Below are 57,671 nucleotides of genomic sequence, written 5' to 3'. Positions count from 1 at the left end.
TTAGGGGCTGGCGCGCTGCTTTTATGTTTCTGAGCTTATCGGCTGGTTGTTCTAAAGCTGGTGCCGGACCGGATGCCCTGCGCAAAGTTAGGAAGGCCGAGGTCGCTTTTGCGCCCGGCAAGCCGGAAACCGTTATCCGTATACTTGCTGGCAGTGCCTTTCTGATTAGGGTGCTCGATCACGCCCAGGAAATAATTGTCTTTGCGGGCCACATAGATCTTGCCGTCCGGGCCAAGTAACAGTGCTCCCAGCGTAGGGCTGCCTGAGGTGGCCACCACCACCGCCGATTTTGCGATGGCATCGGCATTGCTGGCCCGCAGGTCGAACTGCACGATCTGGCCTTTGCCCATTTTGCCGTTGTTAGTGGTGCCGTACAGTTTGCTGCCATCCGGCGAGAAAGCCACGCCATACGCCTCGGTATAGCCTTTGAGCAACACCGGGTTGCTTACTTCACCGGTAGTCCGGTTAAAATCCAGCACTTCAAAGTTGCTCTTGTCGTTCCAGAGGGCGGCTGCCAGGCGGTTGCCATCGGGCGAGGGTACCAGGTAGCCAATTGCCTTCTGGTTTGGCCCGCCATGCACAGTGCCCACATTGCTCAGCACCGGCTCTACACTCACTCCCTCTCCCGATAAAAGAAAAGCCATGTAGGCATTGCTGTTCCAGCGGTGAGCCAGCACCCACCAGTCGCGGCCATTGCTGTGGCGCACGGCGGTTAGCTTTTCGGTAGTAGGAGCCACCATAAACATGTTCCGGGAGATCACATCCCCGTTACCGCCATCCTTGCGCATGTCCACAATGCTGTAGCGCAACCCATTCGACTGGGCCTGGATATCGGTCGTGAAAATGTAGTACGTACTGTCGGAGCCGGGCTTGGGAAGTATAAGCGCCGATTGCGTGGACGACTTGCCACCCATCAGCCCATTGCCGTTGGGCATAACACGGTGGTTACGGTTCCAGACGGTAATGCCATTGGTGTAAAGGACCAGGTTGCCGTTTTTGTCGGATAGGGTGGCGCTGCCTTCTTCGGTGGTCAGGCGGCCGTTGGTAAGTGCTACAGCGGTATCGCCTTTAAATGTGATGCCTGCATTCTTGCCGAAATACCAGTTGGCGGTTTCGCCTTGTGCAAAAGCTGCAAAGCTGCCCAGGCAAAGTATAACGACTGTAGCGATGTAATGAATCCTGCTCATAGTTGCTCTTTCTTCTTAAACGAAGGAGTTGCAAACCTAGTGCCAGATTTGCGCAGGAAAATAGCCGGTAAGGTGCTGCACTCATGCCTGCTATATCCGGGTTATTCCGGCCGGGATGCTTTTACTGGGGCAAGCTGTACCCATGGTTGCCTGCTACTGCGGCACCTCGGCCTGTTGTGGCTGTGTTTTCTGCAGGTCCGGGTATAGTGAAAGGAGTTTGAGCAGCACGCCGTTGGTCCAGCCAAAGCCATCCTGGTTAGGATATTCGCCCCCGCCACCTTCCAGGTGCAGGGTCGCTACGTTATACTTCTCTACCAGCTTGCCCGTCTGCCGGTAAACGGCTATGTTCTGGCCTGCCCAGTTTTGGGCGATCGTGCGGGCAAGGTCGTTATACTTGTAATTGCGAAGTGCCTGTACGCTCATCCACTGCAGCGGCGCCCAGCCATTGGGAGCATCCCACTGCTGGCCGGTCTGGTTCAGGGTAGCGGGCAGACCACCGGGCTTCAGAAAGTCGGTTTCCAGTTTATGCGCTACAGCGGCGGCCTGTTTCTTTTTGGCTATGCAGAAGAAGAGCGGGTACACCGCAGCCAGCGAGGGCACCTGCGTGGTGGTGCCTTTTACAAAATCATAGTCGTAGAAAAAGCCGTCCCCGGCATGCCAGGTATAGGCAAGCAGCGCTTTGCGACGGGCTTTTGCTTTCTGCTTAAACGTATGGGCTGCCGCTTTATCGCCTTTTAGTTTCGCCATTTGGGCCAGGGTCATCTCCATGTGGTAGAGCAGCGCGTTCAGGTCCACGGGAATGATGTCGGTGGTGTGGATGGTAGCCAGGTTCTTCCCGTCGGCAAACCAGCGGCTGCTAAAATCCCAACCAGATTCTGCCGCTGCCCGGAGGTGCCGGTATACTTCCGCCGGCTCCCGGCCAGACTGGCGGGCCGTTGCCACATCCTCCTTGTAAGCCTCTGGCCGTGGCGTGGGGCTATCGTCCCAATAGCGGTTCAGGATACTGCCGTCGGGCAGGCGCACCACGCGGCGGTGGGCCGGATTGGTGGCGGAGAGTTGCGCGGCGCCGTCCATCCAGAAAGCATACTCCTTCTGCAAAGCCGGCGCATACTTTAGCAGCACCGCTTCGCCCTTCTGCTGGGCCAGTACCCGCAGCATGAGCGCGTAAAAAGGCGGCTGCGAGCGGCTGAGGTAATAGGTGCGGTTGCCGTTCGGAATATGGCCTGCGGTATTGATCAGGTAGGTGAAATTATCCACCATGTGCTGGATCAGTTCTGTCTGGCCGCTCTGCTGCAGCCCCAGCATGGTGAAATAACTGTCCCAGTAATAGATCTCGCGGAAGCGACCGCCTGGCACCACGTAAGCATCGGGCAAGGGGATCAGCGAGCCTGCCTCGCCGCCCGGCCGGCGCGTGAGCACGGGCCACAACGCTTTAATATGCTCTGTTACCGACTGGGTAGTATCGGTAGTGAAGTTGGTGCCCGGCTGCGGGGGCAACTGAAAGTGGGCCAGTACAAACGTGGTCAGGTCGAAACCGGGCGTGTTTCGCTCCTGCCGGTAGGCCCGCACGATATCAGCGGCCGGCGAGAGAGGGATGCAGTCCGGAAAGGTTTTTGAATCGGGAAATACAGCTTGCAGCTGCACCTGCTCAAAGAGCTCGGCCAGGTCTTTTTCGGGCTGGTATAATTGCTGCGCCTGCAGGGGAGGGGCAGCAAAGGTAAAGGGTAGCAGGAACAGAAGACAAAACGTTAAGTGGCGAAGCGATGTGGGAACCGGTAGCTGCTGCATCTGAACAAGAGGTTAATATTGTTAGAGCATACGCAAGCTGCCGGCAAAATGATGATCAGCCTATTGGAAAGGATGCTTGCGGAAGGCAACCTGGCCCATGGCATCTTTCTCGTAGCTCGCCAGTGTGCCGGCCCTATACTGCGGATCAAAATTCTCCTGGCCGGCAAAAACCTGCTGCGGTGCCGGTTTGCCCTGCAGGAAGAAGTATACTTTGGTGTTGCCATACTTGGTATGCGGCATGTAATCGCCGTACTTCCGCATCTCGTCCCAAAGAGTATCCGCCACCGTAACCGCATACACCCGCACGATTGGACCGGTATTGTTCTCATTGCGGTACATAGCCACTTCCTTAAAATTGCCTTTAAGGTCACTTACTCCCGGCTGTGAAAAGGAGTCGTAGATGAAATAGAGGATAAGCACTGCAGCGGCAGCGGCTAACAAGTATTTTATAGATTTAGAAGACATGGCGGGGTAATTTATACCAGGCAAAGGTAGCCAAAGTATAGATGGATTAAAACGCTGCTGCCCTGGCGTACCAAAGAGGGGCTTGCTGCCTGATAACGCCTGGCTATATGACGGCAGTATTATCGGGTAACATTTAATAGTAAGATTTTCTAGTACATTCTGGCGCCAGGACAAAGTCTCCGCGCTCGCCCAAACATAAAGCCGTAGCTGAACTGAATCAACTACGGCTTTATACTTCACTCTTTAACTTTCTAACTTTCTAACTTTCTAACTTTTTAACTCTCCTAACTCTTAACCATACTTATCAGCTTCTCCAGGATATGCTGGGCAGCGACCGAGATAATGGTGCCGGGGCCGAAAATGCCTTCAGCTCCTGCTTTGTAGAGGAAGTCGTAATCCTGCGCCGGGATCACCCCGCCTACGATTACCAGGATGTCTTCTCGGCCAAGCTTGCGGAGCTCGTCGATAAGCTGCGGCACCAGCGTTTTATGGCCGGCTGCCAGCGAAGAAACGCCTACCACGTGTACGTCGTTTTCGGCAGCCTGCATGGCTACTTCGGCGGGTGTCTGGAACAGCGGACCGATGTCCACATCAAAGCCCAGGTCGGCAAAGGAGGTGGCGATCACTTTGGAGCCACGGTCATGGCCATCCTGGCCCATTTTAGCAACCATGATTCGCGGCCGACGGCCTTCTAAGGTCTCGAACTCATCGGCCAGGGCTTTGGCACGTTCAAAGTTTTCGTCATCGGAGAGCTCGGCAGAATATATGCCTGAAATAGATCGGATCACAGCTTTATGTCTTCCATAAATTTTTTCCAAAGCATCTGAAATCTCGCCCAAGGTGGCACGGCGGCGGGCCGCTTCCACGGCCAGTTCCAGCAAGTTGCCTACGCCCGATTCGGCGGCATTGGTCAGGGCCTGCAGTGCGTTCAGTACACTGCCTTCGTTGCGCGAGGCTTTTATACTTGCCAGGCGCTGTAACTGCGATTCCCGTACGGCGGTGTTATCGATGTCCAGTATGTCGATTTCCTGGATCTGGCTGGGTTTATACTTGTTTACGCCTACAATCACATCGCGGCCAGCGTCGATGCGAGCCTGCTTACGGGCAGCAGCCTCCTCGATGCGCATTTTTGGCAGCCCGGTTTCGATAGCTTTGGCCATGCCGCCTAGTTCCTCTACTTCCTGTATCAGTTCCCAGGCTTTGTGGGCTAGCTCGTGCGTAAGCGTTTCCACATAGTATGAGCCGCCCCAGGGGTCCACTACTTTGGTAATGTTGGTTTCCTGCTGCAGGTAGATCTGCGTGTTACGGGCAATGCGGGCTGAGAAATCAGTTGGGAGCGCCATGGCTTCGTCCAAGGCGTTGGTGTGCAGGCTTTGGGTACCGCCCAGCACCGCGGCCATGGCTTCCACGCAGGTGCGGGCCACGTTGTTAAACGGGTCCTGTTCGGTCAGGCTCCAGCCGGAGGTCTGGCAGTGCGTGCGCAGCGCCAGCGATTTCGGGTTCTTTGGGTTGAACTGCTGCAGGAGCTTAGCCCACAGCATGCGGGCAGCCCGCAGTTTGGCGATCTCCATGAAATGGTTCATGCCGATGGCCCAGAAAAACGACAGCCGTGGGGCAAAATCATCGATGTCCATCCCTGCCTGCAGGCCGGTGCGCACATACTCCCGGCCATCGGCCAGGGTATAAGCCAGTTCCAAGTCGGCAGTGGCCCCGGCTTCCTGCATGTGGTAGCCCGAAATGGAAATGGAATTGAAGCGCGGCATGTTCCGGGAAGTATAGGCAAAGATATCGGCAATGATCTTCATACTTGGCTCCGGCGGGTAGATGTAGGTGTTGCGCACCATAAACTCCTTCAGGATGTCGTTCTGGATCGTACCGCTCAGTTGCTCCGGTTTCACGCCCTGCTCTTCGGCCGCTACTATGTAAAAGGCCATGATGGGCAGCACCGCACCATTCATCGTCATGGAAACCGACATCTGGTCCAGCGGAATCTGGTCGAAAAGGATCTTCATGTCCTCTACCGAGTCGATGGCTACGCCGGCTTTGCCCACGTCGCCCACTACGCGCGGGTGGTCGGAGTCGTAGCCGCGGTGCGTGGCCAGGTCAAATGCCACGGAAAGGCCTTTTTGCCCACCGGCCAGGTTGCGGCGGTAGAAGGCATTACTTTCCTCAGCTGTGGAGAAACCGGCATACTGGCGGATGGTCCAGGGCTTTTGCACATACATGGTGCTGTATGGCCCACGCAGGTAAGGCGGCAGGCCTGCAGCAAAATCCAGGTGCTCAAATTGCTGCACATCCTCCTGGGTATAAAAGCGCTTTACCTTTATCTGCTCCGGGGTTTTCCAGGTCTTTGGCTCCAGCGGGTCTTTGGGCCCGTGCGTAGCCGCGGCTACTTTATTTATGACTATTTTCGAAAAATCAGGCTTCATAGCGTAATTATGAATGAGTGCATGAGCGATTGAGTGAATAAAAATTCCGCTACAGATCTTCTCATCTTTCTTTATCTTTTATAATGTACGGACATATCCGTTTAAGAAACCAGATCAAACCGCTGCTCTGTTAACGGTTTGCCAAATGCCGTGGAAGGTTTTTCTTCCGTCAATCTAAAACCGTAGCGTTTGTACAAGGCAATGGCACCTTCCTGCTCATGGGTGGTCCAGAGGAAGGAGGACGTATAGCCTTTCTCCTGGTAGAACGCCATGCACAGCTCCATCAGCTTTTTGCCTAATCCTATCCCGCGGTACTCCGGCTCCAGTAAGAAGAACCGCAGTTGGGCCGTATTTTCGGGCCGGTGAATCAGGCAGATGCTTCCTACAATCCTGCCCTTGTGCTCTGCCAGCCATATCCTGTCTTTGTCGGGATCGTAGTGGCTGTAGAACTCGTAAAGGCCGTAGGCAACATAGCTCTCGAACTCCACCCCATAATTGCACTCGTTACTGTAAATGGCACCATGGCGGTACGTGATATAGCCAAGGTCACCGGGTCTCAGTTCGGTTCTGAAAGTAAGGTCACTCAGTTGCATGTCTTAATTTTGAATGAGTGATTGCGTGAATGAGTGAATGGTTTTTTGTCACTTCATTCAACCTCAAAATCATATCTTTTTATAGTTCAGAATGAGTAAATAGGTGAGGTTAAATCGAGTTATTATTCACTCATTCACTCATTCGAAATTCAGTCATTGATCTAACTCGCGTGCTCACAGGTAATCACCCAGCGGCCGGCAGGCTTTTTCCAAAGCTGCGACGAAACACCGCCCATCAGGCGTTTGCCGCGCAGCAAAATTTTCCAGCGGATAACAAAGAAAACGACCTCAGGTGTTATCTGTTCAATATGCAGCGGTTCGTAGCTGTACTGGCCCATGTGGCTGCTGTCAGTAAAGTCCTGGCGGAACATGTCCAGCACTTCCTGGTAGCCTTTTTCGAGGCCGGTTTTGTTTATCCAGAGGATGTCGGGCGAGTTCCAGTAAAAAGCCATGGCCGCTTCCAGGTCACCGGCGTTCCAGGCAGCAATCTGCCCCTCCAAGGCTTGGATCACTTCCTTTTCGCTTGTTTCTTTCGGTTCGGGAAAGGAGGCCGTTGTTGTCAATGCAGTCATAGGAAGCAGGGTTAAGGTGAAACCTACCGGGCACTTTCGTCGCTGTCGCCGTGCAGCTTTTTATGGACTATCTGCGTTATTGCCGACATGTCGCAGCCTTCGAAGATAAACTCCTCATACCCGTTGGCTAGCATTTCTTCTTTCATGTGTTCGGGGTTAGCTGCAAGTATAACGGTCGGCTTTGCATGATGATTGCGCAGCCGTGGGCCAAATTCCCGCACAAAAGCGGCCTCTGCCGACGACACGATCAGCACTTCTGCTGCCGTCTGTTCCATTTTCCGGGAGGCTTCCTCCACCGAGGCATAGTGCGCTACTTCCGTCTCGAAACCGGCGCAGGCAAAGAACTCCTGGGCAAACACAGCATTTACGTGCCGTTGCTCCGCCTGGCCGATAACGGCCACGAGGGCTTTGGGGCGGCGCTGGCGCTTGCGCAGGTGCAGCTCGGTGGCCATACGCATCACCTCGGTTGGGTAAGCAGCGCGGGTAACGTCGAAATCAGCACGCTGGATCAGCTCCTCCGGGTCAAAGTCGATTTTCTCTTTGGGATTCGGGTATTTGTTGGTGCCTACCAGCACGTCGCGGCCGGTGGCAATGTTGCGGAACTTGCGGCGGCTCACCTCGGTAATGGCGCCAAGTATAAACCCCTGCTGGTAAGCAGTTTCGAAGCCGCCTTTAATTTCCACTTCTTTAAACAGCGCCCAGGCCCGCTGCGCCAGCTGGTCTGTGAGCCACTCGAGGTAGTAAGCGCCGGCGGCCGGATCAATGGCTTTATCGAGGTATACTTCCTCTTTCAGGATGATGGACACGTTGCGGGCAATTCGCTCGGAGAACTCATCGGGTTTGTTAAAGGTATTGTCGAAAGGCACCACGGTCAGCGAGTCGCAGCCGGCAATTACAGCAGCCATGGCTTCGGTGGTGGTGCGCAGCATGTTCATGTACGGGTCCAGGGTGGTCTGGTACCAACTGGAGGAAACGCTGTGAATGCGCAGGAAAGCGGCCATCTCGGGCGATGCCTGGTAAGCCTCCAGCACCGCTGCCCACAACAGGCGCAGGGCACGCAGTTTGGCGATCTCGAAAAAGTAATTGGTGCCCGAAGCCATGTAAAACTGCATGTTGCGCAGCACCGATTCGAGCGGCTCGCCGGCATCGGTTAGCCTGTCAATGTACGCCACGGCAGCGCTCAAAGTATAGGCGATCTCCTGCGTAATAGAAGCGCCCATGCTGCTGAAGTTGGTGCCGTTTACGGTAACGCCATAAAATGCGGGGCTGTCTTTGGTCTGGTCCAGCACCTGCAGGAGGTTTTGGCTTTCCTCGTGCGTTAGCTGGCCGTTTTCTGTAAGGCGATCATATAGTATAAAACCCTGCAGGTTGCGGTGCGAAATCTGTTTTGCTTCCAGGGCCTGGTATAGCCTTGTTATAAACGCATCCGGCTGCTCTTTTAAAGTATAACTGACCGGGTGTTTGCTCAAATCGATCATTTCGGTGAGGTACGCCACATCGAAAAGTTGCGGCTGCTCCACTACAAAGTGCACGCCATCGGCACCGCGTAGCAGCGCATCGGTTGCTTTATCGATGGCAGCCGTTCCGGTGTTCTCGGCCTGCACCTGCGAAATGTTCTGCCAATTGTTGCTGCTGGTCGTGCGCCCGCGCATAAACGGAAAGTCGCCGGGTTTCTGCGCTGCCAGGTTCAGGTGCTGGATATCTTCCCTAGTAAAGTATGGCTTCACGGCAATGCCCTCGTAGGTTTGCCAGGTCAGGCTCTCCAAAGGCGTTTCGCGCAGGTCTTTGCGTGCCCGCTGCTCCCAGTCGGCCGCTGTGGTGGGGGAAAAGGCTGAAAATAGCTTCTGCTCGTCCGTCATGATGCTTCAGGTCAAATTTCTGGTAAAGATAAAAGATTATAGTTTACGGCCTACGCGCGCTGCAGCCGGATAATGATGCTAAAAGCCCTGTTTAATCGAGGTCGGCAATCCAACTCCGGTAAAACCAGTAACCCAGCAACAGCCAGATGATGAGAATGACGCCCGCCATCAGGTAGTTTGGCTTATGCTGCCGCAGCTGCTCTTTGGCTTTTGCCCGGTATTCGGTTAGCACCTCCGGTGGAATGAGTTTAATGCACAGCCAGATGCCCAGTGGCAGCAACAGCAGGTCGTCGAGGTAGCCGATAACGGGTATAAAGTCGGGCACCAGGTCGATGGGGCTAAAGGCATAGGCCACTGTAATGACCAGCACCACTTTGGCGCCGAACGGGATCCGAGGATCGTTGGCGGCCAGGTACAAGGTATAAATATCCTCTTTGAGTTTGCGGACGGTTTCTTTCCAGCGTTTCAGCATGGGGTATTGTACGGGAGATGGAGAGGAGGGGTGCTGCCGCCAGTGGTTTGCCGGCGATTGCCTGTTAGGCTGGTTTATACTTCTGGCTATACTCAATAGTGGCTTGTTGATATTTCGGTTTATGCTTTTGCTATACTTGGCAGCTGCTGTAGATGCTGCTTTATACTTATTTATACTTGTTAGCTAGAGTTCTTCCTTAATTCTGTTTTCTACTATACTTGGTAGGGCTGTTTGTTGTTTGCTTATACTTCAAGCTATATTTGGTAGCTGGCTGTATTCCTCAGTTTTATACTTTTCCTGTTTCATTTCTGGCTTTGGAGCGCTCCAAGCCCGCGAGGGCTCGTCCTTGCGTTTCGCGCGGCGGCGTGAAGCTGCCCTACCGGGCTGCCGCATGCGCGGCACCGCAACACACCAAGGCGCTCCACCCAAGGACTAGGATCAACTCGATAGCTTAGGTTTATACATCAGCTTAAGTATAAGCTTCAACTTTATCAGCATTGTATTTATGTAGGGACAGGTCGTGACCTGTCCGCACGATGGCAGCCGCTTTGAGAGTACAGCTTAAGTATAGCATTAGTAGAAAAGTCCCCCTTTGAAGGGGGTAGGGGGATGTTCTTGAATAGCCATAACAACAAAGCTTATACATCCCAACCTGCAATTACAGGCTCCCCTCCTGGGGGTAGGGGCCTCTTTATAATACAAGGAGGGGCAGTTGGACCCGGTACTACAACGCTTATGCCTAAGAGAGAACCAATTGCATAACCCTTTCCTATACTTATAGCCTATGCTTATAAGAGAATTAGGATAGGTAAAACTATCGCCCCGGCCTGCTATCACTCTTCCTGATTTATTGTATATTTATCCTTTCGCCTATTCTTACGAGCTAACCTATATGAGAAACAACCATACTTACTACAAAAGAACCCTGCTGACTGTTCTGGGGCTTGGCCTGCTGGCCGTTCCTGCTTTTGCCCAGCAAAGCAAGCTGCTTACCCGTGCCAATGCTATGGCTGATAAGCTGGAGCCGAAAGTAATTGAGTGGCGCCGCGATTTTCATGCGCACCCGGAACTGGGCAATCACGAAACCGAAACAGCCGCTAAAATTGCCGCTCACCTCAAAAAGCTGGGCATCGAGGTGCAGACGGGCGTGGCCCGCACCGGCGTGGTCGGTATTTTAAAAGGCGGCAAGCCGGGCCCGGTAGTGGCCTTGCGCGCTGATATCGACGGGCTGCCGGTGGTGGAGCGCGCCGATGTGCCGTTTGCCTCCAAGGTTAAAACCATGTATAACGGGCAGGAAGTAGGCGTGATGCATGCCTGCGGTCACGACACGCATATTGCCATGCTCATGGCCACCGCCGAAGTGCTGGCAAGTATGCAGAAAGAGCTGCCGGGCACCGTGAAGTTTATCTTTCAGCCTGCCGAGGAAGGCTCGCCGGTCGGGCAGGTAGGCGGAGCCAACCTGATGGTACAAGAAGGCGTGCTGGACAAAGGGCCAAAACCCGAAGTGATCTTCGGGCTGCACATCAACTCGCAGACAGAAGTAGGCAAACTTAAATACCGGCCGGGTGGCACCATGGCCAGCGCCGACATTTTCCGCATTAAGGTAAACGGCAAGCAGGTGCACGGCGCCTACCCCTGGGGCGGGATCGACCCGGTCGTAACAGCCTCGCAAATCGTGCTGGGACTACAGACCATTATTAGCCGCCAGGTAGAGCTGCCCGAAGATGCGGCCGTGATCACGGTTGGGATGATCCATGGCGGGGTGCGTAACAACATTATTCCGGAAGAGGTGCTGCTGGAAGGCACGGTGCGGGCGCTGAACAAAGACATGCAGCAGCAGATCCACGACAAGATCAAACTCACCGCCACCAAGATAGCGGAAAGTGCCGGCGCTACTGCCCAGGTCGAGATCATCCCGCAAACGCCCGTGACTTATAACGACCCGGCCCTGACAGACAAGATGCTGCCTACGTTACAGGCGGTAGCCGGACGGGATAACGTGATCCTGACCAAAGCCGTAACGGGTGCCGAGGACTTTGCTTTTTACCAGGAGAAGATCCCGGGGCTCTTCGTTTTCGTGGGCGGCATGCCCAATGGCAAAGACCCTAAAATAGCTGCGGCGCACCATACGCCCGATTTTTACATCGATGAAAGTGGTATGAAGCTGGGTGTGAAAACGCTGACCGGCCTGACACTGAACTACATGGAAGGTAAAGGGAAAAAGTAGTTGTATCTCCGGGCTGCACAAGTATAGCGCTGTTTGCTTCTAGCAAACCCGAGAGTCATCGGATCTATCTCATAAACGCTATTTGTGCCGCTTTTGAGAACGCAGTACCTTTGTGGACAAATCACCTGAAGGACTTTTCTCCTATGACAATATTTCGGCTTAAGCGCCTGCCAATTGCCTTGCTGGTGCTCTCATTAGGGGCTTGCCAGCCACGCACCTGGCAGGCCTCGCCCAGCCTCACCACCACCGATGTGCCGGTAGACAGTACGATTACGGCCGACCGGCAGACGGAAGCATTCATTGCGCCCTTCCGCCGGCAGGTAACTGATAAAATGAGCGAGGTAGTAGGTTTTGCGCCCGTGGCGCTGGGTAAAGGCGATTACCAGTCGCCGCTGGGCAACTTTGTGGTAGACCTGCAGCTTGCCCAAAGCCAGCCGCTCTACGGCAAGCCAATCGACCTGTCGCTGACTACCAATGGCGGCTTGCGGCAGCCGCTGCCGCAGGGCAACATTACCACGGGCCATGTGTTTGAGCTGATGCCCTTTGAAAATGAGCTCGTGGTGCTCACGCTGGAGGGCAATACTGTAAAAGCGCTGTTTGATTATGCAGCAGCCAATAAGAATGCGCCCATCGGCAATGCCACCTACACAGTGAAGGGTGGAAAGGCCACGGACATTAAAATTGGCGGCAAGCCCTTTGACCCCGCCCGGACCTATACATTGGTGACGTCCGATTACCTGGCAGGTGGCGGAGACGATCTGGCTATGCTCAAAGCGGCCACAAACACCGAGAAAGTAGGTTTGCTGCTGCGCGATGCCATCTTGCAGCAGATCAGGCAGATGACGGCGGCCGGGAAACCAGTTACGGCCGATGTGGCCACGCGTGTTACGGTTTTGCCCTAAGTATAAGCACACCATGAAAAGAAGAGATTTCATTAAAGCATCGGCCGTGGGGGCAGCGGGTATCAGCTTGCTGGGAATGCCTTTTTCGGCCGAAGCAGCCCAGCAGCTTACGCTGACCATCCTGCACACCAACGACCAGCATTCGCGCATAGACCCCATGCCCGCTGATGGGCGGAAGTATGGCGGCATGGGCGGCATGGCCCGCCGCGCCTCCTTAATAGAGAAGGTGCGCCGCGAGGAGCCCAATGTGCTGCTGCTGGATGCCGGCGACATCTGGCAGGGCACGCCGTATTTTAACTTCTTTAAAGGCGAGCTGGAGTACCAGCTGATGAGCCAGATGAAGTATGACGCAGCCACGCTCGGCAACCACGACTTCGACAACGGCTTGGAGGGCTTGCACAACCAGTTGCCCAAAGCAGAGTTCCCGTTTTTGGTCGCCAACTATAACTTTAACAACACCATCCTCAAAAACCGGTTTCAGCCCTATAAGGTGTTTGAAAAACAGGGGCTGCGCATAGGCGTGTTCGGGCTGGGCATTGAGCTGGCGGGGCTGGTAAGCAAAAACAACTATGGCCAGACCGAGTACCTGGACCCGGTGGCGGTGGCGCGCGAAATGGTGCAGGAACTGCGCGGACAGCAGAAGTGCCATTTGGTGATCTGCCTCTCGCACCTGGGCTATAGTTATAAGGACGAAAAGATAGACGACCTGAAGCTTGCCGGGCAGGTAGAAGGCATCGACCTGATCATCGGAGGGCACACGCATACGTTCCTCGACGTGCCCACCATAGTGCAAAATACAGGCGGCCAAACGCTCGTTAACCAGGTGGGCTGGTCGGGTATTTTTCTGGGGCGTATCGACTTCACATTCAATAAAAAGACAAAGCAGCGGACTGCTTTCCGGACCGCCGTTTTGCCTGTGGATAACCCTGTATTAACTTCGTGAATAAATAATTTTTTGTTTTAAATTATTTAAGCATTTTTGCAACCCCCCTGCCGTTAAGGAGTGGTTTGTTTCACCAAACGGATCTTGTGTGTTTTGGAAAATTGGATGATCAAAGACTGTTCTACTGTATGGAGTAACTGCCTGCAGGTGATAAAGGAAAATATTGGCGAACAAAGCTTTAAAACTTGGTTCGAGCCGATTAAGCCCATATCCCTGCGCGACAGCGTACTGACCATACAAGTGCCCAGCCAGTTCTTTTACGAATGGCTGGAGGAGCACTATGTGCAGCTTCTGAAAAAAGTCATCTACCAGGAACTCGGCAGCGAGGGAAGGCTGGAATACTCTATTATTGTGGACCGTGGAAACGAGTCTAACAAGCCGCAGACGGTCAACATACCGACCAAAAAAATACCACAGGCCGTGGTGAACTCTTACAGGCCGGAACAGAATTTTATCAAGAGCCCGTTCGAGTCCAAAACCATTGACCGCAACTTCCTTAACTCGCAGCTCAATTCTTCTTATAATTTCGAGAACTACATTGAGGGGGACTGTAACCGCCTGGCGCGCTCGGCGGGTTTTGCCGTGGCCAACAAACCCGGCACTACTTCTTTTAACCCGCTGATGGTGTATGGCGGTGTGGGGCTGGGCAAAACGCACCTGGTGCAGGCGATTGGCAACCACATCAAAAACAGCGACCCCAACAAGTTTGTGCTGTATGTGTCGTCCGAAAAGTTCGTGAACCAGTTCATCGAATCGGTGCGCACCAACAACGTGCAGGACTTTGCTAACTTTTACCTGTTGGTGGATATCCTCATCATCGACGACGTGCAGTTCTTGAGCGGCAAGGATAAAACGCAGGAGATGTTCTTTCACATCTTCAACCACCTGCACCAGTCGGGCAAGCAGATCGTGATGACCTCCGATTGCCCGCCGCGTGACCTCAAAGGCCTGGAAGAGCGCCTGTTGTCGCGCTTTAAGTGGGGCCTGACGGCCGATTTGCAGAGCCCGGACTTTGAAACCCGGATGGCTATCATCCAGAAAAAGATGCAGAGCGACGGCATCGATATTCCGGACAACGTGGTGGAATACCTGGCCTACAGCGTTGACACGAACGTGCGGGAACTCGAAGGCGTGCTGATCTCGCTTATCGCGCAATCGTCGCTCAACCGCAAGGAAATTGACCTGGAGCTTGCCAAGCAGGCCCTAAAGCATATCATCGAGGATGTGGAGACAGAGGTAAACCTCGACTTCATCCAGAAAACGGTGGCCGAGTACTTCCAGGTGAGCCTGGATTCGCTCAAAGCCAAAACCCGCAAGAAAGAGATCGTGACGGCACGGCAGGTAGCCATGTACTTTGCCAAAGAGTTTACCAGCCATTCGCTTAAATCCATCGGGTACCACTTCGGCGGCCGCGACCACAGTACCGTTATTCACTCGGTGCAAACTGTTTCGGACCTGATCGACACCGACAAGAAATTCAAAGCCAGCATACAGGAGCTTCAGAAGAAGTTTAAATCCAAGGCAGGCTGATAAAAATAAATTTCTGTAACAAGCGGCCAGGGCTACAGCAATCCTGTTGCTTTCCTTTTCCTTATACTTCTTCCGTTTTTCCGCTGCTTATACTTGGCGCGGATCATTTCCAAAGTGCACACACTGCGCTGCCGGCTTCCTGCCGCAGCTAGCGCCAGCCCTAATCTTTTCTGTTACAGGTAAATAACTACCTGTTTGTGCTTGCCATACTATTGTAAAACTCATTTTAAATGTGTATATAGTACGAGCATATATAGTTGTGAAAGCAGCCTTTCTTTCCGCTACATCTGTTTTTGTTACCCGGTCCCGCTTTCAAGTATTTTCTCAAACATACAAAGCTCTATATGAACCAAACAGATGTGATTGCCCTGAAAGACACCACTGCAAACCCGGCACCGCTCGGGCTTTTTGCCTTTGGTATGACCACCGTATTGCTGAACCTCCACAATGCCGGGATCTTTGAAATGAATGCCATGATCCTGGCCATGGGGCTGTTTTATGGCGGACTGGCCCAGGTAGTGGCCGGTATAATGGAAGCCAAAAAGAACAACACCTTTGGCCTGACAGCCTTTGTTTCGTATGGCTTTTTCTGGCTCACGCTGGTGGGCCTGCTCGTGATGCCGAAGCTGGGCTGGGGCGAGGCCGCTTCCGAAACAGGTATGGTGGCCTACCTGGTGATGTGGGGCATCTTTACCGCGCTGCTGTTTTTAGGTACCCTCCAAATTAGCCGAGCCCTGCAGGTAGTATTTGCCACCCTCACTGTGCTGTTCTTTTTGCTGGCCCTGGGCGACGCGACAGGCAATGCGGCCATTAAAACCTTTACCGGCTACGAAGGTATTATCTGTGGTGCTTCTGCCATTTATGCGGCCACTGCAACCCTGCTGAACGAAGTTTACGGCAGAACACTGCTGCCTGTGGGCGCGGCAGTGAAGCCGGCTGCAGTAGCCTTTGCTGCCGCCAGGTAAGTATAACGGCACTTAGAAAACGCCCGAAGCTGGTTCCGGTTTAAGCATCTCACCGACGCTAAAAAGAGCAGCGGCTATACTTTGCAAAGTATAGCCGCTGCTCTTTTTATTTGATCGTGTTTATACTTGCAGCCGCTTGTCAGGTGCCAAAGCTAGCCGATTCGGTTACCGTATAGCCATACTCGTCGGCCATGTCGCGTACTTTGGTCTTTATCTTCTCCAGGTCCCGCTTCTTGCGTACCTGCTTCAGGTCCAGGTACAGCTTGGTGGCATCGCTCTTGGTTACCTGCAGCGCCAGCGGCGAGATAAGCACCTGCTCGATGCTATGAATCGGGATGATGTGCTTGGTGCGGAAAGCGCCATACTTCTGTACAATGTATTGCGGCGTGATCTCAAAATAAGACTGCACCCCAAACACCGACGTGTTCTGCAACATGACATAGAGCAGAAAGACCAGGGCTAACCCGAAAAAGATATAATACAGGTATCCCTGATGAGCGGCTGTGCTGTCAAAAAAAAGCAGGTAACCTGCCCATCCCAACCAGCCCAATGCAAGGACCATCAGAACGGTAAAGGATAACATTGCATTACGGGTAGGAGATAGTTGCACCACCAAGGTCGTTCGTGCATTACGGCCGGTCGCTGCCATTCGGTAAAATTTACGTGAAACAAATGCTGCCATTAGCATGGCTTTGGCGCAATATAGTAATTTTTTACTTTTTTAGCGTCGCCTGCAGCGTTATCTCGGGCACGGCCCCCAGCGCTTTAGACACCGGGCAGCCTTCTTTTGCTTTCTGAGCCAGTTGCTGAAAGGTTTCCTCATCCAGGCCCTCTGCTTTGGCTTCTGTTCGTAGCTCGATCTTCTGGATCAGTGGCGCGCCGTCTTTCTCGCCCAGCCATACACTGGCGGTAGTTTCAATAAACTCCGGGGTGATGTTCTCGTTGCCCATGAGCGCGCTCAGGAACATCGAATAGCAACCGGCATGCGCAGCCCCGATCAGCTCCTCGGGCGAGGTGCCGCTGGTGCTGTCGCCAAAGCGGCTGGCATACGTGTATTTTGACTCTACGGCACCATTGCCGGTTTTAACGGAGCCTGTTCCGTCTTTTAGTCCTTTCTCCCATTTGGCACTTGCAGTGTGTTTTTTCATAGCTCTTGGTTTTGTTTTATTTCTATCAAACTTATTTAATCCGATATGGTTGCTAAAGTTTGGCAGCAGCAGAACAAAGTTCCGGACATTGGCCCTGAAAATGGCCAATACTATGGCAATAATGGTTTATCTGGGTATATTTACCTGTTCACTAATCGGAATATATGGGTGTAAAAGCATTGTTGAGTAAGCCATTTGCGGCCTATGTGCACAAGAAACATCAGCGTTGGATCGAAAACCCGGTAGCGGCACAGAACGCCATTTTTGAAAGTATCCTGCAGAAGGCGCAACATACTTTGTTTGGCCGCGACCACGGCTTCAGCGCCATCCGCACGCATGCTGATTATGTACAGGCCGTGCCAGTGCGTGACTATGAAGGCCTTGCCAACTACTTTAACCTGGTAAAAGAAGGGCAGAAAGATGTGCTCTGGCCGGGCAAACCCTTATACCTGGCCAAGACCTCGGGCACTACTTCGGGCACCAAGTATATTCCCATCACCAAAGACTCTATTCCCAACCATATCAACGGCGCCCGCGATGCCCTGCTGGCTTACGTGCACGAAACCGGCCGCTCCGCTTTCCTGGACGGGAAATTGATCTTTCTGTCGGGTAGCCCGGAGCTGGAGGAAGTAGGCGGCATTAAAACGGGCCGGCTATCGGGTATTGCCAACCACCACGTGCCCGGCTACCTGCGCACCAACCAGTTGCCCAGCTACGAAACCAATTGCATTGAGGACTGGGAAACGAAGCTCGACCAGATCATCGAGGAAACCATTGATCAGGACATGACGCTCATCTCGGGCATTCCGCCCTGGGTGCAGATGTATTTCGACAAGCTGATCCGGCAAACGGGCAAACCCATTAAGGATATTTTTCCGCACTTCTCTTTGTTTGTATATGGTGGCGTGAATTTTGAGCCCTACCGTAAAAAGATGATCGAGTCGATTGGCAGGGAGGTGGATTCGATTGAGCTATTCCCGGCCTCGGAGGGCTTTTTTGCTTACCAGAACAAGCAGCAGGACCCGGGCTTGCTGCTGCTGCTGGATGCAGGCATCTTCTACGAGTTTATACCGGTAGAGGAATATTTTAACGCCCAGCCCACCCGCCTGACCATTGGCCAGGTGGAGCCGGGCGTAAATTATGCCCTTGTGATCAGCAGCAACGCCGGCCTGTGGAGCTATTCCATCGGCGATACGGTGAAGTTTACCTCCGTGAAGCCTTACAAACTGATCGTGAGCGGGCGCATCAAGCACTTTATCTCGGCCTTTGGTGAGCACGTGATTGCCGAGGAAGTGGAAAAAGCCATGCAGCGCACCATGGCCCGGCATGGCAAAGTGGAGCTGCTCGAGTTTACCGTGGCCCCGTACGTGAGCCAGGACAAAGGGCAATCGTACCACGAGTGGCTGGTGGAATTTGCGCATCCGCCGCTGGACCTGGTCAATTTTGAAAAGGAACTGGATGAACAGCTGCGAAAGCTCAACTCCTACTACGATGACCTGATCAAAGGCAAGATCCTGCAGCCGCTGAAGATAAAGAAGCTCCCGGTGGGCACGTTCCGCAACTACATGAAGTCGCAGGGCAAGCTGGGCGGCCAGAACAAAGTGCCGCGCCTGAGCAATGACCGCAAGCTGGCAGAAGGCTTGCTGGAGGTGAGCAAGCAAGGGTAAGTGTTTAAAGTATAGAAAAGAAGTTTTGCAGCAATAGGAGTAACCGACCAAGTTCCTGTTTGGATAAGGTAGAAAGCCAGGCAATTACGTACTACTTTTTGTCATCCTGAAAGGATCTTGGTTGCAAGTAGTATAGGCTTACGCTCCTGAGCCAAAGGTGCAACTATAGGGCTGTTAGGCTGTAGATGAACAGCAGCCAGTAAGTATAGCTTGCCTTCGGTTTAGGAGTGCAGCAGTTAACGTGTAAAGGCACAAGTAGACGCTTGCGCCAGTAAAAGGCCGATTATTGCACGATACCGGATACCTAAAGCAGGAACAGTTTGAGAGTATACACGCAGACTGTGAAGAGTTAATAAAAATTTTGAATAGCATCATCATTACGAGCAAAGCGAAACTGGAAAAGAACACCAATTCGTAATTCGTAATTCGTAATTCGTAATTAATGAAGAGAATCGCCATACTTGGCTCTACAGGCTCCATCGGCACGCAGGCGCTGGAAGTGATCAGGGCGAACCCCGAAAGCTTTGAGCTGGAGGTGATCACCGCCAACAGCAATGCAGACCTGCTGATTGCGCAGGCACTGGAATTTAAGCCCAACGCGGTGGTAATTGCCCGCGACGAGCACTACGAGTACGTGCGGCAAGCGCTGCAGCACGAGGATATTAAAGTATACGCCGGCGCCAACGCGCTTGGCTCGGTCGTGGAAATGAGTACTGTAGACATGGTGCTTACCGCCATGGTCGGGTATGCGGGGCTATTGCCTACTATCCGGGCCATAAAAGCTGGCAAGCAAATTGCGCTGGCCAACAAAGAGACGCTGGTCGTGGCCGGGCAACTGATTACGGAACTGGCGCGGCAGCATGCCGTTAACATCTACCCGGTAGATTCGGAGCACAGCGCTATTTTCCAGTGCCTGGCCGGCGAGTTTCATAATCCGATCGAGAAGATCATACTAACAGCCTCGGGCGGTCCGTTCAGAGGGCGTACAGCCGAGGAGCTGAAGCACGTAACCAAAGCGCAGGCCCTGAAGCACCCCAACTGGGAAATGGGCGCCAAAATCACCATCGACTCAGCCTCGCTGATGAACAAGGGCCTGGAGGTGATCGAAGCCAAGTGGCTGTTTGCCCTGCGCAACGAACAGATTGAGGTCGTGGTGCATCCGCAGTCTATTGTACACTCGCTGGTGCAGTTCGGCGATGGTTCCATCAAAGCGCAACTGGGCCTGCCCGATATGAAGCTGCCCATACAGTATGCCCTGGGCTACCCGCAGCGCCTGAAGTCGGATTACCCGCGTTTCAGTTTTATGGACTACCCGCAGCTTACGTTTGAGCAGCCGGACCTGAAGACATTCCGGAACCTGCAGCTGGCTTTTGACGCTATGGAAAAAGGCGGTAACATGCCCTGTATCCTGAATGCCGCCAACGAGGTGGCTGTCAGTGCCTTTCTGCACGACCAGGTTGGTTTCCTGCAGATGTCGGATATCCTGGAAAGCTGTATGGCAAAAGTTACGTATATTGCGAATCCTTCTTATGATGACTATGTTAACACAGACAAAGAGGCACGTAGGCAGGCAGCAGCGTTGATTGGAAAGTAAAGTACCCTGGCCGCCGGTTGGCGCCACGTTTAAAGTATAAACTTAATTTTTAGATGGATATAGTGATCATGGTGGGCCAGCTGATTCTGGGCCTTACAATACTGGTAGGACTGCACGAATTAGGCCACATGCTGGCAGCCAAATGGTTCGGAATGCGCGTAGAGAAGTATGCTATCGGCTTCCCGCCGAAGATCTTTAGCAAAAAGTTTGGCGAAACAGAATACATGCTCGGCATGATCCCGCTGGGCGGTTTCGTAAAGATATCCGGTATGGTGGATGAATCCATGGACACCGAGGCGCTGAAGCAGGAGCCCCAGCCGTGGGAGTTCCGCTCCAAGCCAGCCTGGCAGCGCCTGATCGTGATGATGGGCGGTATTATTGTGAACGTGATCACGGGCATCGTGATTTATGCTGCGCTAACCTATCATTATGGCGAAAGCTACCTGCCGGCCAAAGAAGCCCGCTATGGCGTGGTGGCCAACGAGATCGGTCAGGAGATCGGTTTTCAGACAGGCGATAAGATTGTGGCGGTGAACGGCAAGGAACTTGAAAAGTTTGAGGATGTATACTCGATGGATGCGCTGCTGGGCCGCAATGCCTACTACACGGTAGAGCGGGATGGCAAACGCGTAAACATTCAGGTGCCCGCTAACCTGATGGACCGCCTCTCGGATAAGGAGGAGCGCATGTTTTTCGTGCAGCCCCGCCAGACTTTCCAGATCGGGGAGATTCAGGCTGGCAGCAATGCCGCCAAAGCAGGCCTGCAAACCGGCGATCACGTGCTGACCGTGAATGGCCAGGACGCCAAATTCTTCGATGTGTTCCAGAAAATGCTGCAGCAGAATGCCGGAAAGCAGATCACCATGCAGGTGGAGCGCGAAGGCAAGCCCATAAAACTGGGTGCTAAAGTAGATTCTGAAGGCCACCTGGGCTTTTTTCCGAAGCCGATGCTCAACTACGCCACCCGCGACTATAGCCTGGGCGAATCAATTCCGCTGGGTGCTGAGCAGGCGTTTGGCGTGATCTCGGCCAACATAAAAGGCTTTGGTAAAATTTTCCGCGGCGAAGCCGACCCGACCAAATCTATTGGCGGTCCGATCAAGATCGCCCAGATCTATGGCGGCCATTTCGACTGGTTTAAGTTCTGGTCCTTAACCGGCATGCTGTCGATGGTGCTGGCTTTTATGAACTTCCTGCCTATTCCGGCACTGGATGGCGGCCATGTGATGTTCCTTACTTACGAGATCGTGAGCGGCCGCAAACCATCCGATAATTTCCTGGAAAATGCGCAGAAGGTAGGCATGGTGATTCTGCTGTGCCTGATGGGCTTTGCCATCTTTAACGATGTGTTCCAGACCATCTTCTAGCCGCTAACCAGAATTTTATACTTGCCTGGCTGTGCCCGCACCTTTCTTTGTGCGGGCACAGCTGTTTAGAGGCATTTTAAGTTGTCGCTGAACGAAGTAGCAGGAGTTTCTCTTTTAAAGTATAGCGGTTATCTTTACCAGGCACTTAGCTTTGGCATAGCCCTTGCTCCTTATTTGTCCTCCGAATAAAAATATGATGTATAAATCCCTCGTTCTCTCCCTGCTTTTGGTACTGCTGGGCACCGGTGCAAGTTTTGCGCATAATTACCATACCAGCATCACAGATATTAAGTATAACCCACGTACCCAGAGCCTGGAAGTGGCCGTTAAGGTGTTTACCGATGACCTGGAAAACGCCATTTCGCGGCGCACCAAACAGGAAGTGCACTACAGCAAATCCGAGAAACTGAAGCAGGACCTTACCGCCTACCTGCACAGCACGCTGGTTTTTGCGGTGGATAAAAGCGCTCCGCTCAAGTATACCTTGCTGGGCTCCGAAGAAGAAGACAACGCCGTGTGGCTGTATGTGGAAGTGCCGGTAAAACAAGCCGCGCTGCCGCGCCTGCACGTTAAGAATACCGTGCTGATGGAAACCTTTCCCGACCAGATGAACATTGTAAATGTATCTTACAAAGGCAAAACAGAAAGCGCTCTGCTCCAGCAGGACGAGCAGGAGAAGACCTTCTCTTTTTAGATCCGAAAGCATCGATAAACTAAAAAGGCTGAACCGACATCTGCGGTTCAGCCTTTTTAGTTTAACGCCAGCCGCTCATACTTCAGCGCACAGCGCTATGAAGCTGCACCAGGTATAAACCGGCGCCACACCCGTAGCTTAAGCCTTTTATTGTTGTATTTTCTGCGGCTTTATCAGTTTAAACTCCACCCGGCGGTTAATACGGCGGTCTTCCTCGTTTTTTTCATCGCGCACGGGCCTGGTGCTGCCATAGCCAAAGGCATCGATGCGGCCGGGCCGGATGCTTGCTTTCTGCTCAATATAGTGCCGGATGGCGTCTGCCCGGTCCTGCGAGAGGCTGAGGTTGAAATCCGCATCGCCGGCGCTGTCGGTGTGACCCCCGATCTCCAGCCGGAACGTAGGGTGGTCTACCAGGAACAGCGCCACTTCATCCAGCACCGGCTCCATACTTGTATTGATGTCCGACTGGTTAGGGTCAAATTCGATGTTGCGGAACACCATCGGAATGCTGTAGTCGATGACCGTGGTCATGAGCTGCACATCCGTGTCCTCCTGCAGCGACAGCTCCCGCTCTATGGTAAAAAAGTCCGCCCCCTGAATCAGAATGATATAATGCGAGTTGTCGATCAGATCGAATTCAAATGAGCCATCCGGCCGGATATAACGCGAGGAAATCTCGATGCCGTTGTCGCGGTCGATGATGGAAATGATGCCCGCCAGCGGTTTGTGGGTAACCGAATCGGTGAGCGAGCCAGTCACTTTGGTCACCGCCAGCGGATGCGCCTCCATCGGCAAGGGGAACGAGTACAGATCCAGGTTCTGGATATCATTGGCTTCGGAGCGCGCATAATACAGGTTTTTAGAGGCCGCATCGATAGTGAAGTAATACTCGCTGCCGCGGCCGTTCACCAGCGGCCCGATGTTGCGCGGTTCCTGCCAGTGGCCCTGCACCCGGTAGGTTTTGTAAATATCAAAGTCGCCGAAGTTGTAGAGCTGGCCCCGCGAACTGAAGTATAACACCTGGTAGAGCGGGTGGAAGAAGGGGCTCACTTCGCTCTCACGTGTGTTCACGACCGGGCCCATGTTCTGCGCTGGCGCCCAACGACCGTTTTTGTCTTTGTAGGTAAAGTAAATGTCTGAAAGGCCAAAGCCGCCCAGCCGGTCAGAGGCAAAGTATAAGGTGTCCTCCTTGGACGAGAGCGTTGGCTGCGAGTCCCAGGCCTTGCTGTTCACGTTAGCGCCCAGGTTGCGGATCTGCCCCCACGTGCCATCGGGCTGCTGGCGGGCCATGTACAGGTCGCAGTTGCCGTAGCCATCGGGTGCTTCGCAGCGGGCAAAGTATAAGGTTTTGCCGTCGCGGCTCAGGCAGGCCGATCCTTCGTTGTAAATGCTGTTGATGGGCTTGCCAAACGATTTGCCCTGTTCCCAGAAGCCGTTGTTTTGCCGGGAGTAGAACAGGTCCTCGTTGGCACGACCGTTCAGTCCCTGTACATTTCGCTTGGAAGTATAAATGAACACGTCATCTTCGCCGTGCAGCGTGGGGCCATAGTCGGCAAAGGGCGAGTTGATGGCGTCGCCCATGTTGAGGTATACGCCTTTGGGCGGTTTAAACGTAGCGATGGATTTGCGGTACTCTACCAGTTCGTAGTAGTAGTTTAGCGGCACATAATGCGCCCTGGTGTTCTGGTCCAGCGAGTCGTAGTAGGCGGTAACCTTGCTTACGTCGGTGCGGTGGTGCTTTAATACCAGGCGGTACAGGGTGCGGGCCTTTTCCAGGTCGCCCAGCCGCTCGGTGAGCTGGGCCAGGTGCCACAGCAGGTAGGTGTCCTTGTAAAAGTTTTCGATCCCGAAATGCTGTACATAATTTTCGAGCAGGGGCAGCACCCGTTTATACTGCCGGCGCTTTTCCAGTTTCTGAATGGCCGCCAGCTTTTTGCGCTCACTGTAATAAGGAATCTTATTTAAATTAGGAAAATCGAGGGGCCGTTCTGCGCTTGGCGAAGATTTGTGTACTTTCAGGCCATTGGCAGGTGCCTCTAACGGGATTTGCTGGTATTGCTGCGCACCCGCTGCCCAAGGCAACAGGAACAGTAATAACCAGAACCCCACCAGGGATGCACCTTTCATCTGCCGCGATCGTTAATGTAGTGCACAAATATATTAACTTTATACTATATTTTTGCAGCGGAATGTTTCTGTTGTTATATTTTTTTATGGATAGCTGCATTTTCTGTTTTTGCGGTTACGACAAAAGAGCCGCTTAAACGGCTTGGCACAAGACTTGACTATAAATAGCCAAGGCAGAAAAGGGGGGACTGGAAAGTGCTTTTCTGCCATTTTGGCACCGAACAATACTATGGACTATACACAAAGCAATTTTTTACACAACCTGCTGCTGAGCGGGCTTTCAGGGGACGACGAAGTAGAGATGATTCCGATCATTACGGCTGATGCCGACGAGGAGATGACAGCCAGTGAACTGCCTGAGGAGCTGCCTATACTTGCCGTGCGCAACACCGTGTTGTTTCCGGGGGTGGTGCTGCCTATAACCGTGAGTCGTAAAAAATCGGTGCGGCTGGTGCGCAAAGCCCACAAAGGCGATAAGCTGGTTGGCGTAGTTGCCCAGAAGAACACAAACTCCGACGACCCGACGGCCGAAGACCTGTACGGCGTGGGCACAGTGGCCAAGATCCTGAAGATGCTGGTGCTGCCTGATGGCAATACCACCATTATTATTCAGGGGCAGAGCCGTTTCAGCATCGACGAGATCACACAGGAAGAACCGTTTCTGACAGCCAAAGTAAGCCTTTGCAAGGAAACCAAGCTGGATCGGAAAAATAAACAGGTAAAGGCGCTGGTGCAGTCGCTGAAAGATGCGGCCGGCAAAATGCTCAAACTCAACCCCGAGATTCCGCAGGAAGCCCAGGTAGCCCTGGATAATATTGACAGTCCCAGCTTTCTGACGCATTTCCTTTCGAGCAACCTGAACGTGGAAGTAGGGCAGAAGCAGGCCTTGCTCGAAGTGAACGATGGCGTAGAGCGCGGCACGCAATTGCTGGAGCTGATGCTCCGCGAAATCCAGCTGCTGGAGCTCAAGCAGGAAATCCATACCAAAGTACACACCGATATAGACCAGCAGCAGCGCGACTATTTCCTGCGCCAGCAAATAAAGGTGCTGCAGGACGAACTGGGCCAGGAAGGCCCCGACCAGGAGATCGAGCGTTTCCGGGAGCGCGCCAAAAAGAAAAAATGGCCAGAGCAGGTAGCCAAGCACTTCCAGAAAGAGATCGACAAATTGGGCCGCCTCAACTCGCAGGCTGCTGAGTACCCGGTAGCCGTAAACTACCTGGAGTTTTTGCTCGACCTGCCCTGGGGCGAGTATACCAAAGACAACTTTAACCTGAAGCGCACCAAAAAGATACTCGATGCTGACCATTACGGGTTGGAGAAAGTAAAGGAGCGCATTCTGGAGTACCTGGCTGTGCTGAAACTGAAGAACGACATGAAAGCGCCGATCCTTTGCCTTTATGGCCCTCCGGGCGTGGGCAAAACATCGCTGGGCCGCTCTATTGCCAAATCACTGGGGCGAGAATATGTCAGGATGTCATTGGGCGGCATCCGCGACGAGGCCGAAATACGTGGCCACCGCCGCACCTATGTGGGCGCCATGCCGGGCAAGATCATCAGCCAGATAAAAAAAGTGGGCTCCTCCAACCCAGTTATCATCCTGGACGAGATCGATAAGATCGCTTCCGATTTCCGGGGCGATCCATCTTCGGCCCTGTTGGAGGTGCTGGACCCTGAGCAGAACCATACCTTTATGGACAACTACCTGGATGTGGAGTATGACCTGTCCAAGGTGCTGTTCATTGCCACGGCCAACTCCCTGGATACCATTCAGCCTGCCCTGCGCGACCGCATGGAGATCATTGAGCTGACGGGCTATACTTTAGAAGAGAAAACCGAGATCGCCAAACGCCACCTGGTGCCTAAGCAGGTAGCCGAGCACGGCCTGCAGGAGGAAGATGCCAAAGTACCGAAGCAAACGATCCAAAAGATTATCGAAGATTATACCCGCGAATCGGGCGTTAGGAACCTGGAGCGCAAAATTGGCCAGCTAGTGCGCCAAACGGCCAAGCTGAAGGCCATGGACGAAAAATACCCGACCACCATCAAACCCGAGGATGTGGTCAAGCGCCTGGGCTCCGAGATATTTGATAAGGAAATATACCAGGACATCGACACGGCCGGCGTGGTAACAGGCCTGGCCTGGACCTCGGTGGGCGGCGACATCCTGTTTATCGAATCGTTGCTGAGTAAAGGCAAAGGCAAACTCACCCTATCGGGGCAGCTGGGCGACGTGATGAAGGAATCGGCCATGACGGCCATCTCCTACTTAAAAGCGCATGCCGACCTGCTGGACATCGACTACCGTTTGTTTGACCAGTATGACCTGCACATTCACTTCCCGGAAGGAGCAGTGCCGAAGGATGGGCCATCGGCCGGTATCGCTATTTTTACCTCGATTGCGTCGGTGTTTACGCAACGCAAAGTAAAATCGCGCCTGGCTATGACCGGCGAGATCACGCTGCGCGGCAAAGTGCTACCGGTAGGCGGCATCAAAGAGAAGATACTGGCAGCCAAGCGCGCAGGCATTACGGACATTATCCTTTGCCAGAAAAACAGGAAGGACATCAACGAGATTCCCGAGCAGTACATCAAAGGCCTCCACATCCATTATGTAGACCGTGTGGATGAAGTAGTGAAAATTGCGCTGCTGAAGGAAAAAGTGAAAAATCCGCTGAAGCTAACGGTAACGGAAGAAGCAAAGGCTGTGGTGGAGTAAGCTGAATTCTGAATAACTGAATTCTGAACAAGTGATTGAGCGAATTTATACTTGCCCTTTCCCCACTGTCATCCTGAAAGGATCCTAGTGGCAAGATGCATCAGCTGCTCATGTTGCCTCCAGGATCTTTTCAAGATGATAGGACTTAAAATATTCAGGTATTCAAAAGTCAGTTATTCAAAATTTAAAAACCCATGTACAAGGCCGCCCTTATACTTTGCTCACTGCTGGGGCTCGCGCTCACAGCACATGCGCAGGTAGGCGGGCAGCGTGGTTTTCCGTTTCTGGAGTTGCCGGTTAGTGCCAAACAAGCTGCCCTTGGCGGGGTGAATGTAAGCGCCGGCGCGCACGATGTAAGTATGGTGGGTGCTAACCCGGCTTTGCTGAACGAGGAGATGGACAACCAGTTGAGCCTGGGGTATGTGGGCTACCTGGCCGATATCAGGCAGAGCAACCTGGCGTATGCGTTTAAGACGAAGCAGCATGGCCGCTGGGCAGCAAGTATAAACTACCTCAACTACGGCGATTTTGTGCAGCGCGACGCCACCGGGGCAGCAGAAGGCAGCTTCCGGGCAAATGATTACACGTTAGCGATCACGCATGCCCGGCAAATGGACGCTTTCACGATAGGAGCTACGGCAAAAATGGCTGTATCAAGTATAGCGGGAAACAAAGCGGTGGGAATGCTGGCCGATGCAGGCGTGGCGTTTAAGCATCCGGAGAAAGAATTTAGGGTAGGGCTGGCGTTTAAAAATATCGGCTACCAGGTAAAACCCTATGATGATGGCGAGCGGCAGCCGATGCCCTTTGATGCGCAGATGGGCCTGAGCTACAAACCCGAGCACATGCCCGTGCGGCTCTCGCTTACCGCGCACCGACTATACGAATTCGACATCGTGTACCTGGACCCGAACGCAAAAGGGCAGCTGGATGAGCATGGCAACGAAGTGAAGGAAGAGAAAAAGCTGGGAGATAAGATTGCGCGCCATTTTGTGGCCGGAGCCGAGTTTGTGTTCAGCAAGAATTTTCAGCTGCGCGCCGGCTACAACCACCTGCGCCGCAAAGAGCTGCGGCTCGATACCCGGTCGGGCGGGGCAGGTTTTTCGGCAGGTGCTATGCTGCGCGTGCGGGCCTTTGAGCTCAACTACAGCAGCGCTTTTTTCCACCCGTCCGGCGCAACCCACTACATTACCGTGAGCACCAACACCCGTACGTTTTTGAAAAGGAAGAAAAAGACACAAGTATCAAGACGTTAGTATCAAGACATTAGACACAAGACTTTATACTTGGGAGCAGGTCAATTTATACTTCATGGCTTCAAAGGTGTAAGTATACATGTATTGCACCTTCAATTTATTGGCTATGCAACAAGTACAGCAGCCAGGTGCGCTTTTGACGATTTTTTATTTGAGCGTTCAGCGAGTGGGGGTAGGGGCCCCCTTTAGACAAATCGTCTTGATTCTTTTGCTTCCTTTTCTCTTTATAGAGGGCCCTACCCCCATCAAGGAGAAAAGGAAGGCCTAGCCGGCGAGGCGAAAGCTAACAAAGAGCATAAAAAGTTAATTCACGTAATAACTCCTATACATAAGGAGTTACTTATAATATCTTACTGTGACGATAATTGGGTCGCATCAAGACCTGATTTTAAACAAAGGAAATTACCATGTTAGAAAATATCGCATCCTTAACACCAGTTCAGATCGTAGCGGAGCTGGACAAATACATCATCGGGCAAAAAGACGCCAAACGCAACGTAGCCATTGCGCTGCGCAACCGCTGGCGCCGCATGAATGCGGATGAAAGCATTCAGCGCGAAATCGTGCCCAACAACATCCTGATGATCGGGGCAACGGGGGTAGGTAAAACCGAGATTGCCCGCCGCCTGGCCAAGATCGCTGATGCGCCGTTTACCAAAGTTGAAGCCTCTAAGTTTACCGAAGTAGGCTACGTGGGCCGCGACGTGGAAAGTATGGTGCGCGACCTGGTAGAGCAGTCGGTGAACATGGTGAAGACGCGCAAGAAAGAAGATGTGAAACAGAAAGCTGCCGAGCTGGTGGAAGACATCATCCTGGATGCGCTCATTCCGCCCATCCAGGGCCGCAATGCCTCGCCTGTTTCCATCAGTTCTGATCCGCACGCCATGCCCGATAATGATTACGAACTGAACGAGCGCACCCGCGAGAAATTCCGGATAAAGATCCGCAACGGCGAACTGGAAGACCGTAAGATCGAGATCCGGATCCAGCAGAGCGCTATGCCCGGTATGGGCGTGATGGGCCCCGGAATGGACGAGGCCTCGATGATGAACATCCAGGAGATGATCAGCGGCATGATGCCTAAAAAGACCAAGAAGCGTAAAGTAACCATTGCCGAAGCCCGCAAGATCCTGCTGGAAGAAGAAGCTTCCAAGCTCATTGATATGGACGAGGTGAAAGAAGAAGCGATCTTTAAGGCCGAAAACTCCGGTGTGATCTTCATTGACGAGATCGATAAAGTAGCCAGCTCCAGCAAAAAAGGCGGCGGCGGCCCCGATGTGAGCCGCGAAGGCGTGCAGCGCGACCTGTTGCCGATTGTAGAAGGCTCTGCCGTGAATACCAAGTATGGCGTGATCAACACCGACCATATTCTGTTTATTGCGGCCGGCGCGTTCCACGTGGCCAAGCCCTCTGACCTGATTCCCGAGCTGCAGGGACGTTTCCCGATCCGTGTGGAGCTGGACAGCCTGACCAAAGACGATTTTTACCAGATCCTGAAGTTTCCGAAAAACGCCCTGACCAAGCAATACGTGGCCTTGTTGGCGGCAGAAGGGGTGGAGCTGGCCTTTCACGACGAGGCGCTGGACGAAATAGCTTCCATTGCATTTGAGGTAAACGCCGAAGTGGAGAACATTGGCGCCCGCCGCCTGCACACGGTGATGAGCCGCCTGCTCAACGACATCCTCTTTGATGTGCCGGACAAAATAGGAGCCAACGCTCACATCCTGGTAGACCGCGCCATGGTGCAGGAAAAACTTTCCGGCATGGTGAAAAACCGCGACCTGAGCCAGTATATTCTGTAGTTAGAAAGTTAGAAGGTTAGAAAGTTAAAGAGTTGCAGTTTTTGTAGGGACTAGTCGCGACCTGTCCAATCGTGCACAGGCTTGCTAAAGAACTGGCGCGGGTATTAACTGGTGCCTTTAGCCAGGCGAGTCTCCGGACGCGCGTGAATTGGCTTATACTTGCAGCTATACTTTAAGAGCTGGTGTTTCTGTGATGGCAGAGGCACCAGCTTTTTTCGTTGGCAAAACCTCTTCACAAAGTATAGGTATAACCTCAACTCAATTCGTATCCGTAACTTAGGATGAGAGCTTTGACTTTTTAACGCTTTAACTTTCTAACTTCTAAACTCTCTAACTCCCATGAATCTCTACATCATCACCGGCGCCAGCAAAGGCATAGGCAAGGCCATTGCAGAAGAACTCCTGAAAGACGATCGCAACCATGTGGTAGGCGTGTCACGGACCAGCAGCATCGAACACCCCAACTACCGCCACCAGCCCCTCGACCTGTCGGATGTACCGGCTGTAGAGCACAACCTGCAGAAAGTGTTCGTGCCTTATCCGGATGCTGAAAAGCTGGTGCTGATCAACAATGCGGGTGTGCTGGGCGATATCGGGTATGTGGGCGAGGACATGCCCAATGAGCGCTTTGAATTTGTGTTTGATGTAAACGTGGTGGTGCCGGCCATGCTGATGAACACCTTTCTGCAGGTATACCGGGAGCATCCGGCTGAAAAAGTGATTGTGAATGTGAGCTCCGGTGCCGGGCAGCACCCGATCGATGGCTGGGCCAGCTACTGCGCTTCCAAAGCGGCCCTCGACATGCTTTCGCAAACCGTGCAGTTGGAGCAGGACAAACGCGGTTCGGGCGTGAAAGTATACGCGCTGTCGCCGGGCGTGGTAGACACGCAGATGCAGGAGAATATCCGGGAAAGTGATGCGGCAAAATTCAGCACTGTAGAAAAATTCCGCAACTACAAAGCCCATAACGAGCTGGCCTCGCCTAAAGAAGTCGGGCGCAAGATCGTGCACTTCCTGCATCACACCAGCAAGTATAACGATGTGCTGGTATCGGTACGGAACATGTAAAGTATAAAGTTGCTAACCCACCTCCAATCCCTAGGGGGAGGTAAGGCCGTTAAGTTCTACTTTTTTGTCATCCTGAAAGGATCTTGTGGGCAAGCCGCAAAGCTTAACCTCCGGGGGTAGGGGCCCTCTTTTTCTTCCAAGATTCTTAACAGAATGACAGTGCTTTTTGTGCTTATCCTTTTAGTACTTAACAGCCTTGCCTTTAGGGAGAGGAAATTCATTTTGCAGACGGCTGGCGCAACTTTTCGAACTTGTGCCTTTTTATAATGTGGAGTCTCTCTGACTTCACGGGCTCGCAGCGCCCTATACTTATTCTGCAAATCCCTTTTGATTATTCCTCACCCTGCGAGGTAAGGCCGTTAAGTCTTGACAAATTAAGCTTACAAAACTCTGTTATTCTGCAAAGAAACCTGCTGGAAAGAGAGGGACCCTGTCCCTGGGAGTCTATGCCGTTGCTACTTGCCTACAAGATTCCTCGCAACAAATGCGGGATCTGTGATTTACAGGATGGCAAAAAGTAGCACTGAACAGCCCTTTTTCCTGGGAGTCAAAGGGGGCGTTTACCTATGTCGATTTATACTTCACTCAGTTCATCACCCCGTTAAAACACAGTTTATCTGCCGTGCTATTGCGCTTTTCGGTTTTTATCCTAAACTTATAGGGCTTTTAAACGCCTTATCTAAAGCGCATCTTATACTTTCCTTACCATTACTCAAAACCATGGAAAATACCCAGATCAAAACATTTGAAGAATACAAATCAGCTTACAACCACAGTGTGCAGGACCCGGAAGGCTTTTGGGCCAACATTGCCGAAACCTTTACCTGGCGCAAAAAGTGGGACAAAGTGCTGGAGTGGAATTTTGAGGAGCCCGATGTGAAATGGTTTATCGGGGGCAAGCTCAACATCACTGAAAACTGCCTGGACCGCCACCTGAAAACCCGCGGCAATAAGCTGGCTTTGATCTGGGAACCCAACGACCCGAAAGAGCGCTATGTGCGCTTTACCTACAAAGAGCTGCATGAGCGTGTGTGCCAGTTTGCCAACGTGCTGAAGAAGAACGGCATCCGCAAAGGCGACCGCGTGTGCATTTACATGCCCATGATACCCGAGCTGGCGTTTGCTGTACTGGCCTGTGCCCGCATCGGCGCGATTCACTCGGTTATTTTTGCCGGTTTCTCGGCCGTAAGTATGGCCGACAGGATCAACGATGCCGGCGCGAAGATGGTGTTGACCTCGGATGGCCTGAACCGCGGCTCCAAGCAGATACCGGTAAAGCGGGTGGTGGATGAGGCGCTGGAAACCTGCCCGACCGTAGAGAAAGTGATTGTGGTAGAGCGCCTGGGCTGGGCCGTGAACATGGTAGAGGGCCGTGATGTGTGGTACCACGACGAAACAAAGGACGTGAGCAAAGACTGCCCTGCCGAAGAAATGGACGCCGAAGACATGCTGTTTATACTTTATACCTCCGGCTCCACGGGCAAACCGAAAGGCGTGGTGCATACCTGCGGCGGCTATATGGTATATGCCCAGTATACCTTTAGCAACGTGTTTCAGTACCAGGAAAGTGATGTATACTGGTGCACCGCCGATATCGGCTGGATCACGGGCCATACATATCTGCTGTACGGCCCGCTGCTGGCCGGTGCCACCACGCTGATGTTTGAAGGCGTGCCCACCTACCCGGATATGGGCCGTTTCTGGCAGGTATGCGACAAGTATGGCGTGTCCATTTTCTATACTGCGCCAACCGCTATCCGCTCGCTCATGAGTGGCGATATCGATGATGTGCTTTCCTATAGCCTGGACTCGCTGCGGGTGCTGGGCTCGGTTGGCGAGCCTATCAACGAGGAGGCCTGGCACTGGTATCATACCCACGTGGGCAAAGAGCGCTGTCCGCTGGTAGACACCTGGTGGCAAACCGAAACGGGTGGCATTATGATCTCTTCGCTGGCCAATATTACACCCATCAAGCCGGCGCACGCTGCTTTCCCGTTGCCCGGCATTCAGCCGGTGTTGCTCGACAGCGATGGCAAAGAGATCACGGAGAACGAAGTGGAAGGTTACCTGTGCATGAAATTCCCGTGGCCCGGCATTATCCGCACCACCTACGGCGACCACGAGCGTTGCCGCCTGAGCTACTTCTCTACTTACAAGGGCTTATACTTTACCGGCGATGGTGCCAAGCGCGATGAGAATGGCTTTTACCGCATTATTGGCCGTGTGGACGACGTGATCAACGTATCCGGGCACCGCTTCGGAACGGCCGAGATCGAAGAGGCCATCAACCACAACCAGCATGTGGTGGAGTCGGCGGTGGTAGGCTATCCACACGATATCAAGGGGCAAGGCATCTATGCCTTCGTGATCTGTAAAGATGTGCCGGAGCGCCAGGACTACCTGCGTGCCGAGATCATTGAAACGGTGGTGGAGAAGATCGGTAAAATTGCTAAACCCGATAAGATACAGATCGTGAGCGGCCTGCCCAAGACGCGGTCTGGTAAGATCATGCGCCGCATTCTACGCAAAGTAGCAGAAGGCGATACCGCCAACCTGGGCGATACCTCTACGCTCCTCGACCCGGATGTAGTGGACGAGATCAAGGCCGGGGCTTTGTAAGATTTAGATTTGCCAACTTTACATTGTGCTGCTAAACCGAATAGACTTCGGTTTAGCAGCACTTTTTCTTCTATGCAAAATATATGACATACAGAGAAGCAAACATCTACGATGTCAAGCAAATACAAATTGTGAGACATTCAGTAAAAGAGAATATTCTGTCCAACCTTGACCGGGTGACAGACGATGACTGCGAAGAGTTTTTATTCAGGAGAGGAAAAGGTTGGGTTTGTGAAGTGGATGGTTTGATCGTTGGATTTGCAATTGCAGACTTAAAAGACAATAATATCTGGGCTTTGTTTTTGAAACCTGAATTTGAAGGAAGAGGGATCGGGCGTCATTTACACAATCTAATGCTTGATTGGTATTTCGCTACCGGAAAAGAAAAGGTTTGGTTGGGAACATCACCAAACACGCGGGCAGAAAAATTTTATAGAAAGTTGGGTTGGACAGAAAAGGGGCTTGATAGTGATAATGAAATTAAGTTTGAGATGACCAGCGAGGATTGGCTGAGAAAGAAGAGAGAAATTCACTCCTAGCATCTAGCACAAAGAAGCATAGCAGGCGCATTGTGTAAACGCGCACCCGCTACTTACTTGAGGGCGTTAGTGATGAGAATAATTGCAGAAGATATAGAAGCCATACTTCGGCTTTGCCCCGTTCGCCTTCTATACGGGACCTTGACTGCATGTAATTGACAGATAGTATCATTCTATAACCAAAACTAACGATACAAATGAGCAGAAAATCTTTGCTATTACTGGTGCTTGGCGCTGTTACATTGAGCTTCAGCTTTATTGTTAAACAGTACTTTCCTTTAACTGATGCAGCGGATGGTTTTATAAAAGGGCTTGCGATAGGCCTGGTGATCTTAAGTATAATCCTGTTCTCAAAACAAGTAAGGCTTAAAAGGGCATCCAAAAAGGAGCAGGACTTTTGTTAAGCAGTAGCAGAACAGTTCACCACATCAGTTTGCTTCATTTGCGGTTGTAGATCTGGGGTGGTGAGTAGGCTGCACAAGCTGTTGGCAAAACCAAGACACACAACCAAGGCATCGGCTTCTCAGGTAAAATTTAATGGGCAACATGGCAAACAAGTCCTGCACGGATGGGGCAAATAAATCCGCATTCCGCCTATCTTTGCATCCCAACAACCCTTTTGCCATGATCGACGAAACCCACAACCCCTGGACCACCCTTTCTACCAAACATGTATACCAGAACCCCTGGATAAAAGTGCGCGAAGACCAAGTGCTCAACCCCAGCGGCGGCGAAGGCATCTATGGCGTGGTGAGCATGAAGAACAAGGCCATTGGCATTATCCCGATTGATGATGAAGGCTATACTTACCTGGTGGGCCAGTACCGCTACCCGCTCAACGAGTATAGCTGGGAAATACCGATGGGCGGCGGCCTGATCGAAAACGATATCCTGGAGTCGGCTAAGCGGGAGCTGAAGGAAGAGACGGGCTTTACGGCCGCCAAATGGACCAACATTTGCCGCCTGCATACCTCCAACTCGGTTACCGACGAAGAAGGCTTTGTTTTTCTGGCCCAGGAACTAAAGGCCGGCGAAACAGCATTTGAAGAAACAGAGCAGCTGCACATCCGGCGGGTGCCTTTTACCGAGGCCGTGCGCATGGCACTCAACAACGAGATCACCGATGCCATCAGCGTGGCCGGTATCTTAAAGGCCGCATTTATACTTGATAAGAAATAAGTTGCGCGCCTTTTTACAGAAAGGATAGGTTGGCGTACAAAATGCCCGGTGGTTTGAGTTGATCCGCTTAGCTGTGAGGAGGTTACGGGCGGCTGGCCCGCTGGAACAACCAAAGTATAAATTGCACAAGGTATGCGGTCCTACTACTCCGCAGCGTTATAGAGGTAGCCGTTGCAGAATGGCAGATAATGATTACATTTGACTACATGAAAGCCCTAAAATACCTGTACCATCGTGTGTATACTACCTGGTGTGTTACCTGGTTTGTAGTACCGTTTCTGGCTACTTACCCGGTGCAGGCCCTGCTGGTGCGCAACAAAAAGTGGTACAGGCATGTGCATTACTTTAACCGGGTGTGGTCCACCATTTTCCTGCGGATGTTCCTAGCGCCCCTCACCGTAGAATGGCGCATGAAGTATGATCCCAACCAGCGCTACATTTTCACGCCCAACCACAGCTCCTACCTTGATATACCGATGATGCTGCACAGCATTCCCGGGTTTCTTAATTTTGTGGGCAAAAGCTCGCTGGCCAAAGTGCCGCTGTGGGGCAAGATCTACGACAAGCTATACATTACCGTAGACCGCAAAAGCGCTGTAAGCAGTGCCAAAAGCTATCTGCGGTCCATCAAAACATTGGAGCAGGGGCGCAACCTGGCTATTTTCCCGGAAGGCACCATTCCCAAAACAGCCGGCGAGAAGCTGCTGGCCTTTAAAGACGGCCCTTTCCGGATCGCCATTGAAAAGCAGCTGCCCGTGGTGCCCGTTACTATGCCCTATAACCAGCACTTTATGCCCGACCTGGATGGGAAGCTGAAAGTACGCTGGCATCCGCTCAAGATCATCATACATGAGCCGGTCGCCACCAAGGGCCTGACCTTAGCAGACCTGCCCATGCTGAAAGAGCAGGTATTTAACATTATTCAAACCGAAATAACGAAACACCATAGAGCACATGTCAACAGATATTCAAACTATCCGCAAAATAGCACACTTAGCAAGGCTGGAGTTTAACGAGGAGAAAGAGCAGGAAATGCTGCAGGACCTGAACAAGATCCTGAACTGGGTAGATCAGCTGCGCCAGCTTGATACGGAGCATATCGAGCCGCTCATTCATATGTCGGAAGAGGTGAACGTGCTGCGCAATGATGTGGTGCAAAACACGGTAACGCACGAAGAAGCGCTGCTGAATGCGCCTAAAAAAGACTCTGATTATTTCCGTGTGCCCAAAGTACTGGAATAAGCCCTGAGCATAAGTATAAGGACAACCCCTGCTTAACAGCGTTGGAATGGATCGCCTATTTGAGGCTGAACAGCAGGCCGAATAATTTAACTGTCTTGCATTTTATGTCTTGATACTTGTGTCGAAAATAACCTATGAGTAAGATTAAGTTTTGGCAGGGATGGGATACGGACACCAGGTATCCCTATCTTTTTTTATTGCTGTTAGCGGTATTGGCGCTTTTGCTGGGCGTGTACCACTACTTCACCGGCGAAAATATTACGTTTGCCTGGGATAAGATAAGCGACTTGCAGGTGGTGCCGCTGCCGGTGCACGAGAGCACGCACCTGCTGCAGCCTTTCACCCTCTCGGCCGACGGTTACCTGCTGCTGGAGCAATATGATGTGGCCCGGCCCTACGTCAACACGCTGGCGGCTACCGGGCTGCTGGGTATACTTGCTATTTGCCTTGCTTTTTATACGGCTGCCATCAGCACCATGCAGCGCCTGGCCTATTTTGGCGGCGTGCTGCTGCTCATGCTGTTCCTGGCCACTTTCAATTTCGATATCCTGGAAATATTCGGCAGCGGCGGCCAGACCATGCTGCTGCTCAGTATTGTGGTGCTGGCCGCTGTCAGCTATGGCTTTCAGGCGTTCTGGCAACAGGTGGCGTTTGGCTGGCGCGTGCTGGTTATGGCGGCTGTGCTGCTGGCGCTGGGCATGCTGCTGTACAGCGAGGCCGAGTTCCCGGCCACGCTCGTTACCCTGCACCTGGTCAGCTACAGCAGCATCGGGCTGCTGGCCGCTACCGTGCTGTTTATACTTTGGGTGAGCTATGAGAACGTAAACGCCCTGCTTTGGATCAATACACAGGGCAAAACGCCGGACCGTCGTTTCAGCCTGTGGCAGTTCGTACTCATCGTGGTGCTCTACCTGCTAAACCTGCTGCTCTTATACCTGCACCAACTGGGCTACGTGAAAGCCGACATTTTCTATCTCAACAGCTTCGTCATCCTGCTGCTTTCGGTCGTCACCGGTTTCTGGGGCATGCGGCAGCGCGAGGCCTACTACCGGCCGCTGTTTCTGTTCAGGCCGGCGGGGGCGGTGCTCTACCTGGTGTTTGCTACCCTGGCCTTTCTGAGCATTGGCTATGCCTTTGCCACTGCCAACGACTCCCTGATTGCCATGTACCGCGACGTGATCGTGTACACGCACCTGGCTTTTGGCTTCGGCTTTTTTATTTACCTGCTGCTCAACTTCGGGGGCCTGATCGCGCAGCGCCTGCAGGTATACAAAGTGGTGTATGAGCCCAAGCGGTTCTCGTTGGCCACGTTTCTGCTCATGAGCCTGATTCTGTGCGCCATCCTGGTGATCCGGACGCAGTACCTTTCCTATTTCTATGCCAAGGCCGGTTACTACAACTACATCGGCGACCTGTACCGCACCTCGGGCAACGACATCCTGGCCCAGCGCTTTTACGAAGAGAGCGACCTCTACGACGCCAACAACGTGAAAGCCAACTACAGCCTGGCCGGCCTGTACCGCCAGCAGGACCAGCGCAACAACGAGATCCTGCAGATGAAAAATACGTTGGAAAAGCGGCCTAACCCGAAACTGTTTGTGCGCCTGGCCAACCTCTACGACGAAAAGCAATACTTTTTTGAGAAGCTGTACGTGCTGCGCGAAGGGGCAGAGCAGTTTCCGGAAAGCGGCGAACTCTACAACAACCTGGCCCTACTTTACATGCAAACCAGTGTGCAGGACAGCACCGAATACTACTTTAAGTTGGCCGACAAGTATAGCACTGACAAGGATGTTGTTAGCAGCAACCGCCTGGCGTTTTATACCCGGCAGGCCATGCTTGCGCCGGCACAGGCCGTGATGGAAGAGAGCAGCAACGGCACCTATAAACCCTTGCGCAGCAACATGGCTGCCTTGCGGCAGTTACTGGGCATGGAGCCGCAGGAAAAAGATGCTTTCGAGCCCGATTCGCTCAAAGCGGTAGAGGACCTGACGCTTTTTTATAACCAGACCATCAGCACACTCGACCAGGGCGACACGACCCGCCTGAAGGCCATCAATACCTACCTGAAGGTGCCGGGCAACCAACTCTTCTTCGAAGACCTGCTATACCTCAAGGCGCTGGTACACCATTACAATGGGCGCCCCAAAGAGGCCCGTGACGTGCTGGAGAATCTGGCGCTGCAGGCCGGCAACCGTAGCGGGTACTATTACAATGCCCTGGCTATCTGGATGCTGGAAGAGCAGAATAACCAGGCTGCGGCGGCATACTTCAAACAGGCCAAAGACAGGGGATTCATGCCGGCGTACCTCTCAGAAGGCTACGCGCTGGCGCTGGCCCACAAGCCTGCCGATGCCGTAAAGGCGCTGGAAGAAGTAGCCTATACCGAAGATGCCGAAGCCACACAGGCGGCACAGGCGCTAGCCACGGTGCTGCGCCGGCCTCTGGGGCAGATTACCCTGCAGGGCACGGATAAAGAGAAGGTGCAATACCTGCTTACCTACCTGCCGCAGCTGAGCCCCGAGCAGGTAAACACCCTGGTGCAGGCTATCACCGAAAAGGACATGAAGCGCTGGGCGCTGGTGGCGCGTGTCGGGTACCTGATGCGCCGCAAACAGTGGGGGCAGGCCCATCAGGCGATCAAAGAAACGGCAGCCCAGCTACAGCCGGAAGGGGAGCTGCGCTCGGCCCTGAACGTGCAGCAACTGAAGCTCTGGCTCCATACCCGCGAATACGATGTGCTGCTCAGCCGCATGAACAACCTCTACCTGACAGACCGGGACAAACGCCTGAACTTATACTTCAGAGCCAGCGTGGCGGCGGCCAAAGGGCGCAACCGGGAGGCCGCGGAGCGGTACCAGCAGGCTCTTAAGATGCTGCTCTACGACGAGGATGTGGTGCTGGCAGCGGCAGACTTCTTCCGGCAGCATGACCCGGGCCAGGAGCGTGCTTACAACATCCTGCTGAGCGGCATTACCTACAACCCCTACTCGGCGGAGCTCTACAAAGCTTATGCCCTGGAAAGCCTGAATCAGGGCTTACAAAGCTATGCGGACCAGGCTCTGGTCACGCTGCAAAGTTTGCTTCCTGCCTCAGAATATACTACATTTAGTAAGAAATATGAAAAACAGCGGCAGGATGTAGTCACACGCGCTGAGAACTGGTAACTATGAAAAAGGCTGTATGAACACGATCATCGAAACGCACGATATCTCGAAGGTATACCGCATGGGCAGCGAAACGATCCATGCCCTAAAATCGGTCACCATCACCATTCAAAAAGGCGAGTATGTGGCTTTTATGGGGCCGTCCGGTTCCGGAAAATCCACGCTCATGAACATCATCGGCTGCCTGGATACGCCTACGGGCGGCACTTATATCCTGAATGGGAACGATGTGAGCAACATGACCGATAATGAACTGGCCGAAGTGCGCAACAAAGAGATCGGCTTCGTGTTCCAGACCTTCAACCTGTTGCCGCGCCAATCGTCTTTAGAGAACGTGGCCCTGCCCCTTATTTATGCCGGTTACAACAAAAGCCAGCGCGAAGAGAAGGCCCAGCTGGCCCTGGAAAGCGTAGGCCTGGGCAACCGCGGCAAGCACAAACCCAACGAACTGTCCGGCGGGCAGCGGCAGCGGGTGGCCATTGCGCGCGCCCTCATCAACAATCCCAGCATTATACTTGCCGACGAACCGACCGGTAACCTCGATTCCAAGACCTCCTACGAGATTATGGAGCTGTTTGAGAACCTGCATGCCCGGGGCAACACCATCATTATGGTAACGCACGAGGAAGACATTGCCCGGTATGCGCATCGTATTGTCCGTTTACGCGACGGCCTGGTAGAATCGGATGTGCAGAATACCGATATCGTGACCGCCGCTAAGCTACAGGCAGAGTAACATTCATGAAGCTATATACCAAAACAGGCGATAAAGGCACCACATCCCTCATCGGGGGCACCCGGGTTGCTAAGTCGCACCTGCGCATCGAGGCCTACGGAACTGTAGACGAGCTCAACGCGTACATTGGCCTGGTACGCGACCAGGAAGTAAATAAAAGCCGGTCCCCTATTCTGAAAGAGATCCAAGACAGGCTGTTTACCATCGGCTCTCTGCTGGCCACCGATCCCGGAAAGTCGAAAATGAAAACGCCAGACCTGCACGAAGCGGATATCCATTTGCTGGAAACGGAAATTGATAGTATGACGGCTGCCGTTCCGCCGCTGCGCGCTTTTGTGCTGCCAGGCGGTCATCCTTCGGTATCATTTGGCCATGTGGCCCGCTGCGTGTGCCGCCGGGCCGAGCGCCTGGCTATCGGGTTACAGGAGGAATCGGAAGTGGAGGACCTGGTGATTATTTATTTAAACCGTCTGTCGGATTATCTGTTTGCCCTTTGCCGTATAATGACGCAGGAGCTCGGCGCCGAAGAAGTAACCTGGAAGCCCCGCATCTGATTTATACCTGAAAACAAATTCTATACTTATGTCTGTAGATACCTTACATATACCAGTTCAGCAGGTGGCCACGTCGCGCATCGATGAAGTGGACTTTAATAACTTGGAGTTCGGAAAATTCTTTGCCGATCATATGCTGGTGGCCGATTACCGGGACGGCGCCTGGCAAACACCCGAAATCGTGCCTTATGGCAACATGTCGCTTAGCCCTGCCACCTCGGCCCTGCATTACGGGCAGGCCATTTTTGAGGGTATGAAGGCTTACCGCGACAGTACAAACGGTGATGTGTTGCTGTTCCGTCCGCTGGAGAACTTTAAGCGCCTCAACCTGTCTGCCGAGCGCATGTGCATGCCCGAGTTGCCGGAAGAGATCTTTATGCAGGGCCTGGAGCAACTGCTTCGCCTGGATGCCGACTGGGTACCCGCGCAGGCAGGCAGTGCCCTGTACCTACGGCCGTTTATGTTTGCCACTGATGCTTTTGTAGGCGTGCGGCCATCGGACAGCTACCGCTTTGTGGTGTTTTCCTGCCCGGTGGGGGCATACTATAACAAGCCGATCCGGGCGGCCATCGAGCCACAGTACGTGCGTGCGGCGGAAGGCGGCACAGGCTTTGCCAAAACAGCCGGTAATTACGGCGCAGCCCTGATGCCGGCCCGCAAAATGCAGGAAAGAGGCTTTCAGCAGCTCATCTGGACAGATGCCAAAGAGCATAAGTATATCGAGGAGGCCGGCACCATGAACGTGATGTTTGTGATAGACGGCAAGCTCATTACACCGGCCGTAAGCACCACCATCCTGAACGGTATTACCCGCAAAAGCGTGCTGCAGCTGGCCCGCGACCTGGGCTATACCGTGGAGGAGCGTAGAGTGGCCGTGGAAGAAGTGATAGCTGCACAGAAAGCAGGCAAGCTGCAGGAGGCTTTCGGGGCGGGCACTGCCGCCACCATTGCGCCCATCGCTGCCATCCACTACAACGGCACAGACTATGAACTGCCGCCGGTAGCGCAGCGTGAAATGTCTAATAGAATAGCTACCGAGCTGGATAAGATCAAAACAGGCCAGGCACCCGATACGCATGGCTGGAACTACAGAATAAGCCGCTGAGCTGATTGAGGTATAAAATGCTGCTGTATAAACTGCTGTTTATACAGCAGCATTTTCCTTTTTAAAGAAAGTATAAAGTATAACAAACACCCATGACAACGGAACAAGTAAAAGAGTTAAAGGCCCGGGTAGAGGCTTTGAGGAGGTATCTTTGACTACGATGCCCGCAAAGAACAGGTAAAAGAGACCGAAGAAAAAACAACGGCCGCCGGCTTCTGGGATGAGCCCAAAGAAGCCGAGAAAATTCTCAAAGAGATGAAGTCCATCAAAGTATGGACTGACCATTACGAGGAGGTAGAGAAAGCCGTGTCCGACTTTGACGTTTTGTTCGACTTTTACAAAGAAGGCGATGTGTCGGAAGAGGATATCCTGCAGGAGTATAAAAAAGCAGAAGCGGCCGTAGAGGCCCTGGAGTTTAAGCGCATGCTGAGCGGCGAGGAAGACCAGCTCAGCGCCATCCTGGAGATCAACCCGGGGGCCGGCGGTACCGAAAGCCAGGATTGGGCCGAGATGCTCATGCGCATGTATATCATGTGGGCCGAGTCGCACAAGTATGGCGTGCGGCAGGTGAGTTACCAGCCCGGCGAGGGCGCCGGCATCAAATCAGCCACGCTGGAAGTGACGGGCGAGTTTGCCTACGGTTACCTGAAGTCCGAGATCGGGGTGCACCGGCTGGTGCGTATTTCCCCGTTCGACTCGGGGGGGCGCCGCCATACTTCCTTTGCGTCGGTGTTTGCCTACCCGGTGGTAGACGATACTATCAGTATTGAGGTGAACCCAGCCGACATCGAATGGGATACCTTCCGCTCGGGCGGGGCCGGCGGGCAGAACGTGAATAAGGTGGAGACTGCCGTGCGCCTCAAGCACAAGCCCACCGGCATCGTGATCGAATGCCAGATCGAGCGCTCGCAGCTCATGAACAAGGAACACGCCCTGCGGATGCTCCGTTCGCGCCTCTACCAGATAGAAATAGACAAGCGCAACGAGGAGCGCGATCGTATTGAGAGCACCAAAAAGCGCATCGACTTCGGCTCGCAGATTCGCAACTACGTGCTGCACCCTTACAAGCTCGTCAAAGATATCCGCACCGGCGTGGAGCGCAGCGATGTGCAGAACGTGCTGGATGGTGACCTGGACGAGTATATCAAGGCGTTTCTGATGCAGGCATAAAACAGTTTTCAGGCAAAATAGAAAAAGGCGCTCTTCAGGCGCCTTTTTCTATTTTCAGGCTGGCAGCGGGGCTACGGCTTATCCGAAATGGCCGGAATGACTGGTCGTGTTAGCTTTGCGGGGCAGGAGAAAATCTGTATTAAATAGAAACACTCTGGCAACATCTTGCCGTATAACATGTTATTATAATAGTATAAACTTGAATAATTCAGGTCTTCTATATAGCTGTTGCAGGATAGTGTTGCTGCAGGACAACGTCGTTTTTCCTTCTTTCTAAAAGCTAAAACAGGGCTTAAATTCACCCTCTCGATTTAAGTCAGCAAATCCGGTTTAAACCCTCGTAACCGGTTTATTTGCGGAAGTGACGGTATCAGCGGCAGCAGTGCCGCGCTGCGATCGTCTTTAAAAAGCTTCCTTTTATTCCTCCTTTCCAGGGATGCTACCCAATCTGGGGCATCAGTATACTTTTTGTCTCTCTATTACTCCGTTACTCAAAAACGGCCGCCAGGTTGTGCAGATGGAGGGTTTCATCATACTTAAACATCGCTGAAGAGGCAGGACCGGTTTACAGGTGCCTGCCAGGGTCAGCATTTCGGGAGGCCAGGCCATACATGGCGCCAGGTGCCTCCACTCGCACTTTTTATCAGCCAAACGACTACTACAATGAAAAAACTACTACTATTAGGCTTTATCCTTTTACTGGGCCTGCAACTGCAGGCAATGGCGCAGGGTAATGCCGTATCAGGAACGGTTACAGACCAGGCCAGTGGCCAACCGTTACCTGGTGTCGCGGTGATCGTGAAAGGAACTACCGTGGGGACTACCACAGGGGCTAACGGCGAATATACCATTAGTGTGCCGGCCGGCAGCAATACCCTGGAGTTCCGCTTTATTGGTTACACCACCGTGGAGCGGAACATTGATAATGCGACTACTATTGATGTGGCGCTCGGCGTAAATGCCGAGCAACTGCAGGAAGTGGTAGTGACCGCCCTGGGCCGCCAGGAAGAGGAGCGGACCCTGGGGTATGCCACCCAGCAGGTGGGCTCGGAGCAGCTTACGCAGGGCCGCGACCGAAGTGTGCTGAACGCCTTGCAAGGCAAAGTGGCCGGTGTTAACATTCAAAGCCAGGGCGGCGGGCCGGGTTCCTCAACTCGCGTGGTGATAAGGGGAGCCAAGTCCATTTCCCAGAGTAACCAGGCGCTTTTTGTGATCGATGGTATTCCGGTAGATAACGGTAGTTCGGGCACCAATGATAACTTAAACAATGGCATTGACGTGGGCAACCGGGCTAATGATATCAACCCGGATGATATTGAATCGGTGAACATTCTGAAAGGACCGGCAGCGGCAGCCCTGTATGGTGCCCGCGCTGCAAACGGCGTTATTATGATCACCACCAAATCGGGAAAAAACACCAACAAAAAGGCCGAGATCAGTTTGTTGTCTTCTTACACGCTGGAGGATGTGCTGCGTTATCCGGAGTTTCAGAACCGCTACGGCCAGGGTTTTTTTGGTGCCCCGGATCTGCGCGAAAATACGAGCTGGGGACCAACATTTACCGGCCAGTTGCTGCCCTGGGGCCAGATTGTAGACGGTCAGCAGCGCGTAAAGCCTTATTCTGCCTTAAAGGACAACATCAAAGAGTTCTACGAGTATGGCTCCAACTGGACAAATACCGTTTCCGTGGCGGGGGGCGCCGAGAAAGCCACTTATTATGCCTCATACTCCAACACCCAGCAGGAAGGCGTAGTACCCAGTACAGAGTATAACCGGAACTCGCTTGCCTTTAAAGGCAGCGTAAACCTGACCAACAAGTTTACCTCTACGGTATCACTTACCTATACCAAATCCGGGGGAGACTTTGCAATGACAGGTCAGGGCAACTCTGTTTTTAACCAGCTGATCCAGACGCCGCGCGATATTCCTGTCCGCGAGCTGGAGGATCTCAACAACCCTTTTAATGACGAAGCCGGTTTCTACTCGCCTTATACTATAAATCCCTATTGGGCAATCAAAAATCAGACCTTTACCAACGATGTGGACCGCACCTTTGGTAACATCACGCTGGGGTATGAGCCTATCGAGAACCTAAACATTACGTACCGTATCGGCACCGACTTTTACACCGACCGGCGCAAGCAGTTTATGGCCATACGGGATGTAGAAGGACCCAACGAAGCCAACAATGACAACGGCATGTACTCGGAGCGGCAGATCTATTTCCGGGAGCTCAACTCCGACATTATGGTTTCTTATAACCGCGACCTGACAGAGGACCTGAACCTGGAATTGCTGGTGGGCAACAACGTGAACCAACGCTCTACCGACGACCTGACAGCCACTGCCGACGCCCTGGCCAATAACCAGTTTCAGTCGTTGAGTAATATTGTGGGCACGCCGCTGGCCGTTAGCTTCCGCGATAAAAGAAGGCTGATCGGCTTATACGGTTCTGCCAAAGTGGGCTTCCGCGATTACCTGTGGCTGGAGGTTACCGGCCGCAACGACTGGTCGTCGACGTTGCCGATCGGGGATAACAGCTTTTTTTATCCTTCCGTGAACCTGGCGTTTGATGCGGCCTCCGCTTTTGGTCTGGCCGATTCGTCGCCGATCAATTTTGCCAAGATCCGCGCCAACTATGCCAATGTGGGTAATGATGCCCTGGCTTACAGTACCAGCTCCATTTTTACATCCGGTAATATAAGCGATGGTTTTGCCGGCACGGACCTGAACTTTCCGTTTGGCGGGCTTCCCGGCTTTGAAGTGAGCAACGTTATTGGCAACCCGGCGCTGAAGCCCGAGAACACAAGTTCCTGGGAGATAGGCGCCGACATCCGCTTTTTTAACGAGCGCATACGCCTCGATGGCGCTTATTATAACTCCAAATCTACCGACCAGATCATCAACGTGCCGCTTTCCTTTACCACAGGTTTTGGATCCGCTTTCCTGAATGCGGCAACTGTCAGGAACAAGGGCGTTGAACTGGTGGTAGGCGGTATTCCGATCGAAACGAACGATTTTTCCTGGGACATCAGTGTGAACTACACCAAGAACGACAACACCGTGGAGGACGTGTTCGGAGGCAACGAGATCTCGCTGGGAGGCTTGGCTTCTGCAGCTCTGGTTATTTCGGAAGGCAGGCCTTACGGCACCTTTAAGGCCGAAGATGTGCTGCGCGATCCGCAGGGGCACATTGTGGTAAATGCCGTGACCGGCGAGCCGCGCACTGCGCCTGAGCAAACCTACCAGGGCAGCATCCAGAACGACTGGACCGGCGGCCTGGTGAATACGTTCCGCTACAAAGGAGCCCGGCTGTCAGTGGTATTTGATACCCGGCAGGGAGGTAAAATGTATTCCAGAACACGGTCCACCCAGCGCTTTGCAGGCACTGCGCCGGAAACGCTTTTCAACGACCGCCAGCCCTACATTATACCTAATTCGGTCGTAGAGGTAGGCTCTTCCGGCGAGTACGTGGAAAATACCACGCCGCTCACCAATGACAACCTGTATGATTACTGGGGCAATTTGCCGGAAGGCACCAACATCATCGATGCCTCTTTTACCAAGTTAAGGGAAGTTAGTCTGTCCTATAAGCTGCCTGCCGCCATTACCGAAAAAACCTTTTTCGGGAACATAGAGGTGGGCTTTTCGGGCCGTAACCTGGTGCTGTGGACACCGGACGAGAACACCTACATCGACCCGGAGATGAACAGCTTTGGAAATGGCAACCTGCAGGGCTACGACTTCAGCAGCACGCCTTCTACCCGCTCCTGGGGAGCTAACATCAGATTAACTTTCTAAGAAAACCTGAACGTAAGAATCATGAAAAGTGGATATAAATACATCGCGGCTATACTGGCTGCCTTCTCGCTCAGCATCACGGCCTGCGACAACTTTCTGGATATAAACCAAGACCCCAACAACCCGACCACCTCCACCCCGGCGCTTACGCTGCCTGCTGCGCAAGGAGAACTGGCTTATGTGTTGGGCAACCAGTTCCAGTTTCTGGGTAACTTCTTTGCCCAGCTCTGGGCACAGTCCGGGGGGGCGAACCAGTACTGTACGCTGGAACTCTATCAGATGACCTCATCGAGCTACGATGCCCGGGTGTGGGGCGAATTATACGCCGGCGCCCTGGAAGACTTTAAATATGTAGCGGACCAGGGTACCGAAACCAGCAATCCGAATTACACAGCCATTGGCAAGATCATGCAGGCCTATACTTTCCAGGTGATCACAGATGCCTGGGGCGATGCGCCCTTCACTTCTGCCCTGGGTGGACTGGACCAGCTAAACCCGGAATACCAGAGCCAGCAACAGATCTATGACGGGTTGATCCCGATGCTGGATTCGGCCATAGCGGATATTGATGCCGGGGGCGAAGCCGTAGGAAGCAGTGACCTGGTGTACGGCGGGGATATGGACCTGTGGCGCCGCTTTGCCAATACCCTGAAACTGCGCATTTACCTGCGCCAGGCTTATGTGAGGCCTGATGTGGCACAGGCCGGAGTGCAGCAGCTGTATGCCAGCGGCGCCGAGTTTCTGGGCATGGGCGAAACAGCCGATGTGCCGTTCTTTGACCAGACCCAGAACCGCAACCCTTTTTATCAGACTCAGGTGGTGTTCAGAGGTGGGGTAGACGTGGTGGCCAGTAACACGGCACTCAATTACCTGCAAACCACCGGAGACCCCCGCATCGGTGAATTTTATGCGCCCGCAGAAACAGGCCCCAATGCCGGAACTTTCGTCGGGGTTGACCAGGGAGTAGAATGTACGCCGCAGCGATCCGGTACGCTGGCAAATGCACTTTCCAAGCCCGGACCTGCGGTAGCCAGCCCGGCTACGGCTGTGCCTTTTATAACGGCTGCCGAAAGTTACTTTCTACAGGCCGAAGCTGCCGCCCGGGGCTGGACCAACGGAACAGCTGATGCCGCTGCTCTTTATGCACAAGGTATTACCGCCTCGTTTGATTACGTGGGCGCAGATGTGGCTGCGGTGCCGGCGTTGTTAACACGGGAAGGCGTTGCTTATCCGGCGGGCGCTGGTGTAGAGGAGCAGGTAGACCAGATCATCACCCAGAAATGGATCTCCTTTAGCGGAACAGAAGGGTTGGAAGCCTGGACAGAATACCGGCGTACCGGTTATCCCAGCTTTATTGAGCCCTCTGCAGCATCTACCATCGGAGCCAGCCTGCTGCCCAAGCGCATACTTTATCCTAACACAGAATCCATCCGCAACCAGAACTTTCCGGGGCTGCTGGAGATCGATGTACCGGTTTGGTGGGATGTGAAGGATTAATCTCAAACTTATACTTCAAGAAAATGAAAATAGAAATCAGATACCTGCTCCCAGCCTTTCTGCTGCTCCTGTCCGGGATGCTCTCCAGTTGCGAGAAAGACGATGATACAGCACATGTTTCTTTTGTGACGACTTATCCTGCCTTTGTGCTGGAGGGAGATCAAAACATCGTGCTGGTGAAAGGCCAAAGCTTTACGGACCCGGGTGTAAAGGCCCTGGAAGGCGAAACCGAGTTGCCCGTTACCACCTCGGTGGTGGGGAGCCCCTACATCGACCCCGCTCATACCGATCCGTCGGAGGTGAGTTATACCAATGCCTTCGATCCCAATGTGCCTGGTATTTATACCTTTAGCTACACTGCTACAAACTCCCAGGGGTATTCCAGTTCCTCCTCCCGGAATGTTTTTGTGCTCGATGCCGCCCCGGATCCCAGCGTTGATTTGTCAGGCGACTACATCAGCGGCACTTCCCCGGCCTCCACAGTCACCAAAATAGCAGATGGCGTGTTTTATGCCACGAATTTCTGGGGAGGAGGAAGTACGGTTGTGCTGGACGGGTTTATTTTAACTTCTGATGGCATAAACCTGAATATTCCGCAACAGGAAAGCCTGGTGCCGATTTATGGCTATGGCAAACGCACAGCGAGCGGTGACCTGGATCTCAGGATGACGAGGCCCACGTTTTCGCCGCCCCTGATCGATCAGGTTAAACTTTGGGAAAAGCAATAAACAGGTACACGCATTTGATGAAAAAGAATATGAAACGTAGATATTTATTTATACTGGCAGTAGTGGCATTAGGAAGTATAAGTACCGCTTGCGACAACGAGGACGATCCGAAAATTGAATACACAGCCACCTATCCGGTGTCCGGCGACTGGACCGTAACTTATACGGCGGACGATAGTGCCGGCGGGCAGCAGGTGCTGGCCGAAAACCTGGAAGTGCTGATCTATAACACGGCAGCCAACACGCCTGATGCGATTTGGGTAGATGATAACGGGACTTTCTGGGAGTATAAAGTGCAGACCCCCGTGAATATGACGGACCTGTCCTTTTCCGGTGAGAACCTGGCAAACCAGGCCTATGAATCGCTGGTGACCATTGCCAACGGAAAGGTGTTTAAGGATGCCGCTACTGTGAACGGACTAAAACGTGACAGCATCTCGTTCGATGTTTCGTTTAACGACGATGAGACACCATTCGGCACCATCTATCATGTAAATGGCCACAGAAGTACCGGCTTCGAATAAACACGCACTATAAAAAACATGCTGTTTCCTAAAAGGCAGGCTCCCTTTGAGCCTGCCTTTTTTGTGTTCAGCAAGCAGGCGCAGGTTACCACACCCATTTCTACTTCCTTTCACAACTTAGCACAACGCCTCCTATACATTGCTTTGCTACTGACCGGCTTAATTGCAGCAGGGGCAAAGTACAGTAGCTACATAGAAGAGTGCGTATTTATTTGCCAGACAATGGCGGCGTGCTTACCGGCTCCATTATCGGCCTAACAAGCTACTAAGGGCTTGCTTCTGCTGCCAAGGTATAATGTTGTAAACCGCTGCTGAAGGCAAGGATGCAAATATGGCTGTGCCGGCTGTTGATGTATGATGATATAAAATTGCACTATTCTGATTATTAGAAAATCTGACCAAAGTTACTGTGAGTAAGTGCTCAGTTTAAGAAACTGTTCAAAATTTTGGAGCCATCCGGGCCATAAAATAACTTGCCTACTGTTTAAACATTGAAATTAAGCAGGTTATAGCGCCCGGATCTGCTGGCATCTTTTTTCTGAAATATTTTAAACAGGAGTTGTTTTTGATCTTTTAAGTCGATATTATTGGGCAATTGAAATGCGGATATGGGACGGCAGAAGGCAGATATGAATGTTGCACATACCTAAGTTTCAGCCAATCTGTAGTGCTATTCTGATAGCCTGTTGCAAAGCAGTATGTTAGTATAGTTTGTACTAAATCAATACAAAAAAAGCAGAAGATAATATGCTTGGCTCGGGTTTGCCCGGGGCTGGGTATTTTTTTGTTCCTGAAAAAAAGGAGCCTGGCCATACTTTGCCTTTGCCAAAGCAGACCTGTAGAAGCTTAAAACGAACCAACACCTTTATTAACTCTTAACAAACACTATTACTAATTACTATTTAACTCACCTTAACCACAAACAGCTACATGAGAAAATTATTACTCATCAGTTTTGCTTTGATGTTTGCCCTGATCCAACAGGCAATCGCGCAGAGTAAAACAGTAACCGGAAAGGTTACCGATCAAACTACCGGGCAGGGATTGCCCGGCGTTGCCGTAATTGTAAAAGGAACTACAGTAGGAACCGCCTCCGCAACAGATGGTTCTTATACTATCAATGTGCCTGCAAATGGAAGTACGCTGGTGTTTCGCTATATTGGCTATGTAACGGCCGAGCGCCCAATCGGCAATTCCAGCACCATTAACGTAGCAATGTCTTTAGACCAGAAGCAACTGCAGGAGGTAATAGTAGTTGGTTACGGCACTCAGACAAAGCAAGAATTTACGGGTTCTGCTGCCTCTGTTTCAGGTGAAAAGCTAAAAGAAATGCCTGTGCAAAGCTTTGACCAGGCACTAGGTGGCAGAGCCGCCGGTGTTAACATCATTCAGCCAAATGGTGTGCTTAACAACCCTCCTGTTATCCGTATTCGTGGCACGAACTCTATCTCTCTGAGCTCTTTTCCGCTTGTTGTAGTAGACGGTATTCCGATCAACACGGGCGACGTTTCTACGACCTCTGCAGCCAGCAACGCGTTAGGCGATATCAACCCAGCTGACATTGAGTCTATTGACATTCTGAAAGATGCAGCCTCTACCGCTATTTATGGCTCCAGAGCAGCTGGTGGTGTTCTATTGATCACTACTAAAAAAGGAAAATCCGGTAAGCCACGCGTTAATTACGAGGCCTGGGCCGGGGTTACTACGGCAACAAGACTGCCCGATTTGTTGAATGCGGAAGAGTACATGATGATCAAAAATGAAGCCGTTCTGAACCAGAAAATACTAAGTGGAAAAGCAGAGGATCCGGCTGTCGCTTCGGCGCTATACTTCCCTTCCTACAATGCTGACGGATCGCTGGTAGATACAAAGTGGTATGACGAGGTTTATCGTAAAGCCTATTCTCAGAACCACAGTCTGAGTATTTCTGGTGGAACAGATGCAACGACATACTTCTTCTCTGCAAACCTTACCGATCAAGATGGCTTTATCAAAAAGAATAACTTCCAGCGAAAGGCTGTTCGTTTCAATATCGATCATAAACTTACTGATTGGTTGCGGGTAAATGCATCTGCAAACTATGTAAACAGCTTTAACTCTGCTCCCAATACAGGTTCTGTTCCTGGTTCTTCCTTCAACACAAGCGGTTTAGGTCGCCTTGCTATTGTAACAGCACCAAACGTAGCGCCCCGGAACGAAGATGGTTCTTACAATATCAGACCTGACAATACAATGGGCAGAGGCGCTAACCTGGCACAGAGTGGCTTCACTAACCCGCTCCCATTGCTGGACCTGAGCTCGTTCACATCTGAGACGGACCGTATATTCGGTACTTTTGGTGCCAATGTTCAGATAGTAAAAGGCGTTGATTTTAAAACATCTTATGCTATCGATAGAACAACCGTAGAGGGCATCTCTTTCCAGAACCCACTTCACGGAGACGGTTTCCCGAACAGTAATGCCACTAACACCGTGCAGCGACTGGACAACTGGAACGCGATCAATACTTTGAATATCCATAAGACCTTAGGTGAGAAACATGACCTTACTTTCCTGGTAGGTTCTGATATTCAGGGAATCAAGAAAACAGGCTGGGGTGCTAACCGCTTCGGTGTAGCGGATAACTTCTTTAACGAATACCAAGGTAATTTTACAAACATAGCGCCTTCTGGTAACTATATAGATGAAAGAGCCTTTGTTTCTGGTTTTGCCCGCTTCAATTATGATTATGCGAAGCGTTACTTCATGACGTTGAATTTCCGTCGCGATGGTAACTCCACACTGGCAGAAGGCAATAAGTGGGGTAACTTTGGTGGTGTATCTGGTGGCTGGGCCATTTCTGAGGAAGGATTCTACAAAAACTCAGGTTTATCAGATATTGCCAACAGCATAAAACTGAGAGCAAGCTGGGGTAGAGTGGGTAATGGTAACCTGCCTAATTCGTACGGCTCTATGTTCCTGTATAGCTCCGGCTTATATGCCGAATCACCTACACTGGTATTTAGCCAGGCTGGTAATTCTGAGCTGAGCTGGGAAACAAGTGAGCAGACGAACATAGGCATGGACCTGGGCTTCCTGAATGATCGTATCCAGTTTGAAGCTACTTACTTTAACAACAACGTTAATGGTCTGATCCTGAATGCGCCACAGGCACCCTCGAAAGGCATCCCGAATAACGTAATTCTGCAAAACGTTGGCTCATTGTATAACCGCGGTTTGGAATTAGCGGTAAACGCCACTCCTATAGATAAAGGAAACTTTAGCTGGAGCACAAGCCTTAACTTCACAACCATTAAAAATGAAGTAACGGCACTGGCTGCTGGCAACGCTGACCTCTTTGCTTTTACCGGTGGTCTTGAAATGACGAACGTAACCCGTGTCGGAGAGCCAGTAGGTAGCATTTATGGTGTTGAGACGGCAGGTGTAAACCCTGAAAACGGACAGCGTATCTTTATCGACAAGGCTGGTAGAAAAGTACAGTACAACCATGCTGCTCCTGCTGCTTCGCGCTGGACATACCTGGATGGAACAACAGCCCCTGCTATCACTTCAGCTGGTGACGGTAAAATATTAGGCAGTGCCTTACCGACCTGGTATGGAGGCTTCCAGAACACTTTCAAGTATGGGAACATTGACCTTGGTCTGAACTTTACATACTCTGGTGGTAACTACATTTATAATGGTACCAAGGCCGGTCTGCGTGATCAGCGTTTCTGGAACAACCATACCGATGTGTTAGACAGATGGACGCCTGAAACAAAAAGCACCGCTTTCCCGCGTGTCGTATTTGGGGACAACGTATCGAACGGTTCTGCAATGGTTATCTCAGAAAACGTAGAAAAGGCCGATTTCCTGAAGCTGCAGACCGCTACTTTAGGTTACAGAATCCCTACTACCCTGGTTAGTAAGGCTGGTATCAGTTCCTTCAGAGTATATGCGCAGGTATTCAATGCATTTGTGCTTACGCCATACACAGGTGCTGATCCTGAAATCTCAACCAATGGTAACTCTAACACTGCGCCAGGTGTAGAGCGTAACTCCGTGCCGCAGGGCAGAACATTCACTGTGGGTGTAAACGTTGGTTTCTAACATCTAAATTTGATTCAAAATGAAGAATATAAATATTAAAGCCCGCAAGCACTACCTGCTGAAAATGGCTTTTCTTGCTTTGCCATTAACTTTCGTGGCTTGCGATACGGAAGAATTACTAAATCCGGTGCCGGAAACATCTATTTCTGATAAAAATGCCTTCGATACTCCTGCAAGAATATTAGGCCAGGTAAACGGCCTGTATGATGCCATGAAAGACGGCCAGTTTTATGGCGGAAGAGTACTGGTTTATAATGAGATCAGGGGTGAAGAATACATAAACCGCCTTACAAATGGTGTAACCGGACTTCAGACGTGGCAGCAGAACGTGCAGGCTGGTACAAACGAAGTGCAAAACCTTTGGGGCTCGGCTTATGCAGCTATCAACAGAATAAATGTTTTTCTGCAAGGGCTGGAAGATAACAAAGCCAAGATAGACCCTGCGCTTTATACCCAGTACCAGGCTGAAGCGAAGTTCCTGAGAGCGCTTGCTTACCATAGCCTGGTTACGCTTTATGCAAAGCCTTTTACTGCTGATAATGGGGCCTCTCCGGGTTTGCCATTGCGCTTGCAGGCAGAAACATCTACGGCGAATAATGATCTGGCAAGAAGCACTGTAGCCCAGGTTTACGCACAAATCCTAAACGATTTGAATGATGCTGAAGCTGGTTTGCTTTTAACAAATGGCAGTGACTTGTTAAATACAACCCGTGCCCACAAGAATACAGCAATAGCTCTAAAAACCCGCGTATACCTGCACATGGGTAACTATGCGAAAGTAGTGGAAGAGGCACAAAAGATTGTAGCGGGCACGGTTACGTTTTCAGCTCCTACCGGGGTGCCTCATGCATTGCAGGCAGACGTAGCAGTTCCTTTTGCCAATTATACTACCACGGAATCTGTTTTCTCTATGCCTATGTCTGATCTGGATGCTCCGGGAACGCAGAACCAGCTTGGATACTACTTCAATGCTGCCCCTACCGGCAACGGAGAGTATTACCTTAACACTGCTGGCATTGTAAACGATGCCGCCTGGCCAGAAACAGATGCTAGAAAAACTAAGTTTATCGTAACGGCCGGTGGAAACAAGTATCTGCAAAAGTTTAGTAAGCCTACGCCGTTTACAGATTATGTGCCGGTTATCAGATACGCTGAGGTACTGTTGAATTATGCTGAGGCAGCAGCAAGAACCAATGACCTTCCAAAGGCTATTGAGCTGGTCTCAGCTGTTCGGCACAGAGCTGATGCTACGTATGTTTTTCCTGTCGAGGCTATCGCTACGCAGGAAGCACTGGTAAATACAATTCTGAAAGAAAGACGCATTGAGTTGCTGGGCGAAGGCTTCAGATCACTGGATATCACCAGAACCCTGCAAACTTTCCCTGAGAAAGTAGGAAGCGGTATAAGTGCGCCAGCGGTTGCTCCTTCATCAAGTGATTATGTATGGCCTATGCCAAACTCAGAGGTTGCAACGAATAAAGCGCTTTAATTCTTTTAATGAACTTTCTGGAAGCCCGCTGTCGTTTGACAAGCGGGCTTTTCTTTTTATACTAGCGGAAAGATTTTATACGTATGCTTTTATCCAACCACAGCGGCTATACTTTTGAGGCGGGCATCGATGAAGCAGGCCGGGGCTGCCTGGCTGGGCCGGTTGTGGCGGCGGCTGTCGTGCTGCCAGCCGACTACCGACATAACCTACTGACCGACTCTAAGCTGTTGAGTAAAAAACAGCGGGAGCAGCTGCGGGAAGATATCTTACAGGATGCTGTTGCCTGGGCTATAGGAGAGGCAACGCCCGCCGAAATTGACCAAATCAATATCTTACAGGCTACTTTCCTGGCCATGCACCGGGCAGCCGAACGGCTGGCGCAACAGCCCGAGTTCCTGCTAATCGACGGAAACCGGTTTAAGCCTTATAAGCAAGTACCCCACGCCTGCATAGTGAAAGGTGATGGCAAATATTTGTCAATAGCCGCCGCCTCGGTGCTGGCTAAAACCCACCGCGATGCGGTAATGGCGCAGCTGGCAGAAGCGTTTGAAGGGTATGGCTGGGAGAAGAATGCGGGTTATCCCACTGTATGGCACCGCGAGGCCATTGCCCGGCAGGGCACCACGGTGCATCACCGGCTTTCGTTCACGCTGCTGCCGGAGCGAGCTACGATACTTTAACAGGAAGATTAAACCGTAACAAGTATAAAAAACAAAGGCCACACGACAGGTGTGGCCTTTGTTTTTTATTTTAACTTGATCAGGTCCAGGAAAAGGCTGAAGCTGTCGAGGGAGGAATGGCTGTTTTCGAAACTATCGAAAGTGAGAGGCTTTACAATGTACCCCGATACATTGAGGCGTTGTGCTGCCAGCCGGTCTGTTTCCTCGTTCGAGGTCGTCATGATAAACACCGGAATATGGCTGAACTCAGGGTCGCGGCGCAACTCGGCCAGAAACTCCAGTCCGTTCATTTTCGGCATGTTAATATCGAGTAAAATAACACTCGGAGCCGGCTGTATCTTTTGGGTACCTTCGCCGCGAAGCATGTTCATGGCCTCTTTGCCATTTCTGCCTACTAGGATCGGGTGGGTGATATTTATCTTTTTAAGCTCTCGCTCAACATTCATAATATCCAGATAGTCGTCTTCTACTAAAAGGATATTTACAGGAATCTCACTCATTTTTTTAAGGTAAAAACTTCACTTAAAGCAAATTTAATAAAATTAAACCGATACTACCTCATCTTTTGGCCAGGTAAAAGTAAAAGTGGCGCCCTGCCCCGGTTCTGAGGTAACCCAAATAGTGCCGCCTTGCCACTCCACGATCTTCTTCACAATGGCCAGGCCAACGCCCGTACTTTCCACGGCATCGCGCTCCTGCAGGGTCTGAAAAATAACAAAAATCCGTTCGTGGTAAGCCGGTTCTATACCCGGTCCGTTATCTGCAACAGCGAAAACGTGCTGATGTTTTTCTTCCCGGTGCGTTATCTCTATCTGGGCTGTTTTTTTGTCGTGGTACTTGATGGCATTGCTGATGAGGTTCAGAAAGACCTGCTGCAGCTGGATGCGTACGGTATGCAGCGTGGGCAGGTTGTCCTGCACCTGGATAGTGACGCTCTCGGGAGCCGCTACCATTTCGGTGATCTCCGACAGCAGCTGGTTTACATCCACTTCTTCCTTGATCTGGTTTGTCCGCCCGATGCGGGCCAGGGCAAGTATACCGTTGATCAGGTTCTCCATGCGGTGTACCCGCACCCGCATCATCATCAGGTATTCCTGTATATTAGCGGGCAGCTCTTTGCCCATATCTTCCTCCACCCACCTGGAGGCTACTTCAATGCCGCGCAGGGGCGCTTTCAG

General features: G+C 52.2%; 45 protein-coding genes (1 of these 45 cut by a window edge). 32 read left to right on the top strand and 13 right to left on the bottom strand.

Going from position 1 to position 57,671, the window contains the following annotated elements; all coding sequences use genetic code 11:
- Window positions 1–35 precede the first annotated feature (35 nt).
- The 8 genes from LWL52_RS18225 to LWL52_RS18190 form a co-directional block, all read right to left on the bottom strand.
- Window positions 36–1,187 carry a hypothetical protein gene (locus LWL52_RS18225; protein WP_242922901.1) on the bottom strand — a complete coding sequence of 384 codons (1,152 nt, stop codon included), beginning with the start codon at window positions 1,185–1,187 and terminating at the stop codon, window positions 36–38.
- A gap of 153 nt (window positions 1,188–1,340) precedes the next feature.
- Entirely contained in the window at window positions 1,341–2,975 is a 1,635-nt protein-coding gene (gene treF / locus LWL52_RS18220; RefSeq protein WP_242922899.1) for an alpha,alpha-trehalase TreF, read from the bottom strand.
- Between the two features lie 60 nt (window positions 2,976–3,035).
- Window positions 3,036–3,440 carry a hypothetical protein gene (locus tag LWL52_RS18215; RefSeq protein ID WP_242922897.1) on the bottom strand — a complete coding sequence of 135 codons (405 nt, stop codon included), beginning with the start codon at window positions 3,438–3,440 and terminating at the stop codon, window positions 3,036–3,038.
- Between the two features lie 284 nt (window positions 3,441–3,724).
- Window positions 3,725–5,869, bottom strand: a complete 2,145-nt coding sequence (scpA, locus tag LWL52_RS18210) for a methylmalonyl-CoA mutase (RefSeq protein ID WP_242922895.1) — start codon at window positions 5,867–5,869, stop codon at window positions 3,725–3,727.
- A gap of 101 nt (window positions 5,870–5,970) precedes the next feature.
- Entirely contained in the window at window positions 5,971–6,462 is a 492-nt protein-coding gene (locus LWL52_RS18205; RefSeq protein WP_242922887.1) for a GNAT family N-acetyltransferase, read from the bottom strand.
- Between the two features lie 161 nt (window positions 6,463–6,623).
- Window positions 6,624–7,034 carry a YybH family protein gene (locus tag LWL52_RS18200; RefSeq protein WP_242922885.1) on the bottom strand — a complete coding sequence of 137 codons (411 nt, stop codon included), beginning with the start codon at window positions 7,032–7,034 and terminating at the stop codon, window positions 6,624–6,626.
- A 23-nt stretch (window positions 7,035–7,057) separates the two neighbouring features.
- Window positions 7,058–8,893, bottom strand: coding sequence for a methylmalonyl-CoA mutase family protein (locus tag LWL52_RS18195; RefSeq protein ID WP_242922883.1), 1,836 nt, complete (start codon window positions 8,891–8,893; stop codon window positions 7,058–7,060).
- Between the two features lie 91 nt (window positions 8,894–8,984).
- Window positions 8,985–9,461, bottom strand: coding sequence for a YkvA family protein (locus LWL52_RS18190; protein WP_242922881.1), 477 nt, complete (start codon window positions 9,459–9,461; stop codon window positions 8,985–8,987).
- A gap of 796 nt (window positions 9,462–10,257) precedes the next feature.
- Here LWL52_RS18190 and LWL52_RS18185 point away from each other — a divergent pair.
- From LWL52_RS18185 to LWL52_RS18165, 5 genes are all read left to right on the top strand, one after another.
- Entirely contained in the window at window positions 10,258–11,592 is a 1,335-nt protein-coding gene (locus tag LWL52_RS18185; RefSeq protein ID WP_242922879.1) for an amidohydrolase, read from the top strand.
- 143 nt (window positions 11,593–11,735) lie between these two features.
- Window positions 11,736–12,494: a 5'-nucleotidase C-terminal domain-containing protein gene (locus tag LWL52_RS18180; RefSeq protein WP_242922877.1), complete on the top strand. Its 759-nt coding sequence runs from the start codon at window positions 11,736–11,738 to the stop codon at window positions 12,492–12,494.
- A 13-nt stretch (window positions 12,495–12,507) separates the two neighbouring features.
- The gene (locus LWL52_RS18175; RefSeq protein ID WP_242922875.1) at window positions 12,508–13,437 is read left to right on the top strand and encodes a bifunctional metallophosphatase/5'-nucleotidase; all 930 of its coding nucleotides are present in this window, start codon (window positions 12,508–12,510) and stop codon (window positions 13,435–13,437) included.
- Window positions 13,438–13,542: 105 nt separating this feature from the next.
- Window positions 13,543–14,967, top strand: a complete 1,425-nt coding sequence (dnaA, locus tag LWL52_RS18170; protein WP_242923818.1) for a chromosomal replication initiator protein DnaA — start codon at window positions 13,543–13,545, stop codon at window positions 14,965–14,967.
- A 344-nt stretch (window positions 14,968–15,311) separates the two neighbouring features.
- Window positions 15,312–15,932 (top strand): acetate uptake transporter, encoded by a 621-nt coding sequence (locus LWL52_RS18165; RefSeq protein WP_242922873.1) that lies wholly within the window; start codon window positions 15,312–15,314, stop codon window positions 15,930–15,932.
- Window positions 15,933–16,071: 139 nt separating this feature from the next.
- On the opposite strand, the gene LWL52_RS18160 is transcribed toward LWL52_RS18165, so the two are convergent.
- Window positions 16,072–16,581 (bottom strand): hypothetical protein, encoded by a 510-nt coding sequence (locus tag LWL52_RS18160; RefSeq protein ID WP_242922871.1) that lies wholly within the window; start codon window positions 16,579–16,581, stop codon window positions 16,072–16,074.
- A gap of 64 nt (window positions 16,582–16,645) precedes the next feature.
- Complete coding sequence (locus LWL52_RS18155) at window positions 16,646–17,080, bottom strand: OsmC family peroxiredoxin (protein ID WP_242922869.1); 435 nt, start codon at window positions 17,078–17,080, stop codon at window positions 16,646–16,648.
- Between the two features lie 164 nt (window positions 17,081–17,244).
- On the opposite strand from LWL52_RS18155, the gene LWL52_RS18150 reads away from it, so the two are divergent.
- The 5 genes from LWL52_RS18150 (at window position 17,245) to LWL52_RS18130 (ending at window position 22,402) form a co-directional block, all read left to right on the top strand.
- Entirely contained in the window at window positions 17,245–18,747 is a 1,503-nt protein-coding gene (locus LWL52_RS18150) for a GH3 auxin-responsive promoter family protein (RefSeq protein WP_242922867.1), read from the top strand.
- A gap of 286 nt (window positions 18,748–19,033) precedes the next feature.
- A complete protein-coding gene (locus LWL52_RS18145; RefSeq protein WP_242922865.1) occupies window positions 19,034–19,165 on the top strand; it encodes a four helix bundle protein in 132 nt (43 codons plus the stop codon).
- 24 nt (window positions 19,166–19,189) lie between these two features.
- Complete coding sequence (locus LWL52_RS18140; RefSeq protein WP_242922863.1) at window positions 19,190–20,341, top strand: 1-deoxy-D-xylulose-5-phosphate reductoisomerase; 1,152 nt, start codon at window positions 19,190–19,192, stop codon at window positions 20,339–20,341.
- Between the two features lie 53 nt (window positions 20,342–20,394).
- Window positions 20,395–21,708, top strand: coding sequence for an RIP metalloprotease RseP (gene rseP / locus LWL52_RS18135; protein WP_242922861.1), 1,314 nt, complete (start codon window positions 20,395–20,397; stop codon window positions 21,706–21,708).
- Between the two features lie 193 nt (window positions 21,709–21,901).
- Window positions 21,902–22,402, top strand: coding sequence for a DUF6702 family protein (locus LWL52_RS18130; RefSeq protein WP_242922852.1), 501 nt, complete (start codon window positions 21,902–21,904; stop codon window positions 22,400–22,402).
- Between the two features lie 147 nt (window positions 22,403–22,549).
- On the opposite strand, the gene LWL52_RS18125 is transcribed toward LWL52_RS18130, so the two are convergent.
- The gene (locus tag LWL52_RS18125) at window positions 22,550–24,529 is read right to left on the bottom strand and encodes an OmpA family protein (RefSeq protein WP_242922850.1); all 1,980 of its coding nucleotides are present in this window, start codon (window positions 24,527–24,529) and stop codon (window positions 22,550–22,552) included.
- 229 nt (window positions 24,530–24,758) lie between these two features.
- Between LWL52_RS18125 and lon the strand changes: the two genes are divergently transcribed.
- The 22 genes from lon (at window position 24,759) to rnhB (ending at window position 56,493) form a co-directional block, all read left to right on the top strand.
- Window positions 24,759–27,248, top strand: a complete 2,490-nt coding sequence (lon, locus tag LWL52_RS18120; protein WP_242922848.1) for an endopeptidase La — start codon at window positions 24,759–24,761, stop codon at window positions 27,246–27,248.
- 194 nt (window positions 27,249–27,442) lie between these two features.
- On the top strand, window positions 27,443–28,504 hold the full coding sequence (gene porQ, locus LWL52_RS18115) for a type IX secretion system protein PorQ (protein ID WP_242922845.1): 1,062 nt from the start codon (window positions 27,443–27,445) through the stop codon (window positions 28,502–28,504).
- Between the two features lie 407 nt (window positions 28,505–28,911).
- Window positions 28,912–30,306 carry an ATP-dependent protease ATPase subunit HslU gene (gene hslU / locus LWL52_RS18110; protein ID WP_242922843.1) on the top strand — a complete coding sequence of 465 codons (1,395 nt, stop codon included), beginning with the start codon at window positions 28,912–28,914 and terminating at the stop codon, window positions 30,304–30,306.
- Window positions 30,307–30,645: 339 nt separating this feature from the next.
- Complete coding sequence (locus LWL52_RS18105; protein ID WP_242922841.1) at window positions 30,646–31,374, top strand: SDR family NAD(P)-dependent oxidoreductase; 729 nt, start codon at window positions 30,646–30,648, stop codon at window positions 31,372–31,374.
- Between the two features lie 720 nt (window positions 31,375–32,094).
- The gene (acs, locus tag LWL52_RS18100) at window positions 32,095–33,993 is read left to right on the top strand and encodes an acetate--CoA ligase (RefSeq protein WP_242922839.1); all 1,899 of its coding nucleotides are present in this window, start codon (window positions 32,095–32,097) and stop codon (window positions 33,991–33,993) included.
- An 83-nt stretch (window positions 33,994–34,076) separates the two neighbouring features.
- On the top strand, window positions 34,077–34,532 hold the full coding sequence (locus tag LWL52_RS18095) for a GNAT family N-acetyltransferase (RefSeq protein WP_242922837.1): 456 nt from the start codon (window positions 34,077–34,079) through the stop codon (window positions 34,530–34,532).
- Window positions 34,533–34,729: 197 nt separating this feature from the next.
- Entirely contained in the window at window positions 34,730–34,936 is a 207-nt protein-coding gene (locus tag LWL52_RS18090; RefSeq protein ID WP_242922835.1) for a hypothetical protein, read from the top strand.
- A 220-nt stretch (window positions 34,937–35,156) separates the two neighbouring features.
- Window positions 35,157–35,711 carry an NUDIX domain-containing protein gene (locus LWL52_RS18085; RefSeq protein WP_242922833.1) on the top strand — a complete coding sequence of 185 codons (555 nt, stop codon included), beginning with the start codon at window positions 35,157–35,159 and terminating at the stop codon, window positions 35,709–35,711.
- A 206-nt stretch (window positions 35,712–35,917) separates the two neighbouring features.
- A complete protein-coding gene (locus LWL52_RS18080; RefSeq protein ID WP_242922830.1) occupies window positions 35,918–36,724 on the top strand; it encodes a lysophospholipid acyltransferase family protein in 807 nt (268 codons plus the stop codon).
- Window positions 36,666–36,953 (top strand): Asp-tRNA(Asn)/Glu-tRNA(Gln) amidotransferase subunit GatC, encoded by a 288-nt coding sequence (gene gatC, locus LWL52_RS18075; protein WP_242922828.1) that lies wholly within the window; start codon window positions 36,666–36,668, stop codon window positions 36,951–36,953. Before LWL52_RS18080 ends, gatC begins: the two co-directional genes overlap by 59 nt.
- A gap of 134 nt (window positions 36,954–37,087) precedes the next feature.
- A complete protein-coding gene (locus LWL52_RS18070; protein WP_242922826.1) occupies window positions 37,088–40,120 on the top strand; it encodes a tetratricopeptide repeat protein in 3,033 nt (1,010 codons plus the stop codon).
- 16 nt (window positions 40,121–40,136) lie between these two features.
- Entirely contained in the window at window positions 40,137–40,856 is a 720-nt protein-coding gene (locus LWL52_RS18065) for an ABC transporter ATP-binding protein (RefSeq protein ID WP_255749829.1), read from the top strand.
- 5 nt (window positions 40,857–40,861) lie between these two features.
- A complete protein-coding gene (locus LWL52_RS18060) occupies window positions 40,862–41,410 on the top strand; it encodes a cob(I)yrinic acid a,c-diamide adenosyltransferase (RefSeq protein ID WP_242922824.1) in 549 nt (182 codons plus the stop codon).
- Window positions 41,411–41,438: 28 nt separating this feature from the next.
- Entirely contained in the window at window positions 41,439–42,515 is a 1,077-nt protein-coding gene (locus tag LWL52_RS18055; protein ID WP_242922822.1) for a branched-chain amino acid aminotransferase, read from the top strand.
- 92 nt (window positions 42,516–42,607) lie between these two features.
- Window positions 42,608–43,685, top strand: a protein-coding gene (prfB, locus tag LWL52_RS18050) for a peptide chain release factor 2 (RefSeq protein WP_242922820.1) whose coding sequence is annotated in 2 segments (ribosomal slippage) — window positions 42,608–42,667 and window positions 42,669–43,685 — 1,077 coding nt in all. Because the reading frame shifts where the segments join, the coding sequence is not laid out codon by codon here.
- Between the two features lie 663 nt (window positions 43,686–44,348).
- A complete protein-coding gene (locus LWL52_RS18045; protein WP_242922818.1) occupies window positions 44,349–47,486 on the top strand; it encodes a SusC/RagA family TonB-linked outer membrane protein in 3,138 nt (1,045 codons plus the stop codon).
- A gap of 21 nt (window positions 47,487–47,507) precedes the next feature.
- Complete coding sequence (locus tag LWL52_RS18040; RefSeq protein WP_242922809.1) at window positions 47,508–48,983, top strand: SusD/RagB family nutrient-binding outer membrane lipoprotein; 1,476 nt, start codon at window positions 47,508–47,510, stop codon at window positions 48,981–48,983.
- Window positions 48,984–49,006: 23 nt separating this feature from the next.
- On the top strand, window positions 49,007–49,711 hold the full coding sequence (locus tag LWL52_RS18035) for an immunoglobulin-like domain-containing protein (protein WP_242922807.1): 705 nt from the start codon (window positions 49,007–49,009) through the stop codon (window positions 49,709–49,711).
- 29 nt (window positions 49,712–49,740) lie between these two features.
- On the top strand, window positions 49,741–50,235 hold the full coding sequence (locus LWL52_RS18030) for a lipid-binding protein (protein ID WP_242922805.1): 495 nt from the start codon (window positions 49,741–49,743) through the stop codon (window positions 50,233–50,235).
- 930 nt (window positions 50,236–51,165) lie between these two features.
- Window positions 51,166–54,324, top strand: a complete 3,159-nt coding sequence (locus LWL52_RS18025; protein ID WP_242922803.1) for a SusC/RagA family TonB-linked outer membrane protein — start codon at window positions 51,166–51,168, stop codon at window positions 54,322–54,324.
- A 19-nt stretch (window positions 54,325–54,343) separates the two neighbouring features.
- A complete protein-coding gene (locus LWL52_RS18020) occupies window positions 54,344–55,813 on the top strand; it encodes a RagB/SusD family nutrient uptake outer membrane protein (RefSeq protein ID WP_242922801.1) in 1,470 nt (489 codons plus the stop codon).
- Between the two features lie 83 nt (window positions 55,814–55,896).
- A complete protein-coding gene (rnhB, locus tag LWL52_RS18015; protein WP_242922793.1) occupies window positions 55,897–56,493 on the top strand; it encodes a ribonuclease HII in 597 nt (198 codons plus the stop codon).
- 65 nt (window positions 56,494–56,558) lie between these two features.
- On the opposite strand, the gene LWL52_RS18010 is transcribed toward rnhB, so the two are convergent.
- Complete coding sequence (locus LWL52_RS18010) at window positions 56,559–56,993, bottom strand: response regulator (RefSeq protein WP_242922791.1); 435 nt, start codon at window positions 56,991–56,993, stop codon at window positions 56,559–56,561.
- A gap of 42 nt (window positions 56,994–57,035) precedes the next feature.
- Window positions 57,036–57,671 carry the 3' portion of a sensor histidine kinase gene (locus tag LWL52_RS18005; protein WP_242922789.1) on the bottom strand. The gene runs 849 nt beyond the window's last position, so the window shows 636 of its 1,485 coding nt (coding positions 850–1,485); its start codon lies off the right edge, out of view — the gene reads right to left on this strand; it ends in the stop codon at window positions 57,036–57,038.

The sequence above is a fragment of the Pontibacter liquoris genome (assembly GCF_022758235.1).
GTDB classification, from domain to species: Bacteria; Bacteroidota; Bacteroidia; order Cytophagales; family Hymenobacteraceae; genus Pontibacter; species Pontibacter liquoris.
This window is presented reverse-complemented; position numbering and strand designations above follow the sequence as displayed.

What these genes read in the sequence shown, in the direction of transcription:
- LWL52_RS18095 (WP_242922837.1), top strand. Translation starts at nt 34,077, where the DNA reads ATGACATACAGAGAAGCAAACATCTACGATGTCAAGCAAATACAAATT.
- LWL52_RS18205 (WP_242922887.1), bottom strand. Translation starts at nt 6,462, where the DNA reads ATGCAACTGAGTGACCTTACTTTCAGAACCGAACTGAGACCCGGTGAC.
- rnhB (WP_242922793.1), top strand. Translation starts at nt 55,897, where the DNA reads ATGCTTTTATCCAACCACAGCGGCTATACTTTTGAGGCGGGCATCGAT.
- LWL52_RS18090 (WP_242922835.1), top strand. Translation starts at nt 34,730, where the DNA reads ATGAGCAGAAAATCTTTGCTATTACTGGTGCTTGGCGCTGTTACATTG.
- LWL52_RS18150 (WP_242922867.1), top strand. Translation starts at nt 17,245, where the DNA reads ATGGGTGTAAAAGCATTGTTGAGTAAGCCATTTGCGGCCTATGTGCAC.
- LWL52_RS18025 (WP_242922803.1), top strand. Translation starts at nt 51,166, where the DNA reads ATGAGAAAATTATTACTCATCAGTTTTGCTTTGATGTTTGCCCTGATC.
- LWL52_RS18140 (WP_242922863.1), top strand. Translation starts at nt 19,190, where the DNA reads ATGAAGAGAATCGCCATACTTGGCTCTACAGGCTCCATCGGCACGCAG.
- rseP (WP_242922861.1), top strand. Translation starts at nt 20,395, where the DNA reads ATGGATATAGTGATCATGGTGGGCCAGCTGATTCTGGGCCTTACAATA.
- LWL52_RS18085 (WP_242922833.1), top strand. Translation starts at nt 35,157, where the DNA reads ATGATCGACGAAACCCACAACCCCTGGACCACCCTTTCTACCAAACAT.
- LWL52_RS18160 (WP_242922871.1), bottom strand. Translation starts at nt 16,581, where the DNA reads ATGGCAGCGACCGGCCGTAATGCACGAACGACCTTGGTGGTGCAACTA.
- LWL52_RS18130 (WP_242922852.1), top strand. Translation starts at nt 21,902, where the DNA reads ATGATGTATAAATCCCTCGTTCTCTCCCTGCTTTTGGTACTGCTGGGC.
- LWL52_RS18065 (WP_255749829.1), top strand. Translation starts at nt 40,137, where the DNA reads ATGAACACGATCATCGAAACGCACGATATCTCGAAGGTATACCGCATG.
- LWL52_RS18055 (WP_242922822.1), top strand. Translation starts at nt 41,439, where the DNA reads ATGTCTGTAGATACCTTACATATACCAGTTCAGCAGGTGGCCACGTCG.
- LWL52_RS18070 (WP_242922826.1), top strand. Translation starts at nt 37,088, where the DNA reads ATGAGTAAGATTAAGTTTTGGCAGGGATGGGATACGGACACCAGGTAT.
- treF (WP_242922899.1), bottom strand. Translation starts at nt 2,975, where the DNA reads ATGCAGCAGCTACCGGTTCCCACATCGCTTCGCCACTTAACGTTTTGT.
- LWL52_RS18010 (WP_242922791.1), bottom strand. Translation starts at nt 56,993, where the DNA reads ATGAGTGAGATTCCTGTAAATATCCTTTTAGTAGAAGACGACTATCTG.
- LWL52_RS18225 (WP_242922901.1), bottom strand. Translation starts at nt 1,187, where the DNA reads ATGAGCAGGATTCATTACATCGCTACAGTCGTTATACTTTGCCTGGGC.
- LWL52_RS18020 (WP_242922801.1), top strand. Translation starts at nt 54,344, where the DNA reads ATGAAGAATATAAATATTAAAGCCCGCAAGCACTACCTGCTGAAAATG.
- LWL52_RS18040 (WP_242922809.1), top strand. Translation starts at nt 47,508, where the DNA reads ATGAAAAGTGGATATAAATACATCGCGGCTATACTGGCTGCCTTCTCG.
- LWL52_RS18185 (WP_242922879.1), top strand. Translation starts at nt 10,258, where the DNA reads ATGAGAAACAACCATACTTACTACAAAAGAACCCTGCTGACTGTTCTG.
- dnaA (WP_242923818.1), top strand. Translation starts at nt 13,543, where the DNA reads ATGATCAAAGACTGTTCTACTGTATGGAGTAACTGCCTGCAGGTGATA.
- LWL52_RS18080 (WP_242922830.1), top strand. Translation starts at nt 35,918, where the DNA reads ATGAAAGCCCTAAAATACCTGTACCATCGTGTGTATACTACCTGGTGT.
- LWL52_RS18155 (WP_242922869.1), bottom strand. Translation starts at nt 17,080, where the DNA reads ATGAAAAAACACACTGCAAGTGCCAAATGGGAGAAAGGACTAAAAGAC.
- LWL52_RS18105 (WP_242922841.1), top strand. Translation starts at nt 30,646, where the DNA reads ATGAATCTCTACATCATCACCGGCGCCAGCAAAGGCATAGGCAAGGCC.
- lon (WP_242922848.1), top strand. Translation starts at nt 24,759, where the DNA reads ATGGACTATACACAAAGCAATTTTTTACACAACCTGCTGCTGAGCGGG.
- LWL52_RS18195 (WP_242922883.1), bottom strand. Translation starts at nt 8,893, where the DNA reads ATGACGGACGAGCAGAAGCTATTTTCAGCCTTTTCCCCCACCACAGCG.
- LWL52_RS18180 (WP_242922877.1), top strand. Translation starts at nt 11,736, where the DNA reads ATGACAATATTTCGGCTTAAGCGCCTGCCAATTGCCTTGCTGGTGCTC.
- LWL52_RS18215 (WP_242922897.1), bottom strand. Translation starts at nt 3,440, where the DNA reads ATGTCTTCTAAATCTATAAAATACTTGTTAGCCGCTGCCGCTGCAGTG.
- LWL52_RS18200 (WP_242922885.1), bottom strand. Translation starts at nt 7,034, where the DNA reads ATGACTGCATTGACAACAACGGCCTCCTTTCCCGAACCGAAAGAAACA.
- LWL52_RS18035 (WP_242922807.1), top strand. Translation starts at nt 49,007, where the DNA reads ATGAAAATAGAAATCAGATACCTGCTCCCAGCCTTTCTGCTGCTCCTG.
- LWL52_RS18045 (WP_242922818.1), top strand. Translation starts at nt 44,349, where the DNA reads ATGAAAAAACTACTACTATTAGGCTTTATCCTTTTACTGGGCCTGCAA.
- porQ (WP_242922845.1), top strand. Translation starts at nt 27,443, where the DNA reads ATGTACAAGGCCGCCCTTATACTTTGCTCACTGCTGGGGCTCGCGCTC.
- LWL52_RS18175 (WP_242922875.1), top strand. Translation starts at nt 12,508, where the DNA reads ATGAAAAGAAGAGATTTCATTAAAGCATCGGCCGTGGGGGCAGCGGGT.
- LWL52_RS18125 (WP_242922850.1), bottom strand. Translation starts at nt 24,529, where the DNA reads ATGAAAGGTGCATCCCTGGTGGGGTTCTGGTTATTACTGTTCCTGTTG.
- LWL52_RS18060 (WP_242922824.1), top strand. Translation starts at nt 40,862, where the DNA reads ATGAAGCTATATACCAAAACAGGCGATAAAGGCACCACATCCCTCATC.
- LWL52_RS18030 (WP_242922805.1), top strand. Translation starts at nt 49,741, where the DNA reads ATGAAACGTAGATATTTATTTATACTGGCAGTAGTGGCATTAGGAAGT.
- gatC (WP_242922828.1), top strand. Translation starts at nt 36,666, where the DNA reads ATGTCAACAGATATTCAAACTATCCGCAAAATAGCACACTTAGCAAGG.
- hslU (WP_242922843.1), top strand. Translation starts at nt 28,912, where the DNA reads ATGTTAGAAAATATCGCATCCTTAACACCAGTTCAGATCGTAGCGGAG.
- acs (WP_242922839.1), top strand. Translation starts at nt 32,095, where the DNA reads ATGGAAAATACCCAGATCAAAACATTTGAAGAATACAAATCAGCTTAC.
- LWL52_RS18165 (WP_242922873.1), top strand. Translation starts at nt 15,312, where the DNA reads ATGAACCAAACAGATGTGATTGCCCTGAAAGACACCACTGCAAACCCG.
- scpA (WP_242922895.1), bottom strand. Translation starts at nt 5,869, where the DNA reads ATGAAGCCTGATTTTTCGAAAATAGTCATAAATAAAGTAGCCGCGGCT.